Below are 57671 nucleotides of genomic sequence, written 5' to 3'. Positions count from 1 at the left end.
CATTTGGATCAGCTCCACCAGATAAGCTTGTTGCTGAAACAGAAGCTGAAGTCGGAGGTCCCGAAGTCCAAGTAGCATCTCCTGATACAGTCCAGTCACTAACATCTACACCATTTACTGTTCCTAACCCTTGTAAGGCAGTTTCTATGGCTCCAGCAGTGTTATTACTAGATGTTGAATTGGCAAGAGCAATTGTAATTGTATCACCAGAAGCAGAAACATCTAAAGTATCACTAGAATTAGTGGTTAATTCAATTTTAATATTATTTGCATCAGCACTAGCACTGCCATCAGTTATTGTAATTGTTCCTGCACCACTATCAAGAGTTACAGAAGCAGCAGTTCCTGTATTATCAGCAGCATTAAATGTAATATTTGCCCCATCTACTACTGCGCTGCCAAGATTATTTTCATCAAATTCTACATTAGATATAACACTTCCATTAACAGTTGCTGAAGTTTCAGTTACGTCTCTAGCTACTCCTAGTGAGTAAGCATCCATAGCTGCTATCGCTAATGATACGTCTTGTCCTTGATTTGCTCCTATATGGAATTTAACTTCACCAACACCACTTTGTGTTATTCCACCATTTAGTAATGTCTTTTGGTTAAATTCTGTAGTGTTAGCTATTCTAGTTAATTCTTGAGCTAACTGGTCTATTTCGTTTTGAAGTGCTTCACGGTCAACATCTACGTTAGTATCGTTAGCAGATTGTACTGCTAACTCTCTCATTCTTTGAAGTATTGATTGTGTTTCATTCAATGCACCTTCAGCTGTCTGAATTAAAGAAATACCATCTTGAGCATTTCTTTGAGCTTGTCCTAAACCTCTTATTTGAGCTCTCATTTTTTCTGAAATCGCAAGACCTGCTGCATCATCTCCAGCTCTGTTAATTCTGTAACCTGAAGATAATTTTTCTAATGATTTTTGAGTGTTAATATTATTAAAACTTAGCTGTCTGTAAGTGTTTAATGCTGAAATATTGTGGTTAATTCTCATTATACATTCCTCCTTGAATGATTTTTTTGGCTTCCCTGCCAGTTCCGCCAAAAGCGGAATTTTAAATTTTAAATGTTTAATGTTAAAGTTTTAGGCGTCCTGCCTAAAATAAGGATATCCTCTGGCCAGAGGTGAAATTAAACTTTTAATATTTTCCTTTCATTATAATATATCGACATGCTTTTTAAGGACTTTAGGATTTTTTGAAATTTTTTTGGGAAATTTTGTTTAGTTTTTAAGAAAATTATTAGTCGATGTGCTTGGATGTCCCACGACAACGTCCAAGTTGAGGGATTACGAATCCCTCAACAACGTTAACTATATTATTGTAGGTCACAATTAATTGTGCCTACGATTAATGGTTTGCAAATGTAACCTCACATTGAAATGTGAGCTACTTTCAGCGAAATAAAAAACTCTAAGAACTAAGAGCTGTATTTTTTTGCTACTAACAACTAACTACATGCTACTAACTTTTTTTACATTTTCAATTTTCAATTTTTAATTGTATTTCTAATTGTAATTTGTAAACTGTAAATTGTTAATTGTATCTTTAATTGTTCATTACTTAAACAGTTTTCTTAGGGCATTAAAGTCAATCTTTTTAGTATTTGCTGCTTCTTGGTTACTTTTTTGAATTTCTTCATATATTTCTTTCCTATGTACCTCTATATCCTTTGGAGCTTTTATCCCTAATTTAACCTTGCCTTCACTTATCCCTACGACCATTATCTCGATATTATCATCTATAATTATACTTTCATCTTTTTTTCTTGTAAGAATTAACATAGTTTATTCCTCCTGATTAACCTTTTGGAGTTCTTCTAAAATATTGTGTTTAGTTGAATATCTGCTATCACTTAGTATTATTTGTTTTCCTTTTCTATTTTTATTATTTATTATTAATGGTCCTGCTAAATTTGCTGTCATTTTATTTATATCTTCTGGTACTACTACTATTGTATATACTATTACATCCTTTTCTTCTTCTATTTCTAGTTTTTTTACTACTTGTTTAGGTATATCAAATTCATAATCCTTTTTAAATATAAAAGGATTTATTATTACAAAGGCAAGGTTAGGATTGTCTATTGATTGAAGCCATTGAAATGGAACTTCTTTATCTGGGTTATCTATTATTGTAAACTTCTTTTGGTCTTCAAAGGCTAGTAGTCCATCTGGAAAGTTTATTATTGAATTTTCATCTATTTCAATTTCGCCAAAATGCTTGGTGTTTAGTTTCATTATTATTGTTCCTCCTTTTTATGGGTTAAGTTGATGGATTACGAATCCATCAACAACGTTAATTATATCATTGTAGGTGACAATTAATTGTGACCTACGGGTTATGTTTTACAAATGTGAACTCATAATAAATTATGCTCTACAATTTAGATATTTATCTTTTCTAATTCTCAATTCTCCATTATCAATTGTATTTATCATATTTTACATTTTACATTTTCAATTCCTTTCAGGCTTTCACGTCTACATACTGTATATCTATACTTCCCTTTTGCTTAAGGTAGATTTCTACTTTACCCCTTTGGTAATTTGTTTTTGGCTTTTTAGGTGTATAGTTTATTTCTGCTTTACCTAACACCCAGTCTATTTTTAAGTCTCCTTTAACCTGTATTTTAGGTCTGCTTTTTGGCATAAGATCTACATTATAATCTAATTCATCATCCCACGCATTTTTCTCTGCTATTTCAGGTATAGCAGGTGGCATATTCTTTTGTATCATTGCCATTCTATCCCCATCTTGGGCCCTTCTTCCTATTCCCTCTAATGCAGCTTGTCTTGCTAGATTTATTTGTTCTCTTGTTAAATCTAAGAAATTTTTTAACCCTGCTTCTGCAAAGCATTGATATTGGTCTATTATCACCTTTGGCTTTTCTGATTTTATTTTTACTTGGGGTTTAGTCTGTTTTATGGTCTGTTCTCCTCTAGGCTGTTGGATTTTCATTTGTCCCCTTGTAGTATTCATAGCTAATTTTGCCCAAGTGGTATTTATTTTTAGGCCCATGTTATCATCTCCTATATTATGTAAATTGAGGGATTACGAATCCCTCAATAACAAAATATAAATTATGAATCTCCCTTATAGTTGAGGGACGTGGCGTCCCTCAACAACTAGGTAATGTCTTAATAATTATAATGCGCAGAATAAATTCTGCGCTACGTTGTTTAATATCAACTTCACTATATCCCTAAAGTTGCTGATGGATTCGCAATCCATCAGCTTATTCCTTATAATATATATGAAAACTACTATATTGGTAATCTTCTAGTTCATTTACTAACCCTCTTCTTAATGGATTTCTATGTATGTAATCAATCTTTTGTTTTAATATTTTTTCACTATAAACTGGAACACTCCTATATCTTTGCATCCAAACTGCATAATTTGCTTTTCCATTCGCTTTATTAGCAAATACATTTAATATTTCACTATTATTATCTTCTTTCAATTGTTTTACTATTTGTTTAGATGTATATTTCTTAAAATCTCTCATAAATTCATGAAGTTTAGATTCTCTTTTTAAGCTTAAGATAAAATGAATATGTTCCGGCATTACGACATAAGCAATTAATTTATAATTATATTTTTTGCTGTAAAAATATAAGTTGTCTAGAACTATATTTTTATACTTATTATCTATAAATATAGGGACATAATTGGTTATAGTTGTAGTTATAAAGTAAGCTATATTAGGTTGTTGTAGATTTTTCCATGTAGGAGACATTATATCACTACCTAAATAATGGTTAAGGGATTACGAATCCCTCAACAACGTTGAAATTTCTTAAAGCTATGATCGAGGAACGTAGGCGTCCCTCGACAACGGCAATGTGAGGTGCTTTCAGCGAAATAAAAACTCTAAGAACTAAGAGTTGCATTTTTTTGCTACTAACAACTAACTACATGCTACTAACTTTTTTACATTTTTAATCTTTTCTAATTGTCAATTGTCCATTGTCAATTCTCAATTGTATTTATCATATTTAACATTTAAAATTTAGAATTAGTAGACTTTTTGAGATTCTATCTCAAAAAGTCTACTAACGTTGGTTGTATTATTCTAGCTCCTGCTGCTAGAGATGCTCTATATACATTTTCCTTCATCTTTAAGTCCATTATTACTTCAGAGAGGTCTGCATCTTCGTTTTCTGCTAATAATTTTGTAAAGTTTATTTCTGCTGATTCTAATCTCTTTTGTGTTAGTTCTAGTCTGTTTACCTTAGCCCCTATATCTGCCCTTACAGACAGCAAATTATTGTTTGCTTTATCTATTCTACCTAAAGTTTCCTCTATAACATCTGAGTCATTACTTTCTAAAGCCCCGATTAAATCATCAAATATTTGTATAAGATAACTTTTATCTGCATCCCCTTTATCTGCTGCCTTCTTATCTGAGTTTTCTCTGTATCCTGTAGCTATTTCATCAAAATTACCATCACTATAATCTCCATCAAATATACCAAATACTCTAGTTCCTACAGTATTTACATCAACTTGGTCTGAAATACCTACATTATATCTCATTATTTCACTTTGTTTTATTGATCTATTTGCTGCAATATTGTCCATAGTATAATCTAATCCAATATCTTCAATATTACCACTAACTTGAACAATCTCAATAGCTGAAGTTCCAGTAAACTCTAAACTACCGGCATTGTTAGTAACATTTACGCTTGTATTACTTATTTGATTGTTCATTTCAGTAATTAATCCAGTCATATCTGTATAATCACTATCCAAGGTAATTACATCTGTATTAGTTCCTTCTTTTATTTGTATTTTTAAATTATCATTACTAAAATCAAACTTTGACACTGTATTCCCAGTTATAGTAGTTATTGATGGATTAATTGTATAGGTATTTTCATAATTAGTTAACTTATAATTCCCATTTTCATCAAGTAATGGTACATCTGTTTTAAATCCAGAAAAAACATATCTTCCTGCATATGTTGTATTTGCTACATTTATTAAATGGTCTTTGAGCTGTTTTATTTCTGAAGCTATCTTTTCTAAGTCTTCTTCAGTATTAGTCCCATTTGATGCCTGTACTGTTAATTCCCTTGCCCTTTGTAAAACATCTCCTATTTCACTAAGTGCAGATTCTGTTATGTCAAGCCATGAATTAGCATCATCTAAATTTCTCTTATATTGGTCTATTTTTGATATGTCTGTATGTAGTTTTAAACTCCTTGAAACCCCTATTGGGTCTTGTGATGGGAGTTGAAATTTCTTACCTGATGAAAGCTTCTGTTGTATTCTATCCATTTTTTTAAGGTTTCTATTTAGGTTTCTCATCATGTTGTTTACTAACATGTTATTTGTTATTCTCATATTAAACCTCCTTTTAGTTGATGGATTACGAATCCATCAACAACGGAAAATAGTCTCTTAATTAAATTGTCCATCTTCACCCCATGGGACTTGGGGACAGGTCTCCTGTTTCACTTCCTTCAACGATAGATCTGTCCCCTTCTTTCACTAGTTTTTTGTTTCACTAATCGCACATTGAAATGTGCTCTACGTTTTTGTGTTTATCTTGCCTAATTTTCAATTTTACATTTTCAATATTTAATTTTTTTATTTCTCAATTGTATTTATTATATTTTCCATTTTACATTTTAAATTTTACATTCCGAAAGGATTATCTTCCTACCAGTCCTAACCTATTTATAGTAACTTCATAGATTTCATCTATTGTAGTTATCATTTTAGCTGCTGCATTATATGAATGCTGGAATTTAACCATGTTAGACATTTCCTCATCTATTGATACCCCTGATTTTGATTCCCTTTTTTGTTTAATATTAGCCATAATTGCATCCTGATTTTCTTCCATCCTATTAGCATGCTGACTATCAACTGCAAAGTTTGATAATACTGCCTTTATAAAGTCATCAGGTGTACCCTGTGGAGTAGTTGTATCGAAGAAATTCTTATCTTCCCTTAATTCTATTAGTTCTAAGGCATTTTCATTGTTCTTTACCCCATCAGGATTCGAGGCTGCTGCTATATTGGCTGAGCTTGCAGCTATATAGTCTGAATTTGATTTAATATCTCCAGATAATGATATATTTTCTGCCCTTATTTCATCCAGAAGTTCACTTAAGTCTGTATAATCAGAAGTTTTCTTACCATGGGCAGTGAAAAGAAATGTGCCTGTAGTATTATTTAATCCCCATCCATCACTATGAACCTCATTCATCTTTTCTGCCAGTTTCTGAGCAAATTCATCTAATCGTTTTATATAAAATGGAACACCACGATATATATTTCCTTCACCTTCTCCATCCCTAAGGTCTAAAAGCGCTTTAAGTTCTCCACCTTTTAAATCTACAGTTTCTCCTGTCTCCCATTCTACTTTATAAAGTTTCTCCTTAGGATTAAACTTATTATCAGTAGTAGGAGGTGGATACTTAATCTTACTTATATTAACATGGTCAACCAATGCTATTCCACCGATAGAAACCCTATATTTACCGCTATTCTCACTTACTTGAACATTTACAATTTTTGATAGCTTGTCAACTAAAAGTGCTCGTCTATCCCTTAGGTCATTTGCTTTAGTCCCATCAATTTCTAGTCTATATATTTGGTCATTTAAATTTCTTATTTGGCCTGCTATATCATTAACTTGTTTTATTTTAGTTTTAACTCCAAAGTTTAACTCTTTTTGTAATGAATACAGTCTATTCACTGTTTCATTTAAATGATTTGTTAATGCTACAGCCTTTTCCTTTACTAATGACCTATGTGCATAGCTTGATGGGTCAGTACTTAAGGTTTCTAATGAATTAAAGAATTCATCCAAATACTGTCTAAAACTTGAATCAGAAGGTTCATTAAATATATTCTCTATATTGACTAATGTATCTCTTTTTACTTGCCATTCACCTAAACTTGAATTTTCTGACCAATACTTATAATCTATGTATGAATCCCTTATTCTCTTTATTTCAGTAATCTCTGTACCTGTCCCTAACATTCCTATTCCAGGTAAAGTCAATGGATCTGCAGCATGTTGAACTGCCTTTTGCCTTGAATATCCTTCAGTATTTGCATTAGATATATTGTGATTTGTTGTATATAATGATTTTTGGCTTGCAAATAACCCTGATATTGCTGTATTAAGACCTAACCAACCGGACATATTTTCTCACTCCGTTCACAATAAAAATTTAAAATTGAAAATGTAAAATGTAAAATAATTAAACTAATTATTTTTAGCCGTTTTTATAATTTTAGTAAGTATAGAAATAAGTTCATTACAATCACTTATCATACTATCTACGTACTTTGATTCTATCATATTGCTATCTTTTATTAATCTTAACCAATACCTTGTCTCAAAAGCTTCTTTTAAGGCAATTGAAAATTTGGAAATAAAATCTTTTTTACTTTGACCAGCACAAGCCTCTTCTACATTAGCTCCTATACTTGTACCAGACCTTAAAAGTTGTTTTGACATAACATATTCTCTTTTTTCTTTTATGACATATTTGTACATTTTGACTATCCTTAATGCAAAATTATAGCTTTTTTCTTTTATCAAATTATTATCTTTCATAAATCCTCCAAAGGATATTTTTACACGCCAAGTATCTTTGGTCTAATTTTCAATTTTACATTTTAAATTTTACATTCGGAAGATAATTTGAAATAATTAATTATTTCAAATTATCTTCCGACCCTCCCTAGTTTATTAATAATATTATCTAACATTTCATCTATTGCGTTAACTACTCTTGTATTGGCTACATAAGAGTGTTGGTATTTAATCATATTACTCATCTCTTCATCTAAAGATACAGCTGATATGGATTCTCTTTTATTTTCTATTTGTGATATCAATATTTCTTGGCTTTCTTCCATTGTTGCAGCTTCGTTTCCTGCAACACCTATATCTGAAACAATATCTCTATAATAATCATCTGTGGTTATATTTCCAAATAGGTAACTATCTCTTAAATCAGCAATTTCCTTAGCAATCTCACCATTTCCCCTGTCTCCATTTTTAGATACTGATATTTTATTTAATATACCTAAATCTGGGTTTAAAGTAATATTCCCCATTTGTATTGGCTCATTAGGATTAGTATTTAAAAAGAAGTCTATTCCTGTATCTCCGTCTAAAGCTATTCCCTGTCTATGTATATAGTTAATATTTCTAGCTATAGTATTTACAAATGTATTTAGCTTTTGCTTTATTGAAGGTATTATTTTTAGAAAATTATTTACAGTACCCATATGTCTAGATAGGGTGTTTGTAGTTTCCTGTGAAAGTTCTTCAGCAAATTGAGAATCACTAATATTGTTTATGTCAAAAAAGCTTCCACCTGTTCCTTCAGTTAAGTCGGTCCATCCCTGCTGGCCACTTGCGTCATATTTATTATCTGGGTCAGATATAACTGTTACAGAAACACCTCTTTTATTAAATTCCTCTATATATTCCTCCATCTGAGTTTCACTAGCTATCCCTGATGAATTATTATCAAAGAGGATTACTTTTTTATGTGTATTATCTTCAAGTGAAAGTGAATCAATATAATCTATAATATCTGAAATATCTGTGTCAGCTATTTGGTAATAATCTGGATTGTGAACTAATCTACTTTCTATGTCTGTTTTATAATCATCTATTACTGCAGGTGCTGCTCCTGTATATGCAAAAACTACATCTACCTTATCACTTACATTACCATCTGTTCGTTGGCCGCTTCCCCTTGCATCCATTAACCCTAATAATTCTCCTCCATTTAATTTAACTTTTTCATCACTGTTTTTCCAATAGATATCCCTATTTGCTATTCCAATTTCATAATATTTTTCCCTATTTACTAGATGTTTTCCACCTATTGAGACATTAACTGCACCAGTTTTTTCTTCTACATATTCCATAGAAACAAGTTGAGATAATCTATCTAAAAGGCTATTCCTTGTATCTCTATAATCATTGGGATTGGTTCCTCTAGCTTCAGCAATAACAATGTTATCATTTAATTTAGCAATCTTCTTAGCAATATCATTAATTTCAGTAACCTTATTCTGAATTTCTATGTTTAGTTTTTCTTGAAACTTATTAAGCTGTTCTCCAAGATGGTTTACAGTATCAACAAAAGAAACAGCTCTTTCCCTAAGAAGTCCTCTTATTGTAAGGTTATCTGGAGCTTTGGCTAATTCTTCCCAAGCATTCCAAAACTTGTCCATAACCTTTTGAAGACCTGTGTCTGAAATTTCGTTTAAAATTCCTTGTACTTCTTCAAAAACACTATTTTTCGCCGACCAATATCCCTGTTTTTCTGATTCTAATCTATACTTAAAATCTAAAAATTCATTCCTTAACTGCCTTATCTCCTGTATAGAAACCCCTGTACCTAATTTAAACTTGCTATTAGGGAGTTGTGAATAATCAGCACTTGAATGAATTACCTGTTGTCTTACATAATTAGGTGTATTTACATTTGATATATTATGGGCTGTTACATCTAACGATTTTTTATTTGTATATAGTCCCGATATTGCTGTTGATAGTCCTGTAAATATGTTCATAGAAAAACCACCTACACTTTCGCATCAAATAGGTTTTTGTTTTGTGGTTGGTCACCTTTTTTTACTTCATTACTATAAGTAGTTTGTTTTGAGGCATTTGTTAATAAATTTAGATTAAAATTTATATATTCTAGGGAATCTTGAATGAGCCTTCCATTTAAGTTATTTCTCTCTTTTAGCTTTTCTAAAGTATCTAACAATTCATTTCTTATCTTTTCTATAATTCCCTTCTCATTTTTGTCTAAATGTTCTAATAGCTTTGTCATATCTATATCCTTCTTTAAACCAAACTCTTTTCTTAGTTTTTCTATTATTTCTTCTCTTTCTTCTTCTAGTCTTCCTGCTTGGTATATTAGTTTCTGCTCTATTTGAGTGGTTTTTTCTAATTCCTTTACCTTACCAGATTTTATAATTTCAGTCTTTTTTTCTGATAAATCAAGTATATTATTATATAGATGGAGTTCCCTTTCTAAAATATCCTTTAAGCCCTTAACAACTTTTCTCATTTTTATCACCATCCGGATTAAGCCTTTTTATCGAATCTGTTCATATCAAGCATTTTCTCAGCTATTTTTCCTGAATTGACCTCATATGTTCCTAATTCAATCTCTCTTTTAATTCTTTCAACCTTCTCTTTTCTTACATCTGGTGCTTTCTTTAACGCATTCATTGCTATTTGATACTCTTTTGCCTTACTTGAAAGACTAAGTTTATCTGTTTTATTTGATTTTGTTTTTCCTTTAGTGTCATTAACCTTATTATTCTTATATACTTGAAGTATTCTCTGTACTTTACTATTAAAAATTTTCATAAAAACACCCCATCTCTACCGATTCTTCATTCTCTACTTCTATTATCGGTAAAGATGGGGAATACCTTTAACACATTTTTTACTTTTTCCTGTTATGCCTATTTGCCACATACATTTTACCTGTATATCTAGTATCTTCTTTTTTAGGAATTGATACTGCATTTTTTAGTTCTTTTTGGAGTTCCGTAGCACATTTGTCACAGTACCTGCCTGTTTTTATGGGTGTTCCACACCTTTCACAATCTAATATAAAGTTTGATTCATCCTTTAATTCAAGCTTTCCTTCCCTTAAATATCTTAATATCTTTTTAGTGGATACTCCCGTTTCTTGTGAAACCTCTTTAATATCGGCACCAGGATTGTCATATAAGTACTCTTTTACCTTCTTAAAATCTTCCTCTTCTTGTCTTCTACACCTTGGACATAGACTAAAGCCGTCATAGGCATATATTTTTCCACATTTAGCACAATTTCTTACATTCATAAACTCGCCCCCAAAAGTTATTTGCGATATTTTGGTAATATTACTCATTTTTATTTTACCAAAAAAATGTTTCCTATTGAAGAATTTTAGATAATTTTGTCTTAATACAAAATTAATAATGATCTACCACTGCAATTGTTACGACAAAAACTTCCTTTCCTCCTGCTTTTAAGAGTGTTTTACTACATTCATCTACAGTTGAACCAGTTGTAAAAATATCGTCTACTAATAGTATCCTTTTATTATTGAATACCCCTTTTTTCTTTATACTAAATGCATTTTTTACATTTTTATATCTTTCATCTCTTTTCAATTTATTCTGGGTTAATGTCTTTTTTACCCTTTTTAAATTTTTAATATCTAAGGGTATATCCAATTTTTTAGAAATAAGTCTCGCTAGAAGCTCTGATTGATTAAAACCCCTTTTTCTCATTTTTGACCTATGTAATGGTACAGGGACTATTAAGTCAAAATCAGTAAGATTATTTTTAACTAACTCATTAACCATTAATGGGGCAAAGGCTTTATACATGTATGACTTTTTTCCATATTTGTACTTATAAATATAATCTTTTACTATATCTTTATATAACAAAGGGGAAACTGCCTTTTCAAAATAATGTCTATTTTTAATACAATCAGGACATTTATCAGGTATATATCCTAATTCTAAAGGTTTGCCACATATTTTACATCTATGTTCTTTTATAAAAGGTAACGTTTTTCTACAACTTTTGCAGATATGCCCTTCATCTAAGGTTTCATCATATTTATCACATATAAAGCATATACCCCTCTCTGGATATATTAATTCTAATATTACACTGAAAAAGGTCTTTACGGTACTTTTAATTAGTCTCATAATAAAATCTCCTAAAAATTAGTTAGTAGATTGAGGAAAATTAAAAATTGAAAATGTAAAATGTAAAATTAGTAAAGTGAAATGGGGGACAGATCTATCGTTGAACAGAGTGAAACAGAAGACCTGTCCCCATGTTTCACTGGTAGAAGACGAAGAAGCTAGTAGTTTCCAGTTGTTGAGGGACGCCCTGAAAAATGCAATTGAAAATTGAAAATGGAAAATTGAAAATTTTAAAAATACCACGAAGCTTAGACATCATTGGTCTAAGTAACGGACCATTAAATACAATTGAGAATGGAGAATGGAGAATTGAGAATTACAGACCCTAAAGTCTAACTCTTCAGGTCAATTCCCCAACCACTACCCACTAACCACCAAAAACTGTCTTTAAAGTAACGGACATCCTAGACTCTCTTCTTTGGCATAGTAACGGACCTCGTAGTATAGCTTTCTAAGTTAAGTAACGAACCTCGTAGCATAACTTTCCAGGTTAAGTAACAGACAGCCAAGCTTTACTTCTTAGGTCTAAGTAACGGTCCACGTAGGCTAGACATCTTAGGAGTATTCACGAAACACGTGATTTCTAGCAACCGCTTTACATTTCCCTCTTTCTTACATCAAAAAACTTAAATAGCCTTTTGTTAAGTCCTGAATATCTTTTTATAATCCTGTTATTTCTTATCATCATATATAAATATTTTTCCATACCGACTAAAACTACTAATTCCTTTGCTCTTGTTATGGCTGTATAAAGTAGATTTCTGGTAAGAAGCATTGGTGGTCCCCAGTTTATAGGCATTACTACTACAGGAAATTCGCTACCCTGACTTTTATGTATGGTTGTTGCATAAGCTAACTTTAGCTCATCTAACTGACTAAAGTTATATGTTACCTCTTTGTTATCATCAAATACTACTATCATTTCACTTTCTTCATTATCTATATCCTTTACATACCCAAAATCACCATTAAATACACCTTCACCTTCTTCAACAACCTTTCCATTTTCTCTTATTACCCATTCTGCCCTATAGTTATTTTTTATCTGCATTACCTTATCCCCTACTCTAAAGGTAAATTGGTTCGTTTCCTTTTCTTCTTTCATAGGATTTTTAGGATTTAAGACACTTTGTAATTGCTGGTTTAAGGAATTTATCCCTGTATCCCCTTTTTTCATAGGAGCTAATACTTGGATATCCTTTACAGGGTCATATCCATAAAAATTAGGGAGCCTCTCATTACACAACTCTACTATTGTATTAACTATGTCTTTTCCATTATTTCTTCTCATAAAGAAAAAGTCTTTATCCTTTACATTTAAATGGGGTTTTTCTCCCTTGTTTACCCTATGGGCATTTACAACTATCATACTTTCTTGGGCTTGCCTAAATATTTCATTTAATTTTACTACCTTTACAACTTTACTGTCTATTATATCCCTTAAAACATTTCCGGGCCCTACCGAAGGAAGCTGGTCAACATCCCCTACTAAAATCAGTCTTGTTCCTGGGAGTATTGCCTTTAATAGGTTGTTCATAAGGAGTATATCTACCATTGATACCTCGTCAATAATAACAACATTTTCCTCTATTGGAGTCCCTTCATCCTTAGCAAAAGCCATTCCCATTTCCTCATCTACATATGTGTATTCAAGTAGTCTATGTATAGTCTTAGCTTCTTTCCCTGTAGCCTCTGTCATTCTTTTAGCTGCCCTTCCAGTGGGAGCTGCTAAGGAAACAGTAAGGTCGTTTTCCTCAAATAGCTTAATTATACTGTTAATTGTAGTAGTCTTCCCTGTACCTGGACCTCCTGTTATAACTAAAACACCATTTTTAACAGCTTCTTTTATTGCCTCCTTCTGATTATTTGCAAATTTTATTGAATTTTCCTCTTCAAGGTTTTGAATTTCTTGGTCAACATCTATATCAAGCTCTTTTACCTCTCCTTGAGAAAGCTCTATTATCTTTTTAGTAACATTAGTTTCTGCATAATAAAAGGGCATATAATACACAGACACTTCATCATCCATATTTTCTATATGTATTTCCTGTTTTAAAGCAAGACTTGTAAGACCTTCTTCTACAAGCTCTTTTTCCACTTCCAAAATAGAAGTAGCCTTGTTTATAAGTTCTTCCCTAGGAATATATGTATGTCCTTCACTGGAAGATTCCATTAAAGTAAATTTTATTCCTGCATTTATTCTATATGGTGATCTTAAATCTACCCCCATATTTCTTGCTATTTTATCTGCCATTTTGAAACCTATACCAAATACATCTTCTGATAACCTATAGGGGTTTTCCTTTATCTTTGCAATTGTTTCATTTCCATACTTTTTATATATCCTTATCCCATAACTTGGACTTATTCCATATTGTTGTAAGAAAATCATAACATCCCTTAACTCACGCTGTTCCTGGAATGCTTCTGCTATTTTATTGGCCTTTTTAGGACCTATACCATCAACCTCTTTGAGCTTATCTGGATTATATTGTAAAATATCAAGTGAATCTCTTCCGAACTTTTCAACTATTTTCTTAGCAGTTTTAGGCCCTATTCCAGGTATTAAGCCTGATGAAAGATACTTTTCTATTCCATTTAAGGTAGCAGGTACTACAGTAGAATATGTTTCTACATTAAACTGCTGTCCATAATTTGCATGGTATGTCCATTCTCCTTGAACCCTTAAGGTTTCTCCTATATTTATTATAGGTATATATCCAACTATAGTAACTACATCATCTTCTGTCTCTAAAATTGCCACAGTATATCCATTAGACTCATTTTGGTATATTATTTCTTCTACTGTACCCTCTAATGTTAGCAATTTAAATCCCCCAATTATAGTAGTTTTCTACATTATAACATAGAGTGGATAATATGCTAAAGGGTAGATTTGACTTGAGAAGATAAGCAAAGATGTCCGTTACTTGACCAGAGAAGTCTAGCCTTCGGGGACCGTTACTTTGTCAAGGATGTCTAGCCTAGGGGGTCCGTTACTTAGCCTAAGTAGTAAGGCGTTGATGTCCGTTACTTAACCTAGGAAGTAGTGCTTCGAGGTCCGTTACTATGCCCTGGAAGAGAAGCTAAGGTGTCCGTTACTCGGCCAAAGCAGTAAAGCTCTGCGGTCCGTTACTTTTAAAAGCAGTTTTTGGTAATTAGTGGATTGTGGTTGGATTTTAGTAATGTTATGAAGATTATTGATTAGAAAACAATCGTAATAAGTCCTTGCTATTAAAAGCAGTTCCTAGCTCTTTGCTCTCAGCTCTTAGCAAAACTAAAAATTTTTGTCTAGGAACTAGGAACCAATAGCTAACAACTGTACTTTCCTAACCACTAACCACCAACCACTAATAACTATTATTTTCTTTTAATTCTCAATTCTCCATTGTCAATTGCATTTCCTATTCTCAATTGCTTTTAAGTGTATTTTTAATATCTAATATTTCATTTCTTAATACTGCAATATCTCCCTTTGTAGCTGGTTTGTTATATTCTTTATAAAAGTTAGCCCTTTCCTCCATTACTAATGGTTCATTATAACTACATACCCTTTTTAATATTTTGGCATCTCTTATGTGTTTTATAACTGTTCTATAGCTTTGAAGGCACTTAATTGAAATATTTCCTTCTAATATTATATTAACAGTTTTCTTTTTCTCTTTTACTTCCCTAATGTATTTTAAATTTATGTATCCAAAAGCCCCGTCATTTTTGGATATTGGCTTTCTAACCTTAACAGGCACTAAAATATTATCTCTATCAAAATAAAATGGTACAATATTCTTTGCTCCTATTAGTTTCCCATAATATTTTCTGGAAACTCTTAAATCAACTCCATAAAAGCTTGCTAATATTCTTAAAAAGGTCTTTATACTCCTATTAGTTTGAAATTCGTTTTTTTCTCTAGTTATTATTTTTGTAACATTACCCTTCATATTTATATAAACTGGAACAATAGCCATTATTCCTTCATCTAATAGTTTTTCAATTTTATCCAATTTATCCACTCCCTTCAATTTTATTATATTATAAAACGAACATACGTTCGTGTCAAGTGTCTATAATTTTTTCCGGTAAAACACAAAAAAAGCTGATGGTCTGTAGACCATCAGCTTAAACTCTAAACTACTTTACTTAATACTCTTGAAAGTTCGTTTATGCTCTCAGTTAGCTTATTGAGTTTTCCTTCTATTCTTACCAAAAGGTAAATTGATACTGCTATTGGAAAGCCCAAATTTGCTACTTGAGCATATATATCTTCCATATTTTATACCTCCCTAGAAAAGCAGTTGCTAGTTCTTGGTTTTTAGCTGTTTGCAAAATTTAAACTAATAAATAAAACAGGTGACAGGTCTTCTGTTTCACTTTCATATTTGTTGCTGAGGGATTCGTAATCCCTCAGCAATTTTATATTTATTTTCAAGTTGATGGATTACGAATCCATCAACAACTTAAAAAAATTCTTAATTGCTTTCTAGAGGTTAAATTCTTGTATATCCTTAGTTATAATTCTAGCTCCTGCTATCCTTACTAAGTCTCCTCCTGATGTACTAAAAATGTTTCTTGTAATAATATCATTCATAACTGTATTTATTTCTGCCTCTGTAAGGTTATCCCTAGGATCTTCGATTGATAATCTGGAAGTTCTATCAGATGTATTTTTAAAGATTAACTGCAGTGTTCTTTCAGCCATATTTTCACCTCCTACTTAACTATTTAAAGTTCCATTAAACCTGTGTAGACTCTGTTAATTCCACTTCATCAATCCTTTTAACCGCATATACAGGATATGTTTGAAGCCCTGCTAGATTAGTTGCTACATTATAGATATCATCATTTGTAGCTGTAGTTTTTACTTTAGAGTAGGTCTTAGATTTAATAATCTGTTTTCCGTCTCCGTCTACTCCTCCATCTAGTTGAATTCTTAATTTCGAACTTTGAACCGTTGATGTTACTGCCATCTTCTCACCTCCCTTCTACCCCTTATATAGATAAAAGGAGGTTTTTTTACTATTCTTTTCTAAGAATTTTTTAAGCTTTTTTATAGCAGTAGCCTTTGTATTTACAACAGTTCTATAACTAATACCCAATTTTTTACTTATTTCTTTAATAGAAAGATTGTTTACATAAAATAAGCTTATTACCTGTCTCTGTCTTTTAGTCAACTTTAAAAATGAAGAATGTAGTATCTCATTATCTTCTCTTTTTACTATAATTTCTTCTTGGTTTAGACTTTTACTTTGAATAGTATCTATAAGTTCCATATCTTCTTCATCATTTATTGGCATGTTTAAAGATATAGTGTTTTCATTATCCTTGTTTTTGTTTAAATAATGATACTTAAGTAATAGTTTTATATATCCTAAAAAATGAACCCCTTTCTTTTCATCATAATTTTCTAATCCATTAAGAATTAATTCATATCCTTCTTGAATTAAATCATCATAAATATCCTTTTTGTTGTAATACCTTTTTATGGATGACAGAATAAGTGGTTTAAGCCTTAAAATCAACTCAGTTTTAGCCTCTTTTCTTCCATTAATACTTTCACTTATAAGGCAATTTATATCTTTATACAGAAAAAGCCCTCCTAAACAAGGAGGCCTCCTTAAAATTTACCGGTGTATATATGGTAATCTATTTTATTAAAATGGGAAACTTGAGACTTTTAAATATTCAAGGAAGGAAAACCAGAAATACCTTTTTAGAATCTAAACAAAAAAAAGAAAGTCATCATTCGACTTCCTCACGAGTTTTAATATCTTCTAAAATTTCATACTTTATATTAACATCATTAGACATTATTTTTACCATATTATCAACTTCTTCATTATATTTTTCTGTTATTATAGTTATACTGTGAAAATTTCTTTTAAGTATATTTATTAGCCACTCAACTTCATTAGCATCTTTGATTAAAATTCTTATTTCACCCTTAATATCGTTTATATACTTTGAATATATATTCTTTAAAAAGGCTATAACACCATAAATAAAAAAAGTATACACAATAATTGTAAGGACCCAAAATACCACAAGACCACACCCTTTATTTTCTGGTTATAATATAATATGTTTAATTTTAGTAAAGGGTGAAGGGTTAAATGCACATAAAAAAAGCTGATGGATTACGAATCCATCAGCAACATTAAAAAATTGAACTGTTAGTCCTTAGTTCTTGGTTCTTAGTAATAAAATTGTTGTTGAGGGATTCACAATCCCTCAACATTTAACTCTTACTAACTACTAACATGTATTTATCATATTTTCCATTTTACATTTTCAATTGTATTTAATTGTCCATTGTCAATTGTTAATTTTCAATTGCATTTAAGCCTTCTTTTCTCAATATTTCTGCTTTGTCTGTTCTCTCCCATGGAAGGTCAAGGTCATCTCTTCCAAAGTGTCCATAAGCTGCAACTTGTTTATAGATTGGTCTTCTCAAGTCTAGATCTCTAATTATAGCTGCTGGTCTTAAGTCAAAGTGTTTCATAACTAGTTCCTCTATTTTACTTTCTTCTATTTTTGCAGTTCCAAAAGTATCTACAAATACTGATACAGGATGTGCAACACCAATTGCATATGCAAGTTGAACCTCACATTTATCAGCTAATCCAGCTGCAACTATATTTTTAGCTACATATCTAGCAGCATAAGCAGCTGATCTATCAACCTTAGTTGGGTCCTTTCCTGAGAACGCTCCTCCACCATGGCGAGCATATCCACCATAAGTATCAACTATAACCTTTCTTCCTGTAAGACCTGCATCACCTTGAGGACCACCAATTACGAATCTTCCAGTTGGGTTAATGTAGTATTTTGTGTTCTCATCTAAATATTCTCTTGGTACAACTTTTCTAATTACATATTCTCTTATATCTCTTTCTATTGTCTTTAAGTCTACCTCTGGACTGTGTTGAGTAGATACTACTATGGCATCTATTCTTACCGGTTTATTATCGTGATATTCAACTGTAACCTGAGTTTTTCCATCTGGTCTTAAATAGTCTAATGTCCCATTTTTTCTAACTTCAGCTAATCTTCTTGCAAGTTTATGAGCTAATGCTATTGGAAGCGGCATGTATTCTTCAGTTTCATTACATGCAAATCCAAACATTATACCTTGATCACCAGCACCTATTAAGCTTAGGTCATCTTCTTCTCCACCTTTATGTTCTAAAGCTTCATCTACACCCATTGCAATATCTGGTGACTGTTCATCTATTGATGTAAGTACTGCACAAGTATCACAGTCAAATCCATACTTGGCTCTAGTATATCCTATTCCTTCTATAGTCTTTCTTACTACTTTAGGAATATCTACATAACACTTTGTTGAAATCTCACCTGATACTAAAACTAATCCTGTTGTTACTGATGTTTCACAGGCTACTCTTGCAGCTGGGTCTTTTTCTAAAATAGCGTCAAGAACTGCATCTGAAATCTGGTCACAAATTTTATCTGGATGTCCTTCTGTTACTGACTCTGAAGTAAAAAACCATTTTCTCATCCTTCTCTACCTCCCTGTGTAGAAATTTAAAATGTAAAATTAAAAATTTAAAATTATTTAAAAAACCTCTGCTTAAGACTATCCCATTTACAATACTACTTTAGATACATATTATTTGTAATGAGATTTTTTATTATTTATCATTTTATTTTACATTTTCCATCATCAATTTTAAATTTAGTTTTAAAAAAGCCCCTTCCAAAAGGAAGAGGCTGATTAGGCACTACCTCATCTTTCAGAACTAGGTTCTGTGGGATTTAGCACCGTGCAACTTTATGTTGCCGGTTGCCGGACTTCATTGGGCCCATTCCCTCCGTCACTCTTGATAAGGCATCAAGATTTTTATTCAATTCTCGAAATGTATGTTATCACAATAAATACCCTAAGTCAATATTTTTTTACATTGTTTATTAAAAAAGTGTCGTAACTTGATAGCTTAGTGTAAATACTATTATTCCTGCAGTAATAACCCCTGCTACAATAGTAGGAAAAGCCTGCTTAAAATCAATGTTAAATAAAGTTGCAGCAATACACCCTGTCCATGCTCCAGTAGAAGGAAGCGGTATAGCCACTAAAAGATATAACCCTAATATGCTATATTGTTGAACCTTCTTACTTTTCTTTATAGTTCTATTTTTTACCCAAGTTAAAAGAGGCCCTATATACTTCTTATCCCCAAAATAATCAAATATAGGTCGTAACAATTTAAGTAAAATAGGTATAGGAAGAATATTACCAATAATACTTAAAAATGTACTATAAACTGGACTAAAGCCTAATGAAATTCCTAAAGGTATTGCACCTCTTAACTCTGCAACAGGTGCAGCTGCAATTGCAACTACTATTATCTCCTTTTTTATTACTTCAAGTATATCCCCCATATTTACACCCACCTATTTTAATCTGCTACCTCCCATTATACAATACATTCACAGTTTATGGAAGTTTTTAAGCCATGAAATTAAATTTAAACTTAGACTTTAGCAATACAATTATTTTTCATTTTCCCGGGAAATATTTCCTTAATCGACAGCATATTTTAATATTTACAATTAATATATAAAGAAGTTAACAAAATTAACATAAAATTAATTAATGGATAGTAATAATAAGAAATTATGAGGAAAATACATTTATTATTGATATAATAGAGTATAATAGCCATTTTTAGCCCTTATTTAGCTTTGCAAATAATCCTATTATCCTTTATACTTATTCTTGTCTTTGACGTCGGGGTGTAGCGCAGTTTGGTAGCGCACATGGTTTGGGACCATGGAGTCGGGGGTTCGAATCCCTCCACCCCGACCATTTTTATATCTATAATAACTTAAGAGACCAAGAGCTAAGATGCAAATCTTAGCTCTTTTTTTATAACACATAGGAAATTATAAACAAATAGAAATTGTGGATAAAATATAATTTCCGTCATGTGTTTCAAAAAAGTCAACCTTGAGAATCTTCTATTTTATAGAAGACTTTTTTATTATATGTGCAACACTAACCAGACTCCTCTTTCAAATACAATAGGAAATGTAATTGACAATTAAATTTGTTAGCAGTTAGTAGCATGTAGTTAGTAAAATACAGTTGCTAGCTCTTGGTTCATAGTCCTTAGCTTTTTAGAAAAAGTTAGTAGGTAGTAGTTAGTTGTTAGTAAAAAAACTTGTTATGTTGTTGATGGATTCGTAATCCATCAACTTAAAATCGTAACAAAGGGGACAGACCTATCGTTGAACGCAGTGAAACAGGAGGCCTGCCCCCATATTTCCGCGATTACCTCTATCCACTAACCACCAAAAACTACATTTTAAAAGCAATTGACAATGGACAATGGACAATTAGAAAATACTTGTTAGTAGTTAGTAGGGTGTAGTTAGTAGTACGATCTTCAAAGCATTACTAAATCACGAAACACGGCTTTAACAAGTAACGGACCTCAACGCTTTACTTCTTAGGTCTAAGTAACGGACCACAAAGCATTACTTCTTTGGTCGAAGTAACGCACCTCCTAGGCTAGACTTCCTGGCCTAAGTAACGGACCTCAACGCTTTACTTCTTAGGTCTAAGTAACGGACCTCGCAGCCTGGCATCCTAGACAGAGTAACGGACGTCTTAGACTCTCTACCCAGGCCAAGTAACGGTCCCCAAAGGCTAGACCCTTAAGCATAGTAACGGACTTCACAGGCTAGACGTCCTTGGCAAAGTAAAAGTAACGGTCCCCGAAGGCTAGACTTCTCTGACTAAGTAACGGACCACAAAGCTTAACTCCTTGGCTAAAGTAACAGACCTCCTAGGCTAGACATCTCTGGCATAGTAACGGACAACAACGCCTTACTTCCTAGGTCTAAGTAACGGACAACAACGCCTTACTTCCTAGATCAAGTAACAATCCTCATATCATTTCTTCCCCGTCATACCATTTTTAATACTTTTGTAATCCAATTGTAACCTAAGTATAATAATAATCATATATAATTAAGATGGGTTTTTGTAGCTATATAAACAAAAGAATAAGTATGAAAGGGTGTCATAATGAAAAAAATACTTGGTGCTATAAGAAAAGCTGTACAAGATTATGATTTAATCCAAGATGGAGATAGAATTGCTGTAGGTGTATCTGGTGGTAAAGATAGTACAACTTTATTATATGGATTAAAATTGTTCCAAAGATTTAGTCCTGTTAAATATGAGCTAGAGGCTGTGACTATAGCACTTGGTTTTGAAGATTTTGACCTAACCCCTATAAAGGAATTCTGTAAAAAAATTGATGTCCCATATACAGTTAAAGATACATATATTGCTCAAGTTGTATTCGATATAAGAAAAGAAAAAAATCCTTGTTCCCTATGTGCAAGAATGAGGAGAGGAGCTATACATGATTTAATTAAGGAAAGGGGTTGTAATAAACTAGCACTTGGTCATCATGCAGATGATGCTATAGAAACCCTTTTTATGAGTATGTTATACGAAGGAAGGGTATGTACATTTTTACCTCAAACATACATGTCTAGAAAGGATATTCATGTAATTAGACCTATGGTATATGCAGAAGAACGTGAAATAATAGGGGCAGTCAGAAGAAATAATATCCCTACTGTCAAAAGTCCATGTCCAATGGATAAAAATAGTAAAAGAGAATATATGAAGCAACTTTTAAGGGATATATACAAAGATATACCAGGAGCTCGTGACAGACTTCTTACTGCTATTCAAAATAAGGACCAGTTTAGGCTTTGGTTTTAAGATAGTTACTTAACCTAAGAAGTTGGATTTCGTGGTCCGTTACTTGACCCGAGATGTCTAGCCTATGATGTCCGTTACTTAACCTTAGAAGTAATGCTTTGATGTCCGTTACTAGAAAAAAAGTTTTTGGTTATTAGTGGTTAGTGGTTGGTTTTTAATAATACTATGAAGATTATTGATTAGAAAACAATCGTAATAATTCCTTGCTATTAAAAGCAGTTCCTAGCTCTTTGCTCTCAGCTCTTAGTAAAATTAAAAACTTTTTGGCTAGGAACCAGAAACCAAGAGCTAACAACTGTATTTTTAGCGTTGTTGAGGGATTCGTAATCCCTCAACCTAATTCAACATTTACAATTTAAAATTCAACATTATGAAATGGAAAAAATTTTGCATTTCATTAATTGTTCATTGTTAATTGTAAATTGTAAATTCCTTAAGGGGTGTTTTAGCGTTGTTGAGGGATTCGTAATCCCTCAACTTAATTTAACATTTACAATTTAAAATTGATTCTTAGGTGGTGTTTAATAATGAATAAATATATAAGAAAAATAGTTAGTGGTATTGTTGGAGGAGCTTTACTTATATCTAGTAGTACCTTTGGAATATCAGATAGTTCTATATTAATTCACGAAAGAAAATGGGAAGAAAATATTTCTAGTGGAGTTATACTTGAAAAGATTCAAAGATTTACTTCAGCAGGTTGGCGTAACATAAATGTTTTAAGGGTAGATTTAGATGATAGATATACAGATATTGGAGTTCTTTTTAGTGATAAAGGAATATCGACTAGAGAAAAGCTTTCAAATATGGTAAAGGAAAAAGAGGCTATTGCTGGGATAAATGGAGATTTTTTCTCCACAGAGGCAAAACCTTATCCCCTTGGTGCTGTAATATCTGAAGGTAAAATTGTCTCTTCTCCATATGATTTTAATAAAGATCTTCCTGTCTTCTCTGTAGATGAAGATAAAAAACCACTAATATCTTATTGGAATTGGGAAATGAGCGTTATACCCGAAAATGGAAAGCCTATTAAAATATCTACCATAAATAAATATAGTAAATTTACTAATGTAGTAGTAATGTATAACAAACACTGGAACGGAAAAACTCCTGGCAATACCAACTATTCTGATATAGTGGAAGTATTAGTTGAAGACAATATAGTTAAAGATATAAGAATAGGACAGCCACCTACTGATATCCCTGAAGATGGTTATGTTTTAATCAGCAGAGGTCCAACAGGAATGAACTTAGCTAATAATTTTAATATAGGAGATAAAGTTAAAATTGATATAAAGGGTGAAATAGATTATAAAAAAATAAAAGCTGCTATAGGTGGCGGAACCTTCCTTGTTAAAGATGGAGAAAAAACAGATTTTACCCTTAATGTAAAAGGGAAGCACCCTAGAACTGCTTTAGGAATAACTAAAGATAGAGATGAACTTATAATGGTAACAATAGACGGTAGAGATACATCCTTTAAAGGTGTTGAATTAGACACATTAGCAGAAATAATGATAGATTTAGGTGCATATGAAGCAATCAATCTTGATGGTGGTGGCTCTACTACAATGGTAGTATCACCAAATGGAGTTGATAGCCCACAGGTTGTAAACCATCCATCAGATGGAAATGAAAGAAGAATAGTAAATGGTTTAGGCATTTTTAGTGATGCTCCCAAAAGAAGACTTGACTATATTCAGATTTTTACTGAAGATACAAATGTATTTGTTAATACTACACGAAAATTTTATGTAAAGGGCTATGATAAATACCATAATCCTGTAAAGATAGATTTAGATAGGGTAGATTTCGATATAGAAGGTGTCAAAGGTAGATTTAAAGATAATGTTTTTATGCCAGAAGAATCTGGAACAGCCACTATTAAAGCTGAATATAGAGGAAAAGAGGCAGAAATATATATAAGAGTATTAAATGAACTAAAGGATTTATATATAGAAAATGATAAATTCCATGTGGACATAGATGGTAAAGTAGATTTAGGAGAAATTTATGGTATAAATACAGAAGGCTTTACTGCAAAGATTAATCCAAATGATATAAACTGGCATATAATTGGAGATATTGGTAAAATTAGAGATGGTGTATTTTATAGTAGTAATAAGCCTAGCTCTGGTGCTATAGTAGCTTCAGTAGAAGATGCAGTAGAAAACATATTAGTTTCAGTTGGATATAGTGAGGTTGAAATAGAAGACTTTGAAGACTTAGATAATATAGAATTTATCCCTTATCCTGAAAGTGTAAAGGGTAATATTGAACTTGCCAATGAAGACAAAGAAGGAACATCATCTGTAAAGCTTAAGTACGACTTTACAGAATCAGAAGGTACAAGTGCTGGATATATCCTATTTGGTGAAGATGGATTAAAGCTTAAAGGCAGTCCCGACAAGATTGGTATGTGGATACATGGAAATAATAGCAATCATTGGATTAGGGGCAAAATAACTGATAGTAATGGAAATACCTATCCTATAGATTTTACTCAGCATGTTAATTGGAATGGATGGGAATGGGTTACAGCAGATATACCTAGAAATGTATCCTATCCTATTAAACTAAATAGAATATATGTAGTAGAAATTAATCCACTTAATTTTGATAAAGGAGAAATACTATTTGATGGATTAAAAGCCCTTTATAGAACACCCTTTAAGAATATAGAGCTTCCTAAAGAAACAGTGGTTAAGGATAATAAACAAAAACATGTAGAAGTTAATGAAAATGGTTATAAATTTATGGTTACAGGTGGAATTAATAAAATAGATAATTTATTAGATTATCAAATTTTAAAAAGAACCGAGAGCTATCTTAATAAGAATGAAGTAGGAATTGTTATGGATAAGTTAGATAAACAATACCTTGAAAATAACAATAAGCCTATACTAGAGGTTACATCAGGTTATTCTTCTTTTAAACATAAAGACACTTATTTTATCCAATTAGATAACTCAAAGGGTGGAATAAGACAGACTGATTATAATCAATGGATATGGTTAAAAAACAAACTACTAAATGTAGAGGAAAAAAATATAATAGTTGTACTACCTAAGCCTGTATTTGGTCCAAATGGTTTTGTTGATAAACTTGAAGCAGATCTTTTCCATGAAATCTTGTCAAACTACAGTAAAAACGGTAAAGATGTTTGGGTAATACATGGTGGTGATAAAATTAAGGTTAACTTAAAGGATGGTATAAGGTATATACAATTTAACAATCCTAAAATAGAAGAAACCAAAGATATATATAACCTTAAATATTTATCCTTTGCAGTAAATAATGGTGAAATAACATATGAAATATTACCAATGTTTAAAAGAAGCATCCAGTAAAATGGATGCTTTTTTTATTAAACAGGAAAAATATAGGCTTAATTTCCTATATATCCTTGAAAAATATGATTGTATAATTAAAATGGGAGAAAATTATTTTTTATAACTTTCATTAATTATTTTTCTTATTTCTATTTGTTTCCTAAAAAGTTGTTTAAATATTTTATCTTTAGTATAATCGGGGGTATTTACGTATTTGTATTCATAATAATATTTTACCCCGATTTTATAATTATTTGTTATTTTACCTGTAACCGCAAGTTTTGTCCCATCTTCAAAGAAGATCTTAAGTGATAATACATCCTCATAATTATGTTTTTTAACTTCAAAGTTACTAATAGAAAATGATAAACTACTTCCCCCAACTCTGAATATATCTACATTTACTTCAGTAGTAGGCCCTATTGTTAATCTTCCATTTAATTCCCAATGCATAGAAAATGTATCTACAAATGGTCTTAACTCCAATTTAGAAATATACACCTTGTCCTTTCCAAGATAATCTAATTTAACATCATATTCATTAATATTCTTTTTTCCTCTAACATATAGGCTTAATTTTTTTATTTCTCCTTTTTCAATATTAGAGAAATCAAAAAGATCTGTTTCAAAAACATAACCTTTATTAAACTGTCTTATAATTCCTTCAATAGTATATACATCTTTGTCAGTTGCTATAACTAATGTTGACCATATAATTGGATTTGAAAGTATATTTTCATTTTCAACCTTTGTCTTCATTAAAAGTTTCATTGCTATATTACATATTTTAGGGTCAAATTGTTTACCGCTATTAGCCTTTAGCTCCTTGACAATATAATTAATAGATTTTGGTTTTTTATAGCTCCTTATCGAAAGCATGGCATCTATAGAATCTGCTACACACATAATTCTACTTTCTAAAGGAATCTCTTCTCCTTTTAACCCGTCTGGATATCCCTTTCCATCAAACCTTTCATGATGATGTTTTGCTATTAAGGCTATTTCATCTATATCAAATCTAATCCTTGGTAATTTCTTTATTATTTTATAACTAAATATAGGGTGCTTTTTTATTAATTTGAATTCTTTTTCAGTAAGAAAAGAGGGTTTATTTAATATTTCGTTGCTTACATAAAGCTTACCTATATCGTGTAACATAGCAGCAATATATAGCCTTCCAATTCTTTCTTTATCAAAAGATAACTCTTTAGCTATGGCAACAGACCATTGGGCTACATTATAAAGGTGGGTAAGCATATATGGTTCCTTCTCTTTGATTGTTTCACACATTATAGAAACTACATTAAAAAATTCCTCAGTTTCTGTTTTTTTCATATGCCATAGCTGAAACATTCTGTAGACTAATGTTAATTCCTTTTCTATATTCTTATTATTAAGCTTGTCCATATCTACCCTATTATCTGCGTTAAAAGTACCTAAATATAAACATCCTATGATATCACCATAATCTGAGAGTAATGGTATGTATATTTCATGTTGAATTCCCTCTATAAAGGGTAAGTATTTATTAAAATCTTTTTTGTCTTTAGAAAAGGTTATTATTTCTTTATTTTTAACAACTAAATTTAATATACTATTAGGTAAATCTCTCCTTAAGTACTTAACCTCTTTAAAGGTTCTTTTAAAAGCACTATTATGTCTTTCAAATTTACTCTGTAAAACAATATAATCCTTATTTCTACTAACTGTTAAAAGTATAGCCACATCATAATTAATTAAATTAATAATTTTAAGTATAGAATCATCTAAACTTTCTTTAACATTTTTCTGTTTTACTAAAACATTATTAGTTTTTAGCAAAACATCACCCCCTTGTATTTAAGAAAAAAACACCTACCTTTACAGTTACAATAAAGGCAAGTGTATATATACTAAAAACTATATACAAAATTTTCGGTAACCTGGCAACCATAGTGATTAATTCACCTTAGGCCCATGGCTTTGCGTCCTTATCTTTCGATAAGTTTGCCCTTATCGTAATTCTGTTTTTGAAAAATTTATCTAGTTTTAATACTATTTTATAATATTTGTCATAAAAAGTAAATGTTACAAATATGTAATTTTCTATTTAGCTATCATATTTATAATTTAACCATTACACCTACTGTTAAAACAGTGAATAATATAACTAATATAGAATAATATATTTTTTTCATATAAATCCTCCCTTTAGATAAATTTTTTCATATATTATCCACCAAAAGAAAAAGTTTATACACTATAATTGGTAATTTTTTTACTCCTAATTTCATATATAAAATTAAGGGGGAGAAGCATTTGAAAGAAAATATTCAGAAAGAAGTATATTACAACGATAGATTTGCATCTGAAACCTTAGGAAGACATCTAAAGCCCTATTTAAAAAACGATATGATAATAATTTGTGTAGGAACAGATAAATGTATAGGAGACTGTCTTGGGCCTTTAGTGGGAACACTACTAAAAAAATCTAACTTCCCCTATCCCGTTTATGGAACATTAGGTTCTCCAATACATGCCTTGAATCTAAAAGAAAAACTAATAAATATAAAGCAAAGACATCCATTTAACTTTGCTATAGCAATTGATGCCTGTCTAGGTGAAGAAGAGAATATAGGTATTATACAGGTAAGACAAAGTCCAATCTTCCCTGGAAAAGGAGTAGGAAAAAACCTTCCTTCAATAGGAGATATATCAATTATAGGAATAGTAGATTCTTTAAAAAGTGATAACAACATTTCCCTCCACAATATTAGACTTGGATTTGTAATGGAAATGGCAGAAACTATAACTAGAGCATTAATAAAGGCAGCAAAATATTAGTTAAGATAAAATAAAGGGACAGATTTAGTTCTGTCCCTTTATTTTACTTTCATTATTATTCTCTTCTAAGACTTCTAAAAGCTTTACAATTACCTTTGCAACCTGTTCCCTTGTAAGGAAATCCTTAGGTCTAAACTCACCATCACTATAGCCTACCATTATTCCCTTTTCCTTCACAAGGTTTATAGGGTCTTTCTCTTTATTACCTAATATCTTTGAAACAATAATGGCTAGCTTCTTTCTAGTTATAGTTTCATATGGATTAAACTTTTTATTCTCATCCCCAGTCATAAAACCAGCCTTTGATACAGCCTTTATATAATTAATAGCCCATTTATCAATAACTTTTTTATCACTATATTTAAGCTGATAGTTATTATAATCAAGATTTAAGGCCTTTGTAAGGATAATAGCTATATCCTGTCTCGTTACAAGCTTCTTTGGATAAAAGTTTTTGTTTCCGTCCCCAGTAATAATACCCTTATTATAAAGCTTTAGTATATAATCCTTTGCCCAAGAATTTCCTATATCATTTAATGGATAATTTTTCTTAGGCTGTATTTTTCCTTCCTTTACTTTAAAAATCCAATTTCCAGCAATCCATCCATCTATATTCTCATTTTTAACCCTATACCAATAATATCCATTCTTTAGTTTAGGCCCATCTATAACCTGTAGTTTAGTTCCATCCTTTACTTTTGCTATAGTGGAGCCATCTGGTTTTCCTCTAACATTTAGTGAAGAAGTTACATCAACTTCAACTATATCACCTTTTTTATACACCTCAATATCCCCATAGTGGAATGGCTCTGGGGTTTCAAAATAAAGATTTTTACTAGGCAATCCCCTTTTAGGAAGTTTGCTTATATCAATAGGAGTTATCTTTTGCCCATATTCCTTTTCTGCTATCATATATACCAAGTCTTGATAGGCATGTTTTTTAGTCCATGTAGAAAACTTATATGGTATCATGTGGGGATTATTACTTTGGCTCCAGCCGTTATAGGCCCAAATTGCAAAATACCAGTGTTCTAGGATATTAGGATCCATATTCCCTATTTTAGGTAGTCTTTCATTAGCCATTTTCCACTTTCTAAGTAGAACATCTGCACCTGCTTCAATGTTATAATCTATATCATACATAAGCCTTTTAGTATCAAACCATCCATATTTATTAAAAACCTGCATTATACCAATGCTTCCACTTCTACCGGTATAAACTGTTCCATCTGAATCATACTGCTTAAATACACTTTCAACCCTAGCGATAGATTTTAATATAACTGAAGGTATTCCCCTCTTTTTAGCAACGGCTTCTATCTTTTTTTCTATTACCTCCCTTGGAGGGTTTTTTCTCATATCTTGTGAATATACTACACTTGACAATAATAATGATAATATCAAGGTAAATATCATTATTATTGAATGTTTCCTTTTCATGATTTTGCCTCCTTAGTCTCTTAGGTATCATCTCTTGCAGCCCTTATATATGTAAAACTAAAAATAAAAATTATTGCTGCAACTGCCCCAATGCTATCTATTACTACATCTTTTATTGTACCACTTCTTCCGGCTATAAATCTTTGGTTATATTCGTCAATTATAGCATATATTACAGGAATAATCCATGCAAAAATATATTTATATTTATCATTGATGTTTGTCGTGGATAAAATACCAAAAATTAAGATTGTTAAAATAAAGTATTCACCAAAATGACCAATTTTTCTTGTAACAAAATTAAAGGTTTTTATATTTCCATCCAGCCTAAAGTTTTTGGCAGCTCTGCTTATTTGTGTAGCTATTTTCATGCTATTTTCATCAGATATATCTCCCTCCTGAGAAGAAAAGGTGAAAATAACTATTAGCCATATTACAGTAAGAATTATAAAGATAATTCTTTTTTCCAAATTATATACCTCCACATTATATGTCTTGACAAGATTATTGTTACCTAAACATTCTATTTTATAACTGAAAAACCGGGACGGTTCTGTTTTTCAGTTTTGGAAAAAAATGGTGAAAAAGAGAACCGTCCCGGTTTGCATAACTTAAGAATAATGTCGAAAATGGATATAATGGACATAAAAAAGGACGGTAAAATTAATCTTTACCGTCCCTTTAATAGGCTAATATTACATTTCTGCTAATATTTCATCTTTCATCTCTTTAATCTTACCTTCAGCCTCTTCTTTAGTCTTGCCATTAGCTGACATATAAATCTTAAGCTTTGGCTCTGTTCCTGATGGTCTTAAGGCATACCATGAACCATCTTCAAATTCAAATTTTAGAACATTTGACTTAGGAAGTTCAATATCTTCAGTTACATCCTTAACTAAGTCAAAGCTCTTTCTAACTTTATAATCACTATATCTTACTAGCTTTAATCCTGCTATTTCAGAAGGATAGCTTTCTCTAAACTTCTCCATTGTTGCTTCTATTTTTCTTTTACCTTCAACACCCTCTAGTTTAATTGAGTGTAGGTTTTCAACATAATATCCATACTTTTCATATAAGTCTTGTAATGCCTCATATAGTGTTAATCCCTTACTCTTATAGTATGCTGCCATCTCGCATATTAACATAGATGATATAACTCCATCTTTATCCCTTACAAATTTTCCTGTAAGATATCCAAAGCTTTCTTCATATCCAAATAGGAATTCCTTATTTTTCTTTTCTTCAAACTCCTTAATCTTTTCACCAATAAATTTAAAGCCAGTTAATGTGTTTATAGTTTCTACTCCATAGCTTTCTGCTATTACCTTTCCTAAATCACTTGTAACTATAGTTTTTACCATAACACCATTTGAAGGTAATTTACCCTTTTCCTTAAGGCTTGATAATATGTAGTCTAATAATAATGCTCCTGTCTGGTTACCATTTAATACTTGATATTTTCCATCTTTATTTCTAGCAACAACTCCTACCCTGTCACAGTCTGGGTCTGTACCTAATAGTATGTCTGCATCTACTTCTTCTCCTATCTTTCTAGCCAATTCAAATGCAGCAGGGTCCTCTGGATTAGGATAATCTACTGTTGAAAAGTTAGGATCAGGCTTTTCTTGCTCTTTTACAACATATACATTTTTGTATCCTAATTCATCTAAAACCCTTCTTATAGGAACATTACCTGTACCATGTAATGGAGTAAATACTATCTTTATATCTTTATCTACATTATCCCTTATACTAAGTTCCTTTACTTTATTAACATATACATCATCAACTTCTTTTCCTATTACATTAAATAATTCCTTATCTTTAGCCTCTTTTTCATCAATAGTCTTAACCTGAGAATAGTCATTAATTTCGTCTATCTTTTCTATAACCTCATTGGCACGCTTTGGTACTATTTGTCCACCATCTTCCCAGTAAACCTTATAGCCATTATATTCTGGTGGATTATGACTAGCTGTTATAACAATACCTGCAGCTGCATTTAAATGTCTTACTGTAAAGGATAATTCAGGTGTTGGTCTTAAGTCATCAAAAACGTATGTCTTAATACCATTTGCATTTAATACTAAAGCTGCAGTTTTAGTAAATTCCTTTGACTTATGCCTTGAATCATGGGCAATAACTACTCCCCTTTTAGCATAGTCTTCTCCCTTAGATAATATGTAGTTTGCTAACCCTTGAGTTGCTTTAGAAACAGTGTACTTATTCATTCTATTAGTACCTGCTCCAATTTTTCCTCTTAAACCACCAGTACCAAATTTAAGGTCTGTATAGAATCTGTCTTCAATTTCCTCTTTATTCCCCTCAATTCCCCTTAATTCTTCCTTAGTTTCCTCATCAAAATACTTACTTTCCAACCAACTCTTATATTTTTCCATAAAATCCTTCATAATTTGTCCCCCTCTGCTTTTTCTATTGTCCATTTAAATAGTGAGGGATTTTTTTATCCCCCACTATTTTTAAACATTGTCTAAAGAGACACGCTTTTTTTTAGTAATATTATAAACTAGTTCGTTTACCCATTCAATTCCTTCTTGAGCATATTCAATATCACAATATTCAAAATCAGGCTCAAATATTACAGGTATTTTGTTATTATAGTTTAATACTATATTTAATGTTTCCTCAATATCTATCCAGCCATTTTCCCTTTTTTGACTTGGATGGACTGGAATATGTCCATATCTCTCATAGTCCTTTAATCCTCTAGTATTCCAAATATGCATAGCTTTAATAGTTGGAAGCATTTTCTCTAATTCTTTAAAATAGTCCATACCATTCATCTTACAAGATATATAAAGGTGCCCTATATCTAGACATAAACCTAAATTTTTACTATCCCTTACTAAATTTACCCACTCTTCAGGACTATTAAACCTATTATTATAGCCAACATATTCTAAATAAATTGGTACATTATACTTTTCACTTAAATTGTCAAGTCTTTTAGCACTCTCTTTAGCTAAGTTTAAAAGTTCCTTATCACTTACCTTATTATCAATATCCTTAGAAGCAAAATGTACCACTACATGGTCTGTAGGTAAGCTTTTTGCCATCTTAAGGTTTATCTCAAGTATCTCAAAAGTGGCATCCCTTAACCTACTATTACTATTTAAATAATATGTAACAGTAGGGTCAACCTGATAAAAAACAGGAGCATGATAAGATACCTTAACAGGGTATTTTTTTGACAATTTAAGTAAAGATGTTATTTCCTTTGCTCCTGAAAATTTATGACATAACTGAACAATACTAAAATTGTTTTTTCTTATATAATCTATGCCAACATTGTGAATAGAAATCCCAAGTTGTCGATTCATTCCTTCTCCCCCTTGAGGCATTTCAACATTATTAAATACTTATACATATAATAGTATGCTAATAGAAGTTCTTTGTATACACATTTTTCAAAAAAATTAATAAGTAAATATTTGTATCTATATTTATTTAACTAGTTATTATCTTAACATATAATATAATTATAACACAATATATGGAAGTTAATATTTATACATTTTATTTCTCTTTTTTATTTTATATAAATAATAAAAACTACATCCTAATTAGGATGTAGTTTTTATTTACACTTTAAATTTTACAATAGCCGATTGTAGCTCTTGAGCAAGTTCAGACAATGCTTCACTGGCATTTGCTATTTCTTCCATTGAAGCTGATTGTTCTTCTATAGAAGCAGAAGCCTCTTCTGTTGAAGCAGCATTTTCTTCAGATATAGCAGATAAATTCTCCATAACTGATAATATTTCGTTTTTCTTTTCTGTCAATTGTTTTCCAGATACATTTAACTTATTAATTATATCTTTAGTCTTTTCTATTGAATCAGCAATACCTTCAAATTTCTCTCTAGTATCCTCAACACTTTCATTTTGTTCTTTTATATATTTTGTTGTTTTTTCCATTGTATCTACTGCATCTTTAGATTTAACCTGCAGGTCATTTACAACCTCTTCTATTTCTTTAGTAAACTGGTCAGTTTCTTCTGCCAATTTCCTTATTTCATCAGCTACAACTGCAAATCCCTTACCAGCCTCTCCTGCCCTTGCAGCCTCTATTGCAGCATTAAGGGCTAATAGGTTTATCTGTTCTGCAATATTTTGTATCATCTTACTTGAAGCACTGATTTTTTCTGTACTTTCGTTAGTTTCTAAAACTACCCTGTGAACTTCCTGTGAAGCTTTACTGTTTTGTTCTGTTCTTTCAGTCAGCTCTTGAATTGATTTAATACCCTCATCTTTAAGCTCATCAACTTTATTAGCAGCAATGTTTAATTGACTCATAAGCTCTTGGTCCCCTTCTACAATCTCTCCAAGTTCATTTGTCTTTTGAGCACCTTTTTCTGTATCCTCAGCTTGTTCATTGGCACTTTTGGCAATTTCCTCTATGGTTCTAGCTACTTCCTCAGCTGCTGTAGTTGATTGCTGTGATGTAGCAGTTAGTTGTTGTGATGATGATGCAAGCTGTTCTGATGAACTTTGTACATTTTTAATAAGAACGCCTAAATCTTTTATCATTTGATTTAATGTTTTAGCTAATGTTCCTATTTCATCTTTTGTTTTAACCTTACATTTGACTGTGAAATCACCAGAACCAATCTTTTTAACATCCTCTACTAAATTGTTAAGGGAACTTGTAATAAACCTAGAGAAAAATAGTCCTAGTAATATAGCAACAACAAGTACTATAATACCGTTCCTTATACTATTTCTAAAGATGATTGAAGTATCTTCTTCTATTTCACTATAAGGTATTATACCAACTATTTTCCAACCAGTTTTACTTATTGTGTTAAAAATTCCCAATCTCTCTGTTCCTTCAAAAGTAAAATCTAAGTTCCCAGCATCTTTTGATGTTATTGCATTAACTAATTCTTCAATAGGTACCCTTTTTCCCACAAGCTCAGGGTCTGGATGTGCCATTGTTATTCCTTTAGAATCTGTTAATGCCAAATATCCTTTTTCACCTAACTTAATATTATTAACTACGTTTGTTAATGTATCAAGACTTATGTCAATCGAAACAACACCTACAAATTCTCCATAATTTCTCTCATTATATACAGGTTTTGCAACAGAAACTACTAGTTTCCCAGAACCTGCATCTTTGTAAGCCTCCGTCCAAATAATTCCGTCAGTCTCAACTGCAGCTTTGTACCATGGTCTAGTTCTTGGGTCATAATCATCTCCAAGGTCTTGTTCTGGATATATAAACATCTGTCCAGTCTGTGTTCCGATGTAAATATTCATGATATTTTCATCTGAATCTTTTATTCCTTTAAAAGTTTCCATCATCCATGTCCTAGAATCAGGGTTAACTAACACCTGCTGTACATTTGGATCACTACTTAATATATTTACTGTTTTTTCAACTGAATCCATAAAAACATCAGTAACATTTACAACCTGTTCTACAGTCTCACTTGAAGTTACTTTTAATTCTTCTGCTAAAATAGTTTGTCCATCTTTAAAATTGTTATATCCTAAAAAAACTGTAAGCATTGTTACCAACACCATAAGTACAATAATCATTTTCCAGCGTATAGACATAGGGCTCCCCTCCTTTTTATTAAATATACCCTAATTTTCCAATTTTCAAAAAATTTCTACATTAATTTATATTCTACATTTCTTTACATTCTCCTTTAAAATTTGTTACTTGACCCATGGAGTAAAGCTTTGAGGTCCGTTACTTAGACCAAAGAAGCCATACTCTGATGTCCGTTACTTTGCCAAGGACGTCTAGCCTGTGAAGTCCGTTACTATACCTTAGAAGAGAAACTAAGATGTCCGTTACTTAGGCCAGGAAGTAATGCTATGTGGTCCGTTACTTAACCTAAGACGTCTAGCCTATGAGGACCGTTACTAAACCAATGAAGCCGAACTTCGAAGTCCGTTACTTATCCTAGGGAGTAAAGCTCTGATGTCCGTTACCTGACCAAAGAAGAAAATTCTCCGACGTCCGTTTCTTATTTTCTAATTGTCAATTGTCCATTATCAATTCTCAATTGCTTTTTAAATGCAGTTTTTGGTGGTTAGTGGGTAGTGGTTGGGTTTGTTGTTGAGGGATTCGTAATCCCTCAACAACGTTTAAGCTAAGGACTAGGAACCAAAAGCTAGCAACTGTATTTTACTAACTACAGGCTACTAACTACTAACAAATATATTCTCAATTGCATTATCTTCATTTACCTCGTGCAACTTGGGAACAGGTCTTAGTTTCACTTCGTTCAACTATAGATCTGTCCCCCGTTTTACTTGTTTTATGAGGACCGTTGTTGTTGAGGGACGCCCACGTCCCTCAACATGTTTTGTTTACAATTCTCAATTGTATTTCTAATTCTCAATTGTCCATTATCAATTCTCAATTGTATTCCCTAACCACTAACCACTAATAACTATTATTTTCTTTTAATTCTCAATTCTCAATTTTCCATTCTCAATTGTATTTATCATATTGTCAATTAATTTCCCCTCATTTACAAAAATAAAAATAACGCTTCTTCTAATATTAGAAGAAGCGTTATTTTTCACGTACTATTTTAAATTTTCCTCATAGTATTTTTTAAATTGTGGTAAATACTCTATATTCTCTCTTATAATATCATCTAACATCTTCTTAGCTATCTCTGAATCAGTAACTAATGGATTCATTGTTAGTGCCTGTAAAGCTCTATTATAGTCACCAGTTACAGCTGCCTCTACAGTCATTTCTTCATATGCTTTAACTACTTGCATTAAACCTCTAATTTTAGTTTCTACATGTCCTGTATTTAAAGGCATAGGTCCATGTTTAGTTATTACACAACTAGTTTCTACTGCTACATCTTCTGGTAAATCTGATATAGCACCATTATTTTGAACATTTACTGGCATTATGATTCTTTTATCATTATATATTGCATTTATTAGCTCACATGCAGCATCTGAATAATATTGTCCTCCTCTTTGTTCAAGCTGCTTAGGTTTCTCAGCAAGATTTGGATCCTTATATAATTCGAATAACTCAGCTTCTACCTTTTTAACAACTTCTCCCCTTGTTCCTTCAGTTTTTGCTGCCTCAATTTCTTCCTTTAGCATTTTATCTGTCAGGTAGAAATATCTATGATATGGACATGGTAACATATTTAAGTCTAGAAGGTGTTCTTTTACCCATCCCATATCTGGTATATTTTTAGCAGTAAAGTTAACTCCATCAGCTAATTTTTCAACTACCTTTCTTGTTACATCTTTTCCTTTATAATATATCTTTCTACCCCATACTAAATGGTTTAATCCTGCAAAATGAACTAATACATCATCTTTATCAGCTTCTAAAACTTGAGCGGCTATCATATGCATTAGAATTGGTACATTACATAATCCAACAACCTTTATATTAGTATGCTTAAGTACAGTTTCAGTAATTATTCCAGAAGGATTTGTAAAGTTTACAAGCCATGCATCTGGGCAAAGTTCCTCCATATCTTTACATATATCTAATATTACAGGTATTGTTCTTAATGCCTTAGCAAATCCTCCTGCCCCTGTAGTTTCTTGTCCTATACAATTATATCTTAGAGGTATTTTTTCATCTCTAATCCTAGCATCTAAAAGTCCTACCCTAAATTGAGTAGTAACAAAATCTGCGTCTTTTAATGCCTCTCTTCTATCTAAAGTTAATTTAATTTCACAATCTACTCCAGCCTTTTCAACCATTCTCTTTGCTAAATTCCCTACTATTTCAAGTTTTTCTCTACCTTCTTCAATATCTACCAGCCAAATTTCCTTTACTGGTAGTTCATGGTGTCTATTTATAAATCCTTCAATTATCTCAGGAGTATAACTAGAGCCACCACCAATTGTTGCAATTTTAAGTCCTTTCTTTGTCACTATTTTCACACCCCTTTTAAATTTTTTATGCTGTTTCTGCCTTACTATTTTCTTCATTATTATTTAGCCTACTGTAAAGGCTTACCATTTCCTCAATTAAGTCTTTAGCAAGTATTGAGTTCATCAAATGGTCTTGGGCATGAACCATTAATAGATTAACCTCAACATTGTCTCCACCTGCTTCTTTTTGAAGCATATCAGTTTGAATTTTATGAGCTGATAAAATCTTTTCTTTGCAGTTTTTTAAACTCTTTTCTGCTTTATGAAATTCGCCTTCTTTAGCATATTTTAAAGCTTTAAAAGCTGAACTTTTTGCATCCCCTGCATTGACTATTATCTGCATTGCTATACTTTGTATATCCATTGATATCCCTCCTTAAGCTGCTACCTTATCCTCTTGATCCTGCTCTGTTCTATTTTCATGAATTTTTACAAATGGATAATATATCATTCCAGATACCACTGCTAGGACTAAAACTAATATAGCCGCCTTTATATCCCATCCTGCAGCCCACATTGCACCAATAGGTGCTGGTGTTGTCCATGGTGGTAATGCTACAATTCTAGAAACTAGGCCTAATTTTAGTACTATATATGCAATAGTACCGTTTACAATTGGGGCTAAAACAAATGGTATAAAGAATACGGGATTCATTACTATTGGTGTACCAAATATTACAGGTTCATTAATATTGAAAAGAGCAGGTAATATTGCCACCTTACCTATAGATTTTAAATGTGATGATTTACTCTTTAAGTAAAGCATGGTAAGGGCTAATGTTGCACCAGAACCTCCTATTACGATATAAAATGCCCAGAATGGTTCCATAAAGATCTTAGGCAAAGCCTCTCCCATCCTTAATGCCTCTTGATTTGCTGCAAGATTAGTTAACCAGAAAGTCTGCATAATTCCAGATACTATACTTGCTCCGTGGATTCCTGCAAACCATAACAAGTGACATAATAATGCTGCAATTATTACTGCACCTAGACTATCAGAAGCAATTAATAAAGGTTCAAATAGTTTCATTATTGCTGCAGGTATTGACATTCCAGTTGTTGTTTTAACTAATATACTTAGTGGATAGAAAATAATAACACACATAAATACAGGTATTAATGCTTCAAAAGAAACCGCTATCCTTGGAGGTACCCCTTCAGGTAATTTTATTGTCCAATTTTTCTTCTTTAAAAATCTCAATATTTCAATTGAAAAGATTGATGTTAATATTGCAGTAAAGATACCTGTTCCTCCTAAGAAAGCTGTTGGTAATCCTCCATCCTTCATTTGAGCTGCTACAAGTAAGAAAGACATTAATGAAAGCATTCCTCCAGATAATGCATCTAAACCATAAGATTTAGCTAAACTGTAACCTATTCCAATAGATATAAAAATAGTCATAATACCCATTGTCATATTAAAAGGCATCATTAAGTTATCAAAATACTTGCTAGCAAAATTCATCCAAGCCTTAGCTAAGAAAAAGTTAGTCCCCTCTTTAAAGGGTGGAAACGCAAGTATCAATAGAAAACTTCCTACTATCATTAAAGGCATTGCAGAAATAAAACCATCTCTAATTGCTAATATGTGTCTTTGGTTTCCAAACTTAGCCATAATAGGCACAAATTTTTCTTCCAACCAATTAAAAAATTTGTTCATTTTTATTCATCCTCCCTAAGTTTAATTGCAAAATCTAATATTTTGTCTCCCTTTACTAACCCATAGTCTACAGGATTTATTACATCTACTTTTTTGCCATGTTTGTCCCCTAACTTTTGTAGCTGATTTTTCTTATATTTTACTTGTGGTCCTAATAGGACAACATCATAATCCTGTATAACGTTTTCAATTTCATCTACAGAAACAGCTTCAATAGTCACATCCATATTTCTAGTTTCAGCAGCCTTTTTCATTTTTTCAACTATTAGACTAGTAGACATTCCTGCTGCACAACATAATAATATTTTCATATTAAAACCTCCTTTATTTTTTAGACAATTTTTAGATTAATAGACTTTAAAATTTTGAAAACATTTTCTTATGTAAAACTACACCTCCTATGTGTAACTGTTTTCACTAAATATATAATTCAAATTTCGTGCCAACTTTTCAATTTTAGAAAAATTTTTTTAGCATACCTGTAATTGTGTATTTTACTTAAGTAAAGAATTTAATAATAAATAAAAATAGTGTGCAAAATATTCGCACACTATTTAACTCAAAAAATCTTTTTGCACACTTTACACTCTTTAATTAAATTTTACACTATTCTCTATAATTGTCCTTACAATATAACAGATTTCATCAGTAATAATTTCTACATTAAATATATTTTCTAAACTTTTTATATGTCTTTCTACAATATTGTATTCCCTACTGTATTTCTTAAATAACTCTTCTTTGTTTTTATAGACTATTTGAGCTTTTCCTTCCTTTATTTTTTCAAGCATAAAACACATATGTAGTATTATACCAATTAAAACATCCCTTGATAAAACAATACTTAAATCATTCTGAATATCAGTTAATATTTTTCTTATATGTGAAACTGCTATACTAGAATCTATATTTTCTAAATGACATCCTAAAGATTTCCCGATTTTCTCATAAATAATTTCATTGTCTATTATTTCCCTTAATCTTTCTATGCCATTACCTGCTATGATTTCGTGGGCAGATATAAATGGAATATCTGGAATGTCAATATCTATTGTTCCTACTATTGATAATATTTCATTATCTTTTTTCAAATGTTCTAATCTTTCAAGAAATTCCTTCCTATCTAAAAGAGTAAGAGGAATAATTTTGACATCTTCTTCAATATTTAATTTCTCCTTTAATATATTTTTAAGCCTTTCAGCAGCTCCCTCTCCTGTAAAACATGCAGTTACTATTACATTCTTTTTCTCAACACATACATCTTTTACTCTACTTGATTTTTTCCTTAAATATGGATTTGTGTTTATACATGAATTATAAATTTCCTTTAAACTTCTCCCCATTACAGCCTTTCTACATGCCTCTATTACCAAAAGAGTACTTACCATTTCTATAGTTATAACCTTTACACCAGTATCTTCATATAACATATCACCAAAGTTTGTTAATGACCCCATGTCTACCATTAATAAGACACCTTTTCCATTATCTATTTCTATAACTTTTTCTTTTGCACTATTATATAATTCTTCAGGTGAAGCATTTAATGGCATATCTAAGGCCTTTGCATGTTCCTCTCCAACCAATCTATTAGCAACTTCTACCATGCTAGAAGCTGTAGAGTTCCCATGCATAATAACTAACACACCTACTCTATCATCCTTAGTAAGATTTTCTTCATCATACTTGTCAGCAGCTAAAAACATGGTTATATATCCTATTTCATCTAAGGGAAGTTCTATATCTAATTTAGATTCTATAATTTTGGCTAATTCCATTGAAACTAAAAACTCGTCAGAATAATTTAATCTAATAAAATTTAATTTAGGATTAAATATTTTATGCCCTTCCTTAATTCTCTGAACAGTAGAGTTTAAATGTAGAGCTAAACTATAATATATTTTTTCGTTATATTCTTTATTTAACTTTTTCTGTGCTTTTTCTAGAATTTCCTCAACAATATTTAAAATTTCTCCATCTACTATTTTTGAGATTTCATCTCTTCTTAATTTATTAGTTATATCTCCCATATACTTTTTAAAGTAATTTTCTATATTTATATTTACTATTTCACTTATTTCATGTTCTTGTATTCCTATATTTTTAAGGGTATTTACTTTATTTTCTATAACATCATAAAAATTATCTTTATTATAATGATCATGGGAACTAATTTTATTTTCCTCTTCATTATAGAAAAACCTTAAAATCTCCCCTTTAGAACCTAGTATTGATTCTACCTCTTTTCTTGAATCCTTTATCTTCATAATTCCCTTTTTAGCATATTGAGGTAAATCCTTACATGTTACAAGTATATAATCTCTATTTTGGGATTTATAATTTAAAAAAGCTTTAGCACATGCCAGTTTTATATCTCCCTTTAGTTGACCTATATTATTAGGACAGTCATATAATAATAAAGATATTAAGCATTTTTTATCAACATATATACTCATTCCTATCCGTTTCGACTCTTCTTTAAAAAATTCCTCAATAAGCTGAAGTCTTTCCTTTAGACTTCTCTCTTCAAGTGATGGTAAATTTATAATCATAGGAATTCTTCTAGTAAAGGTTTTTAAAAGGTAAGATTGTGGATTTTCAGTAGTAGCTGATATTATTAAGACCTTTGAGTAAATTACATTTTCAGTATCTCCAAGTCTTCTAAAAAAACCTTTGTCTATGTAAGTAAATAACATTTCTTGCCCTACTGGTGGAAGTCTATGAACCTCATCTAGAAATAATATTCCGCCATCTGCCTTTTTAAGAAGTCCATCTTTATCCTTATCTGCACCAGTATAGGCACCTTTTTTCACTCCAAAGAGTTGTCCCAAAAGAAGCTGAGGATTATCAGCGTAATCAGCACAATTAAAAGATACAAAGGGGGCATCCTTATATATTACTTCCGACTCCTTAGCAAAATCATACATTAATTCAGCAAACATAGTTTTTCCTACACCAGTTTCCCCTAATATAAGGGTGTGAAGTCCATTTGGAGGATAAAGAATTGCTGCTTTAGCTTGCTGTATAGGAATATTTAGACTTTCATTTGAACCTATAACTTTTTGAAATATATTAACTTTATTCTGATTATCTCCTACATTAGTCCTTTCCTCTTTCGGTTTATATAATACTGGCCTTCCTTGTATTTTTTCTACTTTTCCTTCTTTATAAAGCTGATTAAGATATCTACTTATACTGGATCTATGTAAATTTAAATGATCACTTAACTGTATAGCAGTAACTCCCTCATTATTTGCTTTATTAAATATATCTATTAGTCCTTTATATACTTCATCTACTTTTTTCATTACAAACCCAACCCCCTAATACAACTGTTTGTCTATATTTTATCATAAATTTAAATAAAACAAGTTTTAGTTTCCCTTATCTTTTCCGTTGTTGAGGGATTCGTAATCCCTCAACCTGGCAACGCACATTGAAATGTGCTCTACGTTTTTTATTTTTTCTATTTTTAGTTTTTAATCTTTTCCAATTATAAATAGTAAATTGTAGTTATTGGTCCGTTTATTTTGATTATGAATTTTTTTAATTTTGCAAATAAACTATAAAAGTTCTGAATAACAACAAAATCTAATATAGTTTTTATCTATAATAGTAAAAATTAACCAATTTATATATTATAATCAAGTTGAACTATTTGATAAGGAGGAATTATTATGGCTGACTACAGAGAATTATGGAAATCATTAGATATGGATTTAGAAAAGCATGATAAGTTATGTGAAGTACTACCTGAGTTTTATGAAGATGTATATTTATCTCAAAAAAACCGTCCAGAGGGTATGAATTACTATAACTTTGTAATTTCAGAAGTACATGGATTAAGAATTAAAGAATTAGATGATCATAAGCAAAATGGTGGTAAGGTATTAGGAACCTTCTGTGTATTTGTCCCTGATGAAATAATATTTTCTGCAGATGCTATAGGAGTTGGACTATGTGGTGGTTCAGACTTCTGGGTTCCTGATGGAGAAAAGGTTCTACCTAGAAATATATGTCCATTAATTAAAGCTTCAGTTGGTGCTAAAATAAGTGGAACCTGTCCATATTTCCAATCAGCTGATATGCTTGTTGGGGAAACAACATGTGATGGTAAGAAAAAAGCTTGGGAAATATTAAATGACTATACACCTATACATGTTATGGACCTACCTCAAATGAAAAGAGAAAATGATAAAAAACATTGGAAAGATGAAATAAAGCTATTTATGGACAAAGTAGAAGAGCTTACTGGAAACAAGATAACAGAAGAAAGACTAAATAATGCAATAAAACTTATAAACAGAAAAAGACGAGTTCTTCAAAGATTATATAATACAAGAAAGGCTGATAAACTACCTATAAGTGGTAAAGATGCCCTGCTAATTACACAAATAGCCTTCTATGATGACCTAGAAAGGTTTATACAAAAAACAGAAGAATTATGTGATGAATTAGAAAGAAGAATAGAAAAAGGTGTAGGGGTATTCCCTGAAAATACACCAAGGATATTAGTTACAGGTACTCCAATGGCAATACCTAACTGGAAAATCCATCATTTAATCGAAACAAGTGGTGGTTCAGTAGTATGTGAAGAAACTTGTACTGGAACTAGATATTTTGAAAACACTGTTAAAGAAAATAACAAAACTTTAGATGAACAAATAGATGCATTAACAGATAGATATTTAAATATAAACTGTGCATGCTTTACTCCAAATGAAGGAAGAATAGATGATATTATTAGGTTATATAAAGAGTATAATGCTGATGGTGTAATATATAATACCCTTTCATTCTGTCATACATATTCTGTAGAGTATAAAAAAGTAAAAGAAGCCCTAGATAAAGAGGGAATACCTGTTATGATGATAGAAAGTGACTATTCTCTACAGGATTCTGGTCAAATAAAGACAAGGTTAGAGGCATTTTTTGAAATGTTAAAGGAGAGAAAGTCTGCTTATGCAAAATAACACGTATATACTCTTTCCCTCACATACAGATGGATTGTCCCTTGAAAAATTATTAAAGGAAAAAAAGATAAAATATACCATTGTTCCAACACCTAGACAATTAAGCAAATGTTGCGGTATTTCTATAAAAATAAATCCTAATGATAAAGAAAAGGTTGAAGAATTATTAATAAAAAACCCTAACATAAAAATTGAGGGAATATATACACTTGAAAAGAAAACAAAAAAATTCTTTGTATAGGAGGTACAGTTTTGTACACAATAGGCATAGATACCGGCTCTGTAGCTACTAAAGGTGTTCTCTTTAATGGCAATATAATAAAAAAAGTTATTATCCCAACTGGATGGAGCCCAAAAAATGCAAGTAAACAAGTATATACTCTCCTTTTAGAAGATAATAATGTTGATAAAAATAAAGTGAAAAAGGTTGTAGGAACTGGCTATGGAAGGGTTTCTATGGTCTTTGCAGATAAAACTGTAACAGAAATAACCTGCCACGCAAAGGGTGCTTATTTTATTAATAATAATATCCGTACAATTTTAGATATAGGTGGCCAAGACAGTAAAGTAATAAGCCTTGATGAATATGGTAATGTAAGAGAATTCTTCATGAATGATAAATGTGCTGCAGGAACAGGAAGATTTCTTCAGGTTATGGCAAACCTTCTTGAAGGTGATGTTAATGATTTAGATAAGCTTGCTGAAGGTACAGCACCTAAACAGATTTCGAGTATGTGTACAGTTTTTGCTGAATCAGAAATTGTAAGCTTATTGGCAAATGGTGCATCCAAAGAATCTATAGCTGCAGGAATCATACAATCTATAGCAAATAGAGCCGTAACTCTACTTAGTAAAACAAGTATTAAAGGTGATATTGCTTTTACAGGTGGAGTTGCAAAAAGTAACATACTTAAAAAATATATTGAATCTAAAATTAAGAAAAACATATATACCCCTAATGATACACAAATTATTGGTGCATTAGGGGCAGCAGTTATAGGCTGGAACATGATTGACAAATAAACATTATATGCTATCATAATAGTAACAACAAAATAAAATACCATGGTACTAGGGGAGCTGGAGAGGCCAGCTGAGATTAAGACCCTATGAAGTCTTTGACCCTTGAACCTGACCTGGGTAATACCAGCGTAGGGAAGTACTTATATTAATAGGCTAAGTATAAGCATAAACCTTACTCTGGTTTATGCTTTTTTATTTTCTTCTCCATATTAGGCCCTTCTAGTACCATGTCATATCTTAAGGAGGTTTTAAGATGAAAAATGTATTAACTATTGCAGGCTCAGACAGCAGTGGCGGAGCTGGTATTCAAGCCGACCTAAAAACATTTTCAGCCCATGGAGTATTTGGAATGAGTGTAATTACTGCAGTAACAGCTCAAAATACTCAAGGAGTATTTGCAGTTGAGGATATATCACCTGAATTAATAGCCAAACAAATTGAATCAATATTTGAGGATATTAGGGTTCATGCAGTAAAAATAGGAATGGTATCTAAAATTGAAACAATAAAGACTATTGCTGAAGGACTAAAAAAATATAAACCTGATAATGTAGTCTTAGACCCTGTAATGGTATCAAAAAGTGGTTATCACCTTCTTAAACCTGAGGCAAAGGAGGCTTTAATAAATAAGCTTTTACCCCTTGCAACAATAGTTACACCAAATATACATGAGGCTGAAGTAATAACTGGAATAAAGATTAACTCCCTTAAAGATATGGAAAAGGCAGCTTATTTAATTAAGAATATGGGCCCGAAATATGTACTTGTAAAGGGTGGACATCTAGAGGAAAATGCAACCGATTTATTATTCGATGGTAATAATATTGAAACCTTAACAACTAAAAAAATAAATACCAAAAACACCCATGGTACAGGGTGTACCCTTTCATCAGCAATAGCCTCAAATCTTGCCAATGGTTACTCTATCCATGAAGCAGTAAAGCTATCTAAGGAATACATTACCACAGCAATAGAAAACTCTTTAGATATAGGTAAAGGAGTAGGCCCTACCCATCACTTTTATACCCTTTATAAAAGGTCAGGGGTAATTAATGAATAAAAAGAAAATTGATTATAGCCTATATTTAGTTACAGATAGGAAAGTTCTTAGAGGTAAGGATTTCTTTAAAAGTATTGAATCAGCAATTAAAGGTGGAGTAACTCTTATTCAATTAAGGGAGAAAAATTTAACTTCAAAGGAGTTTTATGAAACATCAGTAAAGGTAAGAGAAATAACTAAAAAGTATAATATTCCACTTATAATAAACGATAGGCTTGATATTGCCCTGGCAGTTGATGCAGATGGACTTCATATTGGAAATAATGACCTACCCGTTGAAGTTGCAAGAAAACTCCTAGGACCAGATAAAATATTAGGCTATACAGCCTGTAATCTAAAAAGAGCAAAAGATGGTGAAAGTAAAGGGGCTGATTATCTGGGAGTAGGCTCAGTTTTTCCCACAACTACTAAAGATAATCCCGTTAGGATTACAATTGAAGAATTAGCTAAAATCAAGAAAACAGTAAATATTCCAGTTGTAGCTATAGGTGGTATAAATGAAGAGAATGTAAGTAAAGTTATAGATGCTAATGTTGATGGTGTTGCAGTTGTATCGGCTATTTTAGGTAAGGATGATATTTATAATGCAAGTAGGATACTTAAGGATAAGGTTATAAAAGGTAGATAGTAAACTGTAAAAGTTTCCCAAAACTGAAACGCGAACCGGGTTCGCGTTTCAGTTTTACTACCAACAATCAATGAAATAATCCTCTAATTCACTTTTTGACTTTCTAACAGTTCTATTATCACATTGATTTAATCCTTCCAATTGTTTCTTTATCTTTTCTTGTGCTTGTTCTAATTTTCTAAACTCTCTACAAATCACTTTTTATTCTTTCCTTAGATCATTTAATTTACTGATTATCAAATTTAACTTCTCATTAATCATATTACTAAATTCCATAATAACATCCCCCTAGTATCTATTACTTTAATCACTAATTATTCGAATATATATCTCTAGATTCCTAAAAAAGGTCTTAAATGACACATCCTGACCTAAAATTAAATAATTATACACTACATCCCTTCCTATTACATCAACAGCTTCTTTTATTTGTTTCTCTGTTACATTTATCTCCTTTCCATACCTAGCCTTTAAATCTCTTTCTACTAATTCTCTCAAATATTCCATTTCTCAACCTCCAATATAACACATGTATACTATATGATATGACAATCCTCTTTTTGTAGCATAGACGGCATAAATATAGCTACTATGCTAATATTAAATAAGAGGTGATTAGATGAAATTTTCTTCAAGATTAAAATTATTAAGAGAAGAAAAAGGTTTACGTCAAGAAGATCTAGCTAAAATTCTCAATATAAGTAGACAGTCTATAAGTAATTACGAAAAAGGTGTCAGATTTCCTAATGATGAAGAGTTAATTAAAAAGTTAGCTAAATTTTTTAATGTTTCTATAGATTATTTATTAGGTGCTAGTAATATTAGAAGCAATTACATGTACATAGATGATACTAGAACTAGAGAAAGTGCTTCTTCTTATGATGTAGATAAAAAAACTGCTTTAGAAAACTTGTTTTACGAAGTAGATACATTATCAGTGAATACAATACAGAGAATTACTCAAGTTATTAGGATATTTAAAGATGAAATTAATAGTTAGATATGCAATCGTATTCTCTAGACTCTTTAATGTTAAAACTTGTTGCGTGGAGTTCAAAAAATATATTACCATATTTGTTACAAATTTTCTACATTTTTATCGAAATTCCTTCTTAATTATAACAAAATTTTTGAAAATATAGAAAAAAATAAAATGCGAACTTAGCTCGCATTTTATTTTAAATTAGTTTGCCATATTCTTTTATAATTTCTTCAATATCAGTCAAGTTTTTATCAATAACTTCAAATACTAAGTCTAAATTTATATCAATATAGTCATGAACTAATATATTTCTAAATCCTATTATTTTTATAAACACATCTCTTAACTCTTCACCAATATACTTATTCTCATATAAAATTTTAGGTATATCACTATAGTATTCAACCTTTCCTAAATTCTCATCTGCAATTATATGGTTTCCAATATCCATTAAAGCCTCAATCGCCAAATGTAAAAACCTCTCAGAACTCCCATAAACTTTAGGATCACTTTTAAACTCCTTCAAATTATATTCATTTTTAATTTGTTTTAAGAAATCCAAGTATTCTTGGGCTTTTTGTATCCTTCTTATAATTACATTTCTATTTACCATTTAATAGTCTCTCCTTAAAATACTTATTTTGTACTTCTAGGAAGGGGTTAAAATCTAAATATCTACGAATTACAGATGAAAAATAAGAATTTGAATCAAAATTATCCTTTTTATATATTAATTTATTATGCTTTACTATTTCATATTTCATTAAAATTGGGGCTTCATTAAGAATAACTAAATCAACTTTACAAAAACCTATCTCTGCCATTTCTGATAATATATCTAACTTAATCTTTTTGTCATATTTATCTTTAAGTAGTATTCCTAAATCAATATCACTAAATCTATTCTCCTTATTATCCGCATATGACCCAAATAGGTATACAGCCTTGACATCGTCAAAATCTGAAAAAACCCTTTTTATTTTCTCTAAACTCTTATCAGATAGCATGATAAAGCCCCCTAAATAAATGTAAATTTTAATATTTCACATTAGCTATTATTTCCTCTTCAACCTTTTTAATATCAGGAACATAGCTTTTTAGTAACTTCATTTTACCTTTAAATTCATATTTACCTAGACTTGCGGGAATAAGAATACTATCTCCCTTTTCTATTTTCTCATTACCATTATTATATATAATCTCACCATTTCCATCTACACAAGTAAATATGTAAAACCTTTCTATGTCACTCTCTTCATTAAAGCCTTCTTCAACATCATATAGTTCTAAAGAAAAGTCTTTACATAGGCAATAATAGATCTTAGTGTAACCTTCTTTTTTAACAGTAATCCCTTCTGCTTTTTTTCCTTCAAGGTTTAAATCAATTACATCTAATGCTTTATCAATATGTAATTCTCTACCCCTTCCATAATCATATACCCTATATGTAGTATCACTATTTTGCTGTATTTCTGCTATAATAACACCTTCTCCAATAGCATGGACAAGTCCACTTTTTACAAAATAGACATCCCCTTTTTTAACAGGAATTCTATTTGTATATTTATCCAATTCTTCATTTTCAATAGCCCTTTTAAACTCTTCCTTAGTACAATCCTTTGTTCCAACTACAAGGTTTGCACCTTCAAAGGCCTCTACAACATACCATACTTCTGTTTTCCCCATCTCTCCTTCAACTCTTTTAGCATAATCATCATCTGGATGAACCTGAAGAGAAAGCTTGTCCTTTGCGTTTATAAGTTTAACTAAAAGTGGAAACCAATCTGTGGAAATCTTAGTCCCAATTATTTTTTCCCCTTCCTGCTTTATAAGTTCACCAAGCTTCATTCCCTTATATTCTCCATTTTTAACAACACTTGTTCCATTAGGATGACAAGCAACATCCCAACTCTCTCCTATATTTCCTTCCGGAAGGTTATCCCTAAATAACTCTAGATCCCTTCCTCCCCATACCTTTTTTACATATATATTTTCAAATTTAAGTGGATACATTAAATTTCCTCCTCTACTATATTAAATCTTCTATGAATAGGTTGTTTTTTTCTTTTTTACGTAATTTTCTTTTTAATTATACCATAGCTTTTGTAATTTTTCCCAAAAGAAAAACGCGAACTAAGTTCGCGTTTCATTCTATTCATAATAGCCATGATATATATTTGCTCCCCATATACCGGTAACATATTCATGTATAGTTCTATCACTTGAAAATATCCCTGAACAACCTATATTAATTATAGACATTTCTCTCCATCTATTCTGGTCTTTATATAGTTTGTCAACCTTTTGTTGTGCCTTAACATATGAATCGAAATCCTTTAGTACAAAGAATTGGTCATTATGTTTTAATAATGAATCTATTATTATGGAAAATTCTCCATCCTTTACATTTAAAAATTTTCCATTTATTTGGTCTAATATAGTCTTTATTCTCTTATCATTCTTATATATTTCACAAGAATTGTATGTCCCACTTCTGTATAGCTCTATAACTTCCTTTTCTTTTAGCCCAAATATTACAATATTATTATCACTAACAGCATTCCTTATGTCTATATTTGCCCCATCTAGGGTAGCTACAGTAATTGCTCCATTCATCATAAATTTCATATTTCCAGTCCCCGATGCTTCCTTAGTCGTAGTAGATACCTGTTCACTTACATTAGCAGCAGGTATTAATTTTTCTGCCAGTGATACTCCATAGTTTTCTAAAAAGACAACCTTTAATTTATCTTTAATCCTTTTATCATTATTTATTTTTTCTGCTACAGTATTTATAAGCTTTATAATCTTTTTAGCAGTATAATATGCAGGTGCGGCCTTTCCTGCAAAAATAAATGTTCTAGGATGGATGTCCAAGTTAGGATTTTTCCTTAGCCTATTATATAAGTGCATTATATATAGGACAACCAATAGCTGCCTTTTATATTCATGTATTCTTTTAGCATGTACATCAAATATACTATTTGGGTCTACATCTATTCCATAATCATTCTTTATCATATCTGCCAATCTTACCTTGTTTTCCTGCTTTATTTTATATACCTCTTCCTGAAATGCTGGATCATCCTTATACCTTAAAATTTCCCTTATATTTGTTGGTGACTTAATCCAACTATCACCTATTTTTTCAGTTATTAAATTAGTCAATTTAGGATTTGCCTTTATAAACCATCTTCTATGAGTAATACCATTTGTTTTGTTATTAAATTTATATGGATAATAATCGAAGAAATCCTTTAGTTCCTGCTTTTTAAGTATTTCTGTATGAAGCTTTGCCACACCATTTACACTATGGCTTCCAACGATTGCAAGGTGGGCCATTCTAATTTGATTATGGGCTATAATAGCCATTTCACTTATCTTTTGAAAATCTCCATAGTATTTAGTGTTCCAAAGCTCTTTACAAAATCTTTCATTTATTTCATCTACTATCATGTATATACGTGGAAGAAGCTTCTTGAAAATATTTACATCCCACTTTTCCATGGCTTCTGACATTATAGTATGATTTGTATAGGATATAGTGTTTGTTGTAACCCTCCATGCTTCATCCCAGCCTAGCCCCTCTTCATCCATGAGTATCCTCATAAGTTCAGGTATTGCTAAAGCTGGATGTGTATCATTTATGTGTATAGCTACATAATCATCTAAGTATTCTACAGGCTTATTTAGATGCTTAAATGTCCTCAATATGCTCTGTATTCCTGCAGAAACTAAAAAGTATTCCTGCTTAAGCCTTAATATTTTCCCTGCTTCAAAGGCGTCATTAGGATAAAGTACATGGGTTATGGCTTCTACAGTATTTTTATACTCAAAGGCCTTTGAATAATCCCCTTTACTAAAATTAGCAAAGTCAAATTCCTTTAACGCCTCTGCACTCCACAATCTTAAGGTGTTTACCTGTTTATTTTCATATCCTATAATAGGTGTATCGTAGGGAACAGCTAATACTGATTCATAATTTTCATGTATAAATTTTAATTTTCCATTTTCCCCTTCAACCCTTACGTCTCCACCAAATTTTACTTCTACAGCCTTATTTTCCTTCCTAAGTTCCCAAACATTATCATATTGAAGCCATTTGTCTGGAAACTCTACCTGATAGCCATCTATTATCCTCTGTTCAAAAAGCCCGTAATTATATCTTATTCCACATCCATGGCCAGGAACACCTATTGATGCCATTGAATCCATAAAGCATGCTGCAAGTCTTCCTAGCCCTCCATTTCCTAATCCTTGGTCCTTTTCAACTCCTTCAACATCTTCTAAGCTTATACCAAAATCATCAAGACATTCCTCACATAAATCCTTAATTCCAAGGTTAATTAGGTTGCTTATAAGGAGCTTTCCCATCAGAAATTCCATTGAAAAATAGTATACCTGTTTTTCTTCTTCTTCAATGTATCTTCTATTGGTTTCAACCCAACTGTCGGAAATAAGGTCCCTTATTAAATCTCCAAGGGCATAGTATATATCTAATAATGAGGCTTCTTCTATGGTAACTCCCCTTTCAGACTTAAGCTTTTGTAATAACCTCTTTTTAAAATCTTCTTTATTATATTTCATCCTTAATAATCTATTGACTTATTTTAATTAAGCTACACAGCCTTTGTTAAGTCAACAGATTTCCCCCTTTTATATAGTTTTGCTGTGCATAAGGCTTATAAATAAACTACCCTATTTTTGATGCTGTAAACTTTTTGTTGGTATAGCCGAAGAAGATAATTTTAGGAGGACCGTTTCTTTGACCAAAGAAGATAAACTAGGATGTCCGTTACTTTACCTTAGAAGTGATGCTTTGTGGTCCGTTACTACAAATACAGTTTTTGGTGGTTAGTGGATAGTGGTTAGGTTTGTTGTTGAGGGATTCGTAATCCCTCAACAGTTATAAAAAAAGCTGATGGATTACGAATCCATCAGCAACAGTTAAAACCCTATTTACAATAAGTTTTCTATTTCTTGGATTTCTGGAAATCTACCAGTTTCTTTTTTAGAGTAAATCAAATTGTCGTTGTAGGTCACTTCAAAAACTCCACCTGAAGATGGTACAAGCTCAAAGGACTTAACATCATTTTTGTATTTCTTTAAAATATATTCGGCCAATTCCAAGGCCTTAGGTCTGTAGCCTCAGCTAGTACAATATTCAATTCTAAATTTCATATAGATCCCTCCTAAATTTTATAAAATGTTTCTATATATAATTACCCATTATAGGAAAAAATAATCAAGAAAAAAGCTCTGGAACAACGAACCCGGTTCAGCGTTCCTGGAACAACGAACCCGGTTCAGCGTTCCTTAAATAAAGACTCGATTCCTTTTTCAATTATCTTAATAAATCTAAAAGATTATAATAGTAATACTTTCTATTTCTAAACTTATTATCTGAGAAAATAATATTGTTTCTTTCCAATTCATCCAAATACCTTCTACAAGTAGTATCACTTATACCGGTTATATTAACCATAGTCTTAACATTAAATATAGGTTTTTGATACATTGCATTTATTATTTTTACTATATTATTGCTCTTTACTAATTTCATTGCTACTTCCAAGTCTCTTTCATATAAATTATTAATGTCCTCAATCAGTTTTATATTCCCTTTTGCTTGCTTATTTACACTTTGTAGGAAAAACTTTATCCACTCATTCCATCTTTCATTAAATCTGGTATCATTTAATAGCTTATAATATTTATGTTTGTCCTTCTCTAAAGTCTCACTTATAAAAAAATTAGGACTATCTATCACTTTATAATTATATAAATATAAAGGTATAAGAATACGACCAATCCTACCGTTACCATCTAAAAAAGGATGAATTGTTTCAAATTGTGCATGTATTATGGCAATTCTCACTAGGTGGTTTAAATCATCTTCTGGTTCATTTATATACATTTCTAAATTTGACATATACTCATCTACTAATTGGGGTTCTGGTGGCACAAAAGAAGCAGTTTCTATAGTACAACCTTCTGGGCCAATAAAGCTTTGAATTTTTCTATATTCTCCTGGCTGTCTACTTGAGCCTCTAACTTCACCACTAAAAAGTATTTTATGCAAATCTTTGAATAATCTTGTTGAAATAGGTAAAAACTTCAAAGCCCTTTCTCCATATTTAAGAGCCTCATAATAATTTAGTACCTCTTGTGTATCCTCATTTCTTTCCTTTTCATCTATTTCTGATTCAAGAACTTCATCAAGAGTAACTTGTGTCCCTTCAATTTTAGTTGATTGAACAGCTTCTTGTAGTATTAATGGATTTATGAGAAAGTCAGAATTTATCTTAGAGTTTCTAAGCATTATTTGATATTTACCTACATTTGTACTAGCCTCTACTAATTCATTTACAAACTTCAGTTGATCAATTTTTCCCTCCAAAGGTAATTTTAATGGCTTAAAAGGTTTCATATTATTATCCCATCCTTATTAAAACTTAATTTTCAATCTCTAATAAAATTATAATTTATTTGTTAAAATTAAGCAATTATTTTCAATTTTTTTATTTTTGAAAATATATATATTAATATTTCCATGTTATTTAAATATATACATTGGAACGCCGAACCCGGTTCAGCGTTCCAGCGGTTCAGCGTTCCAGTTGTTGAGGGATTCGTAATCCCTCAACCTTTGTAAAAAAAGCTGATGGATTACGAATCCATCAGCAACAGTTAAAATGCTATTTACAACTTTTCCCAAAACTAAAACTCCAACTGGGTTAGCCTTTCATAGCTATTTCGCTTGTTTAAGTCTGGCAATATCTGCCCAATTGTTGGCTGTAGCTTCCTCAATTCTATAAATATCCTTCTTAATTGCTTCCATATTCCCTTTTATATGAGCTATATCATTTTCCATTTTATCATGATCTGCTTTGTTTACCTGAGATGAATGCTCTAGTGCTTTAACAATTTCATAGGTTTCATCCATTTTAATCTTTAGTTTAGTTGTTTCATCTTTTAAATTACTAACTTCAATTTTTAAGTTATTAACTTCAGTTTTTAAGTGGTTCATTTCACCTTTTACATCGTTAACTTCATCCCTTATATTAGCCATTTCACTTTTTATATTACTCACTTCATCTTTTATAGCATTCACTTCATCTTTTAGGTTAGTTGCCTCATCTTTTATATTAGCTACTTCATCTTTAATATTTTTTATTTCTATCTTTACAGGCCCTAATTCTTCCTTAAACATTTCCCTAATTGCCCTTAACAATTCTTTTTCCATGGGGTTACCACCTCAATATCATTATAACACTTTAAAAAGTGTATTTCATTGTGTTTATCCCAAAATAATTGGAACGATAAACTCACTTTTACATTACATAATTACCAATAGCTTAGTTTCAAAAACATATTTAGTATCTTAACTTGTTCCTGAAACTCCTCGTCACTTAATACTCCATAATATTGTCCCCTTATTCCCCTTGATTCTAAAGTCCAAATAAATGATTTGAAGTGAGGATAGTCATCTATAGAGTTTTTAATTAAAAAGATAAAATCCTGAAGTTTTTTATATTTTAAAGTTTCTTTTTCTCTTTCCTTTTTATACTTATTTAAATCTAATATTAAGCTAAAAGGAAGTATAACTTTATAGCGAAAATCATTTTTATTATTATTAAAATCCTTTATATAATTTCTATAGCTTTCACAAACTATCCTATACATCATATCTCTCCCTAAATATCTTTAACTTACTTTTAAATTCCTTCTTTTTAATCTCAAATAAGTCTTTTCTATTTATCACTTCTTCTATTATTTTATTTATTAATTTTTTATCTGCCTTTTCTATAAGCAAATCTATATCCTGTAAATCCTTTTCTGATAATCTAATTATTTTACTTACAATAATATCTTCTATAGATAAAACATAAATATTTAAGTATTTAAATTGCTCTAATTTTGTCGCTCTACTTTTATACTTAGGAGATATTAATGTACTTTCATACTCAAGCATATCAAATTCCCTTAAATGAACAAATACTTTAGCTAATTTAGACGAATAGTTTAAATCTATGAAATCAAAATCCCTTGTAGCCCTATCACTATATCCAGCCAATATACATGCACAACCCCCAAGTAGATACATATCAAAGGGTTCTATGTCAAATACTTTAGCCACTTTTTCCATTTCATATAGCTTTTCCTCTAGTTGCTTTTTTATATTCATGATTAAACCCCTTGTTACAACTTCTTTAATATATTTTTATTATAACATAGGGTAAACAATAGTAGAACGGTCAATACGATTCGGCGTTGTCCTTTGGCTTTCTAGTTGTTGAGATATTGGAACAACGAACCCGGTTCGGCGTTTCATTGGAACAACGAACCCGGTTCGGCGTTTCATTTTATTATGTTTTTTGATACGCTAAATAAGAAGTCTATATATTCATCCTTTGACATCTTTGGTTTAAAGTTATCTATTATCTCTTTCCCTAATTTCGCATCATCATAAAGCAAATCAATAATTGTTAATGCTATTGCCTTTGCTGGAACAATATATGCTAGATATGGATCTTCAATTTTAAAGTCTCTTGTATGTAAATTGCCTTTAACTCCTCCTATAAAAGGATGAAGGCTTGGAATCAAATGGGAAACATCTCCAAAATCAAAGGAACCAGCAAATTCTCCACCAACCATTATATCCTCTTTATCAATAAAATTAATCAGATTATCTTTAAATACCTCATCAAGCTCATTATTGTTTAAAAGAGGTAAATATCCTGGTATCTCATTAATTTCAATATTAGCACCTACAGCTTTAGCTCCTGCAATTAATGAACGGTTTACCTTCTTATTAGCATCTAATATACTTTCAATTGTTTTCCCTCTAACATAGGTTTCCATCCTCACATCAGCAGGTACAATATTTACTATATCTCCCCCTTTAGTTATTATAGGATGGACTCTTATTTTATCTTCATCTTTAAAGGTTTCTCTTTGTGCATTAATATTATTTATAGCAAGCATTGCTGCATTTAAGGCGTTTATGCCTTCTTCTGGTGCACCACCAGCATGAGACTCCTTCCCAATAAATTTAACCTTTTTTCCTATAAATCCATTACCACTTCCCCCTATTAGAGCTTTTTTTCCTTGAGAACTTAAATCTAATGAATGGAACATTATAGCTATATCTAAGCTATCAATTTCCCCTCTATATATAAGTTCTTGTTTCCCTCCAAAAAAGTTTATCTTTCCTTCATCCTTTATTCTCGATCTATATTCTAATTCTACATATTCTTCAGCAGGAACTGCTATAAACTCTACATTACCATTAAGTTTTTCTAAAACTCCAGAACTTATTAACCCTATAGCCGTTCCAAGCATTCCAGCTATTTGA

At 31.2% G+C, this 57671-nt stretch carries 53 protein-coding genes, 1 tRNA gene, 1 pseudogene and 3 riboswitches (2 of these 58 cut by a window edge); of the genes and pseudogenes, 10 read left to right on the top strand and 45 right to left on the bottom strand.

All coding sequences use genetic code 11. The features are described from left to right. From BET03_RS07205 to BET03_RS07100, 22 genes are all read right to left on the bottom strand, one after another. Positions 1-1000, bottom strand: the 5' portion of a protein-coding gene (locus BET03_RS07205) for a flagellin N-terminal helical domain-containing protein (protein ID WP_120168803.1). It extends 542 nt beyond the left edge of the window; 1000 of the gene's 1542 nt are visible here — the first part of the coding sequence; its start codon is at positions 998-1000; its stop codon lies off the left edge, out of view. 564 nt (positions 1001-1564) lie between these two features. Continuing rightward, the gene (gene csrA, locus BET03_RS07200) at positions 1565-1789 is read right to left on the bottom strand and encodes a carbon storage regulator CsrA (protein WP_120168801.1); all 225 of its coding nucleotides are present in this window, start codon (positions 1787-1789) and stop codon (positions 1565-1567) included. A 3-nt stretch (positions 1790-1792) separates the two neighbouring features. After that, positions 1793-2245, bottom strand: coding sequence for a flagellar assembly protein FliW (gene fliW / locus BET03_RS07195; RefSeq protein ID WP_120168799.1), 453 nt, complete (start codon positions 2243-2245; stop codon positions 1793-1795). A gap of 229 nt (positions 2246-2474) precedes the next feature. Then, positions 2475-3026 (bottom strand): DUF6470 family protein, encoded by a 552-nt coding sequence (locus tag BET03_RS07190; protein WP_243096883.1) that lies wholly within the window; start codon positions 3024-3026, stop codon positions 2475-2477. A 217-nt stretch (positions 3027-3243) separates the two neighbouring features. Next, positions 3244-3747, bottom strand: coding sequence for an REP-associated tyrosine transposase (locus BET03_RS07185; protein WP_120168797.1), 504 nt, complete (start codon positions 3745-3747; stop codon positions 3244-3246). 299 nt (positions 3748-4046) lie between these two features. Then, positions 4047-5360, bottom strand: a complete 1314-nt coding sequence (flgL, locus tag BET03_RS07180) for a flagellar hook-associated protein FlgL (protein ID WP_120168795.1) — start codon at positions 5358-5360, stop codon at positions 4047-4049. Positions 5361-5670: 310 nt separating this feature from the next. Beyond that, on the bottom strand, positions 5671-7176 hold the full coding sequence (flgK, locus tag BET03_RS07175; protein WP_120168793.1) for a flagellar hook-associated protein FlgK: 1506 nt from the start codon (positions 7174-7176) through the stop codon (positions 5671-5673). 63 nt (positions 7177-7239) lie between these two features. Further along, entirely contained in the window at positions 7240-7593 is a 354-nt protein-coding gene (locus BET03_RS07170; protein ID WP_120168791.1) for a four helix bundle protein, read from the bottom strand. A 110-nt stretch (positions 7594-7703) separates the two neighbouring features. Then, positions 7704-9575: a flagellar hook-associated protein FlgK gene (flgK, locus tag BET03_RS07165; protein WP_120168789.1), complete on the bottom strand. Its 1872-nt coding sequence runs from the start codon at positions 9573-9575 to the stop codon at positions 7704-7706. Positions 9576-9586: 11 nt separating this feature from the next. Then, positions 9587-10081, bottom strand: coding sequence for a flagellar protein FlgN (locus BET03_RS07160; RefSeq protein ID WP_183108771.1), 495 nt, complete (start codon positions 10079-10081; stop codon positions 9587-9589). A gap of 17 nt (positions 10082-10098) precedes the next feature. Beyond that, on the bottom strand, positions 10099-10386 hold the full coding sequence (gene flgM, locus BET03_RS07155; protein WP_120168785.1) for a flagellar biosynthesis anti-sigma factor FlgM: 288 nt from the start codon (positions 10384-10386) through the stop codon (positions 10099-10101). A gap of 79 nt (positions 10387-10465) precedes the next feature. Continuing rightward, positions 10466-10870, bottom strand: coding sequence for a TIGR03826 family flagellar region protein (locus BET03_RS07150; protein ID WP_120168783.1), 405 nt, complete (start codon positions 10868-10870; stop codon positions 10466-10468). A 112-nt stretch (positions 10871-10982) separates the two neighbouring features. Next, complete coding sequence (locus tag BET03_RS07145; protein WP_120168781.1) at positions 10983-11732, bottom strand: ComF family protein; 750 nt, start codon at positions 11730-11732, stop codon at positions 10983-10985. 595 nt (positions 11733-12327) lie between these two features. Further along, positions 12328-14559, bottom strand: coding sequence for an SF1B family DNA helicase RecD2 (recD2, locus tag BET03_RS07140; protein ID WP_120168779.1), 2232 nt, complete (start codon positions 14557-14559; stop codon positions 12328-12330). A 583-nt stretch (positions 14560-15142) separates the two neighbouring features. Further along, positions 15143-15733, bottom strand: coding sequence for a hypothetical protein (locus BET03_RS07135; protein ID WP_120168777.1), 591 nt, complete (start codon positions 15731-15733; stop codon positions 15143-15145). Between the two features lie 122 nt (positions 15734-15855). Beyond that, on the bottom strand, positions 15856-15999 hold the full coding sequence (locus BET03_RS07130; RefSeq protein ID WP_120168775.1) for a YvrJ family protein: 144 nt from the start codon (positions 15997-15999) through the stop codon (positions 15856-15858). 210 nt (positions 16000-16209) lie between these two features. After that, complete coding sequence (locus BET03_RS07125; RefSeq protein WP_120168773.1) at positions 16210-16428, bottom strand: DUF2922 domain-containing protein; 219 nt, start codon at positions 16426-16428, stop codon at positions 16210-16212. Between the two features lie 34 nt (positions 16429-16462). Then, positions 16463-16696 carry a DUF1659 domain-containing protein gene (locus BET03_RS07120; protein WP_120168771.1) on the bottom strand — a complete coding sequence of 78 codons (234 nt, stop codon included), beginning with the start codon at positions 16694-16696 and terminating at the stop codon, positions 16463-16465. Between the two features lie 15 nt (positions 16697-16711). Beyond that, the gene (locus tag BET03_RS07115; RefSeq protein WP_183108770.1) at positions 16712-17248 is read right to left on the bottom strand and encodes a sigma-70 family RNA polymerase sigma factor; all 537 of its coding nucleotides are present in this window, start codon (positions 17246-17248) and stop codon (positions 16712-16714) included. A gap of 220 nt (positions 17249-17468) precedes the next feature. Beyond that, complete coding sequence (locus BET03_RS07110) at positions 17469-17771, bottom strand: hypothetical protein (RefSeq protein ID WP_120168766.1); 303 nt, start codon at positions 17769-17771, stop codon at positions 17469-17471. Between the two features lie 277 nt (positions 17772-18048). Beyond that, positions 18049-19245: a methionine adenosyltransferase gene (gene metK / locus BET03_RS07105; protein WP_120168764.1), complete on the bottom strand. Its 1197-nt coding sequence runs from the start codon at positions 19243-19245 to the stop codon at positions 18049-18051. Positions 19246-19470: 225 nt separating this feature from the next. Further along, positions 19471-19577, bottom strand: a riboswitch (SAM riboswitch). A gap of 78 nt (positions 19578-19655) precedes the next feature. After that, on the bottom strand, positions 19656-20126 hold the full coding sequence (locus BET03_RS07100; protein WP_120168762.1) for a COG2426 family protein: 471 nt from the start codon (positions 20124-20126) through the stop codon (positions 19656-19658). A gap of 350 nt (positions 20127-20476) precedes the next feature. Here BET03_RS07100 and BET03_RS07095 point away from each other — a divergent pair. From BET03_RS07095 to BET03_RS07085, 3 genes are all read left to right on the top strand, one after another. Continuing rightward, positions 20477-20553 (top strand) — tRNA-Pro (locus tag BET03_RS07095). A 1224-nt stretch (positions 20554-21777) separates the two neighbouring features. After that, the gene (locus BET03_RS07090; protein WP_120168760.1) at positions 21778-22488 is read left to right on the top strand and encodes a tRNA 2-thiocytidine biosynthesis TtcA family protein; all 711 of its coding nucleotides are present in this window, start codon (positions 21778-21780) and stop codon (positions 22486-22488) included. Between the two features lie 527 nt (positions 22489-23015). Next, positions 23016-25838 (top strand): phosphodiester glycosidase family protein, encoded by a 2823-nt coding sequence (locus BET03_RS07085; protein ID WP_120168758.1) that lies wholly within the window; start codon positions 23016-23018, stop codon positions 25836-25838. 93 nt (positions 25839-25931) lie between these two features. Here the strand turns inward: BET03_RS07085 and BET03_RS07080 are convergent, their stop codons facing one another. Further along, positions 25932-27641, bottom strand: coding sequence for an HD-GYP domain-containing protein (locus BET03_RS07080; RefSeq protein ID WP_120168756.1), 1710 nt, complete (start codon positions 27639-27641; stop codon positions 25932-25934). Between the two features lie 92 nt (positions 27642-27733). Beyond that, positions 27734-27821, bottom strand: a riboswitch (cyclic di-GMP riboswitch). Positions 27822-28118: 297 nt separating this feature from the next. On the opposite strand from BET03_RS07080, the gene yyaC reads away from it, so the two are divergent. Further along, on the top strand, positions 28119-28643 hold the full coding sequence (gene yyaC, locus BET03_RS07075; RefSeq protein ID WP_243096882.1) for a spore protease YyaC: 525 nt from the start codon (positions 28119-28121) through the stop codon (positions 28641-28643). A gap of 24 nt (positions 28644-28667) precedes the next feature. On the opposite strand, the gene BET03_RS07070 is transcribed toward yyaC, so the two are convergent. The 10 genes from BET03_RS07070 to BET03_RS07025 all read right to left on the bottom strand — a co-directional run bounded on the left by BET03_RS07070 (position 28668) and on the right by BET03_RS07025 (position 42955). Beyond that, entirely contained in the window at positions 28668-30083 is a 1416-nt protein-coding gene (locus BET03_RS07070) for an S-layer homology domain-containing protein (protein ID WP_120168754.1), read from the bottom strand. Positions 30084-30103: 20 nt separating this feature from the next. Next, positions 30104-30553: a VanZ family protein gene (locus BET03_RS07065; protein WP_183108769.1), complete on the bottom strand. Its 450-nt coding sequence runs from the start codon at positions 30551-30553 to the stop codon at positions 30104-30106. 225 nt (positions 30554-30778) lie between these two features. After that, positions 30779-32494: a phospho-sugar mutase gene (locus BET03_RS07060; RefSeq protein WP_243096881.1), complete on the bottom strand. Its 1716-nt coding sequence runs from the start codon at positions 32492-32494 to the stop codon at positions 30779-30781. A 69-nt stretch (positions 32495-32563) separates the two neighbouring features. Next, positions 32564-33424, bottom strand: coding sequence for a sugar phosphate isomerase/epimerase family protein (locus BET03_RS07055; protein ID WP_120168749.1), 861 nt, complete (start codon positions 33422-33424; stop codon positions 32564-32566). Positions 33425-33685: 261 nt separating this feature from the next. Further along, the gene (locus BET03_RS07050) at positions 33686-35665 is read right to left on the bottom strand and encodes a methyl-accepting chemotaxis protein (RefSeq protein WP_120168747.1); all 1980 of its coding nucleotides are present in this window, start codon (positions 35663-35665) and stop codon (positions 33686-33688) included. Between the two features lie 987 nt (positions 35666-36652). Beyond that, positions 36653-37987: a 6-phospho-beta-glucosidase gene (locus tag BET03_RS07045; RefSeq protein WP_120168745.1), complete on the bottom strand. Its 1335-nt coding sequence runs from the start codon at positions 37985-37987 to the stop codon at positions 36653-36655. A 25-nt stretch (positions 37988-38012) separates the two neighbouring features. Beyond that, complete coding sequence (locus BET03_RS07040; protein ID WP_120168743.1) at positions 38013-38351, bottom strand: PTS lactose/cellobiose transporter subunit IIA; 339 nt, start codon at positions 38349-38351, stop codon at positions 38013-38015. A gap of 12 nt (positions 38352-38363) precedes the next feature. Then, complete coding sequence (locus BET03_RS07035) at positions 38364-39647, bottom strand: PTS sugar transporter subunit IIC (RefSeq protein ID WP_120168741.1); 1284 nt, start codon at positions 39645-39647, stop codon at positions 38364-38366. Between the two features lie 2 nt (positions 39648-39649). Then, positions 39650-39958: a PTS sugar transporter subunit IIB gene (locus BET03_RS07030; RefSeq protein WP_120168739.1), complete on the bottom strand. Its 309-nt coding sequence runs from the start codon at positions 39956-39958 to the stop codon at positions 39650-39652. A 279-nt stretch (positions 39959-40237) separates the two neighbouring features. Beyond that, a complete protein-coding gene (locus BET03_RS07025) occupies positions 40238-42955 on the bottom strand; it encodes a sigma-54-dependent transcriptional regulator (protein WP_120168737.1) in 2718 nt (905 codons plus the stop codon). A 369-nt stretch (positions 42956-43324) separates the two neighbouring features. Here BET03_RS07025 and BET03_RS07020 point away from each other — a divergent pair, with 369 nt between their 5' ends. The 5 genes from BET03_RS07020 (at position 43325) to thiE (ending at position 47331) form a co-directional block, all read left to right on the top strand. Continuing rightward, a complete protein-coding gene (locus BET03_RS07020; protein ID WP_120168735.1) occupies positions 43325-44620 on the top strand; it encodes a double-cubane-cluster-containing anaerobic reductase in 1296 nt (431 codons plus the stop codon). Beyond that, positions 44610-44861: a putative Se/S carrier protein gene (locus BET03_RS07015; RefSeq protein ID WP_120168733.1), complete on the top strand. Its 252-nt coding sequence runs from the start codon at positions 44610-44612 to the stop codon at positions 44859-44861. Before BET03_RS07020 ends, BET03_RS07015 begins: the two co-directional genes overlap by 11 nt. Before the next feature lie 11 nt (positions 44862-44872). Then, a complete protein-coding gene (locus BET03_RS07010; protein WP_120168731.1) occupies positions 44873-45643 on the top strand; it encodes an acyl-CoA dehydratase activase in 771 nt (256 codons plus the stop codon). Between the two features lie 40 nt (positions 45644-45683). Next, a riboswitch (TPP riboswitch) is annotated at positions 45684-45795 on the top strand. 101 nt (positions 45796-45896) lie between these two features. Next, the gene (thiD, locus tag BET03_RS07005; protein ID WP_120168729.1) at positions 45897-46703 is read left to right on the top strand and encodes a bifunctional hydroxymethylpyrimidine kinase/phosphomethylpyrimidine kinase; all 807 of its coding nucleotides are present in this window, start codon (positions 45897-45899) and stop codon (positions 46701-46703) included. Further along, the gene (gene thiE, locus BET03_RS07000) at positions 46696-47331 is read left to right on the top strand and encodes a thiamine phosphate synthase (RefSeq protein WP_120168727.1); all 636 of its coding nucleotides are present in this window, start codon (positions 46696-46698) and stop codon (positions 47329-47331) included. Before thiD ends, thiE begins: the two co-directional genes overlap by 8 nt. A 57-nt stretch (positions 47332-47388) precedes the next feature. Here the strand turns inward: thiE and BET03_RS13630 are convergent, their stop codons facing one another. Then, a complete protein-coding gene (locus BET03_RS13630; RefSeq protein WP_183108767.1) occupies positions 47389-47529 on the bottom strand; it encodes a hypothetical protein in 141 nt (46 codons plus the stop codon). A gap of 105 nt (positions 47530-47634) precedes the next feature. Further along, positions 47635-47838 carry a hypothetical protein gene (locus tag BET03_RS06995; protein WP_120168725.1) on the bottom strand — a complete coding sequence of 68 codons (204 nt, stop codon included), beginning with the start codon at positions 47836-47838 and terminating at the stop codon, positions 47635-47637. A 112-nt stretch (positions 47839-47950) separates the two neighbouring features. On the opposite strand from BET03_RS06995, the gene BET03_RS06990 reads away from it, so the two are divergent. Beyond that, a complete protein-coding gene (locus BET03_RS06990; RefSeq protein WP_120168723.1) occupies positions 47951-48331 on the top strand; it encodes a helix-turn-helix domain-containing protein in 381 nt (126 codons plus the stop codon). 178 nt (positions 48332-48509) lie between these two features. Here BET03_RS06990 and hepT read toward each other — a convergent pair whose 3' ends face one another. From hepT to BET03_RS06940, 10 genes and pseudogenes are all read right to left on the bottom strand, one after another. After that, on the bottom strand, positions 48510-48926 hold the full coding sequence (hepT, locus tag BET03_RS06985; RefSeq protein WP_120168721.1) for a type VII toxin-antitoxin system HepT family RNase toxin: 417 nt from the start codon (positions 48924-48926) through the stop codon (positions 48510-48512). Beyond that, a complete protein-coding gene (mntA, locus tag BET03_RS06980) occupies positions 48916-49320 on the bottom strand; it encodes a type VII toxin-antitoxin system MntA family adenylyltransferase antitoxin (protein ID WP_120168719.1) in 405 nt (134 codons plus the stop codon). Before mntA ends, hepT begins: the two co-directional genes overlap by 11 nt. A gap of 28 nt (positions 49321-49348) precedes the next feature. After that, on the bottom strand, positions 49349-50326 hold the full coding sequence (locus BET03_RS06975; RefSeq protein WP_120168717.1) for a type I phosphomannose isomerase catalytic subunit: 978 nt from the start codon (positions 50324-50326) through the stop codon (positions 49349-49351). 138 nt (positions 50327-50464) lie between these two features. Further along, positions 50465-52900: a glycogen/starch/alpha-glucan phosphorylase gene (locus BET03_RS06970; protein WP_120168715.1), complete on the bottom strand. Its 2436-nt coding sequence runs from the start codon at positions 52898-52900 to the stop codon at positions 50465-50467. Positions 52901-53272: 372 nt separating this feature from the next. Then, a pseudogene (locus BET03_RS06965) lies at positions 53273-53449 on the bottom strand (SelT/SelW/SelH family protein); the annotation flags it as partial. A gap of 208 nt (positions 53450-53657) precedes the next feature. After that, positions 53658-54743 (bottom strand): Fic family protein, encoded by a 1086-nt coding sequence (locus BET03_RS06960; protein ID WP_120168710.1) that lies wholly within the window; start codon positions 54741-54743, stop codon positions 53658-53660. A 321-nt stretch (positions 54744-55064) separates the two neighbouring features. After that, on the bottom strand, positions 55065-55559 hold the full coding sequence (locus BET03_RS13825; protein ID WP_120168708.1) for a coiled-coil domain-containing protein: 495 nt from the start codon (positions 55557-55559) through the stop codon (positions 55065-55067). A 101-nt stretch (positions 55560-55660) separates the two neighbouring features. After that, entirely contained in the window at positions 55661-55999 is a 339-nt protein-coding gene (locus BET03_RS06950) for a hypothetical protein (protein ID WP_120168706.1), read from the bottom strand. After that, positions 55992-56501 carry a DUF6036 family nucleotidyltransferase gene (locus tag BET03_RS06945; RefSeq protein WP_120168704.1) on the bottom strand — a complete coding sequence of 170 codons (510 nt, stop codon included), beginning with the start codon at positions 56499-56501 and terminating at the stop codon, positions 55992-55994. The genes BET03_RS06950 and BET03_RS06945 overlap by 8 nt, the downstream gene beginning before the upstream one ends. A gap of 173 nt (positions 56502-56674) precedes the next feature. Continuing rightward, positions 56675-57671: the 3' portion of an amidohydrolase gene (locus tag BET03_RS06940; RefSeq protein ID WP_120168702.1), read on the bottom strand. The gene runs 326 nt beyond the window's last position; only the last 997 of its 1323 coding nucleotides appear in the window; its start codon lies off the right edge, out of view; the stop codon is at positions 56675-56677.

It is taken from the genome of Thermohalobacter berrensis, from assembly GCF_003609645.1.
Classification (GTDB): domain Bacteria; phylum Bacillota; class Clostridia; order Tissierellales; family Thermohalobacteraceae; genus Thermohalobacter; species Thermohalobacter berrensis.
The sequence above is the reverse complement of the archived record's forward strand: the minus strand, read 5'-3'. Positions and strand labels throughout refer to the sequence as shown.

Bases quoted from the DNA above. Each gene is read 5' to 3' on its own strand.
- csrA (WP_120168801.1), bottom strand. From the start codon at position 1,789: ATGTTAATTCTTACAAGAAAAAAAGATGAAAGTATAATTATAGATGAT.
- fliW (WP_120168799.1), bottom strand. From the start codon at position 2,245: ATGAAACTAAACACCAAGCATTTTGGCGAAATTGAAATAGATGAAAAT.
- BET03_RS07190 (WP_243096883.1), bottom strand. From the start codon at position 3,026: ATGGGCCTAAAAATAAATACCACTTGGGCAAAATTAGCTATGAATACT.
- BET03_RS07185 (WP_120168797.1), bottom strand. From the start codon at position 3,747: ATGTCTCCTACATGGAAAAATCTACAACAACCTAATATAGCTTACTTT.
- flgL (WP_120168795.1), bottom strand. From the start codon at position 5,360: ATGAGAATAACAAATAACATGTTAGTAAACAACATGATGAGAAACCTA.
- flgK (WP_120168793.1), bottom strand. From the start codon at position 7,176: ATGTCCGGTTGGTTAGGTCTTAATACAGCAATATCAGGGTTATTTGCA.
- BET03_RS07170 (WP_120168791.1), bottom strand. From the start codon at position 7,593: ATGAAAGATAATAATTTGATAAAAGAAAAAAGCTATAATTTTGCATTA.
- flgK (WP_120168789.1), bottom strand. From the start codon at position 9,575: ATGAACATATTTACAGGACTATCAACAGCAATATCGGGACTATATACA.
- BET03_RS07160 (WP_183108771.1), bottom strand. From the start codon at position 10,081: ATGAGAAAAGTTGTTAAGGGCTTAAAGGATATTTTAGAAAGGGAACTC.
- flgM (WP_120168785.1), bottom strand. From the start codon at position 10,386: ATGAAAATTTTTAATAGTAAAGTACAGAGAATACTTCAAGTATATAAG.
- BET03_RS07150 (WP_120168783.1), bottom strand. From the start codon at position 10,870: ATGAATGTAAGAAATTGTGCTAAATGTGGAAAAATATATGCCTATGAC.
- BET03_RS07145 (WP_120168781.1), bottom strand. From the start codon at position 11,732: ATGAGACTAATTAAAAGTACCGTAAAGACCTTTTTCAGTGTAATATTA.
- BET03_RS07130 (WP_120168775.1), bottom strand. From the start codon at position 15,999: ATGGAAGATATATATGCTCAAGTAGCAAATTTGGGCTTTCCAATAGCA.
- BET03_RS07125 (WP_120168773.1), bottom strand. From the start codon at position 16,428: ATGGCTGAAAGAACACTGCAGTTAATCTTTAAAAATACATCTGATAGA.
- BET03_RS07120 (WP_120168771.1), bottom strand. From the start codon at position 16,696: ATGGCAGTAACATCAACGGTTCAAAGTTCGAAATTAAGAATTCAACTA.
- metK (WP_120168764.1), bottom strand. From the start codon at position 19,245: ATGAGAAAATGGTTTTTTACTTCAGAGTCAGTAACAGAAGGACATCCA.
- BET03_RS07100 (WP_120168762.1), bottom strand. From the start codon at position 20,126: ATGGGGGATATACTTGAAGTAATAAAAAAGGAGATAATAGTAGTTGCA.
- BET03_RS07090 (WP_120168760.1), top strand. From the start codon at position 21,778: ATGAAAAAAATACTTGGTGCTATAAGAAAAGCTGTACAAGATTATGAT.
- BET03_RS07085 (WP_120168758.1), top strand. From the start codon at position 23,016: ATGAATAAATATATAAGAAAAATAGTTAGTGGTATTGTTGGAGGAGCT.
- BET03_RS07070 (WP_120168754.1), bottom strand. From the start codon at position 30,083: ATGAAAAGGAAACATTCAATAATAATGATATTTACCTTGATATTATCA.
- BET03_RS07060 (WP_243096881.1), bottom strand. From the start codon at position 32,494: ATGAAGGATTTTATGGAAAAATATAAGAGTTGGTTGGAAAGTAAGTAT.
- BET03_RS07055 (WP_120168749.1), bottom strand. From the start codon at position 33,424: ATGAATCGACAACTTGGGATTTCTATTCACAATGTTGGCATAGATTAT.
- BET03_RS07050 (WP_120168747.1), bottom strand. From the start codon at position 35,665: ATGTCTATACGCTGGAAAATGATTATTGTACTTATGGTGTTGGTAACA.
- BET03_RS07040 (WP_120168743.1), bottom strand. From the start codon at position 38,351: ATGGATATACAAAGTATAGCAATGCAGATAATAGTCAATGCAGGGGAT.
- BET03_RS07035 (WP_120168741.1), bottom strand. From the start codon at position 39,647: ATGAACAAATTTTTTAATTGGTTGGAAGAAAAATTTGTGCCTATTATG.
- BET03_RS07030 (WP_120168739.1), bottom strand. From the start codon at position 39,958: ATGAAAATATTATTATGTTGTGCAGCAGGAATGTCTACTAGTCTAATA.
- BET03_RS07025 (WP_120168737.1), bottom strand. From the start codon at position 42,955: ATGAAAAAAGTAGATGAAGTATATAAAGGACTAATAGATATATTTAAT.
- BET03_RS07020 (WP_120168735.1), top strand. From the start codon at position 43,325: ATGGCTGACTACAGAGAATTATGGAAATCATTAGATATGGATTTAGAA.
- BET03_RS07015 (WP_120168733.1), top strand. From the start codon at position 44,610: ATGCAAAATAACACGTATATACTCTTTCCCTCACATACAGATGGATTG.
- thiD (WP_120168729.1), top strand. From the start codon at position 45,897: ATGAAAAATGTATTAACTATTGCAGGCTCAGACAGCAGTGGCGGAGCT.
- thiE (WP_120168727.1), top strand. From the start codon at position 46,696: ATGAATAAAAAGAAAATTGATTATAGCCTATATTTAGTTACAGATAGG.
- BET03_RS06995 (WP_120168725.1), bottom strand. From the start codon at position 47,838: ATGGAATATTTGAGAGAATTAGTAGAAAGAGATTTAAAGGCTAGGTAT.
- BET03_RS06990 (WP_120168723.1), top strand. From the start codon at position 47,951: ATGAAATTTTCTTCAAGATTAAAATTATTAAGAGAAGAAAAAGGTTTA.
- hepT (WP_120168721.1), bottom strand. From the start codon at position 48,926: ATGGTAAATAGAAATGTAATTATAAGAAGGATACAAAAAGCCCAAGAA.
- mntA (WP_120168719.1), bottom strand. From the start codon at position 49,320: ATGCTATCTGATAAGAGTTTAGAGAAAATAAAAAGGGTTTTTTCAGAT.
- BET03_RS06975 (WP_120168717.1), bottom strand. From the start codon at position 50,326: ATGTATCCACTTAAATTTGAAAATATATATGTAAAAAAGGTATGGGGA.
- BET03_RS06970 (WP_120168715.1), bottom strand. From the start codon at position 52,900: ATGAAATATAATAAAGAAGATTTTAAAAAGAGGTTATTACAAAAGCTT.
- BET03_RS06960 (WP_120168710.1), bottom strand. From the start codon at position 54,743: ATGAAACCTTTTAAGCCATTAAAATTACCTTTGGAGGGAAAAATTGAT.
- BET03_RS13825 (WP_120168708.1), bottom strand. From the start codon at position 55,559: ATGGAAAAAGAATTGTTAAGGGCAATTAGGGAAATGTTTAAGGAAGAA.
- BET03_RS06950 (WP_120168706.1), bottom strand. From the start codon at position 55,999: ATGTATAGGATAGTTTGTGAAAGCTATAGAAATTATATAAAGGATTTT.
- BET03_RS06945 (WP_120168704.1), bottom strand. From the start codon at position 56,501: ATGAATATAAAAAAGCAACTAGAGGAAAAGCTATATGAAATGGAAAAA.